This is a genomic window from Aestuariivirga litoralis (genome assembly GCF_003234965.1).
GTDB lineage: Bacteria > Pseudomonadota > Alphaproteobacteria > Rhizobiales > Aestuariivirgaceae > Aestuariivirga > Aestuariivirga litoralis.
Map to the genome: position 1 here is coordinate 282,049 of NZ_QKVK01000002.1, position 54,944 is coordinate 336,992.

Here is a 54,944-nt window from a genome sequence, read left to right on the forward strand (position 1 = left end):
CAGGTAGATGAGCTCGGCGATGCGGCCGGACAGGATCACGTCCGCCGTCTGGGCATTGGGATTGATCTCGACGCGCTCAGGGCGGACGGAAAGCAGCGTGCGGCCGCCCTTCTCGCGCGGGCCGATGGCCAGCGCCTTCACCATCTCGCCGGTCTCGAGCTTCACGGTCGCCACATTGTCGGCGCCGATCTCGGCCACGGTGCCCTTGAGCTTGTTGTTCTCGCCGATGAACTGCGCGACGAAGGAATTGACCGGGCGCTCATAGAGCTCGGCGGGCGTCGAGAGCTGCTGCACGATGCCATCGTTGAACACCGCGATGCGGTTCGACATGGTGAGCGCTTCCGACTGGTCATGCGTCACATAGACCATGGTGACGCCGAGGCGCTCATGGATGTGCTTGATCTCGTACTGCATCTGCTCGCGCAGCTGCTTGTCCAGCGCCCCCAGCGGCTCGTCCATCAGCACCAGGTCGGGCTCGAAGACGAGGGCCCGGGCGACCGCGATGCGCTGCTGCTGGCCGCCCGAAAGCTGGCCGGGGCGGCGGTTGCCCATCTGCGGCAGCTCCACCATCTTGAGCACCTTGGCGACGCGCTCCTCGATCTCGGCCTTGGGAACGTTCCGGACCTGCAGCGGGAAGGCCAGATTCTCGTTGATCGACATGTGGGGAAAGAGCGCATAGTTCTGGAACACCATGCCGATGCCGCGCTTGTGCGGCGGCACGTTGTTGATCGGCTGGTCCTTGAGGTAGATTTCGCCATGGGTCGCGGGCTCGAAGCCCGCCAGCATCATCAGCGTCGTGGTCTTGCCGGAGCCCGAGGGGCCGAGCATGGTGAGGAACTCGCCCTTGGCGATGTCGAGGTTGAGGTTCTTCACGACGAGCGTTTCGCCGTCATAACTCTTCTGCACATTGACGAAGCGAACCATCGCGTCGCTGGCGGCGTCCTTGGCCATTCCCCTGTGTCCTCACCCTGTACGTGTTTTATGGCTGCTTGAGAAAATATCATAGGGCGCGGGCCCGGGGATGCAAGTCCCTCCTGCGCCGCGCCCCATGAATAGACTTCGTGTCAGACGCGAAATCAGCGCTTCTTCTTGGCCGATTTCTTGGCAACTGCCTTCTTCCTGGACCCGCCGCCGGCCTTCACGATCAGGTGCTCGGGGCCATAGGGGAAGCCGGTGATGTTGCGGTTGCCCTTCTCGGTGATGACCAGGATGTCATGCTCGCGATAGCCGCCGGCACCCTTCTGGCCCTCGGGGATCATGATCATCGGCTCCATCGAGACGACCATGCCGGGCTCCAGCACGGTGTCGCAATCCTCGCGCAGCTCGAGGCCGCCCTCGCGGCCATAGTAGTGGCAGAGCACGCCGAAGGAGTGGCCATAGCCGAAGGTGCGGTACTTGAGGAGATCGTGCTTGGCATAGATCTCGTTCAGCGCCTTGGCGACGTCGGAGCACTTCGCACCCGGCACGAGCAGCTTCTTGCCCTCGTCATGGACGTGGCAGTTGATCTCCCACAGGCGAATGTGCTCCTTGGACGCCGTCTCGGCGAAGAGCGTGCGCTCGAGCGCGACGTAATAGCCCGCCACCATCGGGAAGCAGTTGAGGCTCAGGATGTCGCCTTTCCTGATCTTCTTCGAGGTGACGGGATTGTGTGCGCCGTCGGTGTTGACGCCCGACTGGAACCAGGTCCAGGTGTCGAGAAGCTCGCCCTGCGGCCAGACCTTGGCAATTTCGCGCACCATGGCCTGGGTCGAATGCAGCGCCACCTCATGTTCCGGAACGCCAACGGCAATGGCCTCGACGCAGGCCGCGCCGCCGATGTCGGCAATGCGCGTCATCTTGGTGATGTGCTTGATCTCTTCCGCGCTCTTGATCATGCGCAGCCGCATCGAGGGGGCTGCGACGTCGACGAACTCGACGCCCGGGAAGGCGTCTTCCAGCTGCTTGCGGAAGTCGAGGTTCACATGGTCGAACTCGATGCCGATGCGCCTGGCACCCTTCATCAGCGCCTTGATGGCAACGAAATAGTTCTCCTTCGACCAGTCGGTATAGGTCACGTTGTCGCCGAAGGTGCGGCGCGCCGGCTGGCCGCCGTCAATGGCAGCGGTGACGGAGGTCGTCTTGTTCGGCGTGATGACCAGGCCATACTTGCGGCCGAAGTAGCAATAGAGGAAGTCGGAGAGATAGTTGATGTTGTGGTAGCTGGTGAACAGGCAGGCATCGACCTTGGCCTTCTTCATCCAGCCCTTGATGCCGTCCTGGCGGCGCTTCATCTCGGCGTCCGAGAAGGTCGGCTTCGGCTTCTTGCCATTGTTGCGATAGTCGACGACCGCAGGGCGAGCGAGGTTCATGGTGGGCGTTTCTCCGGGTTTGAAATGTGCGGAATAACTTCCCCGGATAAGCCCTTGTGTCAAAAGACGATCCCTCACATAATCCATGAAATTTCCTCATGGAGCCTTCCCGGTGTCCCGCCTGCCCTCATTGAATGCGCTCCGCTGCTTCGAAGCCGCCGCCCGCTCGGGCTCCTTCTCGCGGGCAGCGGAGGAGCTGAACGTCACCCAGTCCGCCGTGAGCCACCAGGTGCGCCAGCTCGAACAGTGGTTCGGCATCACCCTGTTCGACCGGCTGGGCCGCCAGACCATGCCCACCCAGAAGGGCCAGGAACTCGCCCGCTCGCTGGCCGAGGCCTTCGACATCATGGCCGCCGCCTGCCGCCGCCTGCAGCAGTCGGACCAGGGGCCGGCCCTCACCATTGCCGCACTCCCCTCCTTCGCCACCATCTGGCTGATCCCCAAGCTGTCGCAGTTCTTCCGCGAGCACCCGGAGATCTCGGTGAAGGTGGTCTATGCCTTCGCCGACCACAAGGTGGACTTCGACGAGGTGGACATTGCGGTGCTGTGGGGGCCCGGCGAGTGGGACGGCTGCCGCTCCACGAAGCTGCTGCCCGGCAGCACGGTGCCGATCTGCAACCCGATCTACCTCGAGAAGGAAGGCCCCTTCGACGTGCCGCAGACCATCCTGGGCAAGCCCCTGCTCCATGATACCGACCGGCTGGACTGGCAGAACTGGATGCGCCACGCCGGCCTCAAGCATGCCGGCCCCTCGCCCGGCCCCATCTTCCAGGACTTCAACCTGCTGCGCGCCGCAGCGCTGGCCGGCCAGGGCATCGCGCTGTGCCCCAAGAGCTTGATCGCTGATGACCTCGCCTCGGGCCGCCTCGTTCAGCTCTTCGACATCGACATCAAGCAGGACTACGCCTACTCGATCATCGAGCCCGCCTCCGGCATCGCGCGCCGCACCGAGGCGCTCGACACCTTCAAGGACTGGCTGCTGAGCACGGCGAAGGGGCGATAGGACGGCGGGTTGAGACCAGCACGCCCCATGGACTGCCGGCCGCATTCATAACCGCGGGAAGCGGCCGCCGTTTGTGAATTGACTCCGGCACTAACCATAGCCATGAGCCATGCAATCGTCACCACAGACTTTGGCTCCGGCACTGCCTGCATGCGCATCCTCGTAGAACTACCAAGCAACATGCTTGCGAGGTACGCAACTTACCTGAAGCGGGTCATAAGCGGTTCGGATGTCGTCGTCCGGTTGTTGTTTGAACCACGTCTCCTGGCGACGCTGAGAGACAAGGCGTGCGGACTGGAGCCCGACAGGGCAAGGCAGCGCGGAGCCGTGCTTTCGACACTGTACAGGGTGACCTTCGAACTCCGGCCGCAGCGGATTTCCAGCCTCATGAACAGCAGCTCGATTCGAAACATATTCTGGGCCAACCTCCGCGTCTCGCAGCGCATAAAGGATGCCGGACTTCATGCTCAGTTGATGGGAAGCGGGATGACCGTTGCCGCTGTTCCGGCAAAGTCCGGGAATGTGACCGTCAAGCTAAGGTACAACAGATACATCAACATCGAGGAAGGGGATTTCATCCTGTTCGTGGAGTGTGACGGTTGCGTCGTCCACTTTCTCACATTCAGCTTCTGCACGGGAATGACCGGCCAGCCGGACCAAGCGGCCATCCTCATTGGCGGAAGCCAGGGTTGCCAGCCGCATCTCCGGGAGTTCCGCCGCCATCTGGTGAGGGACTGTTTCGACATTGCACCGGAAGAGGTGCTGATCCTGGCCATCCGCGGCCTAGCCCGCAAATTCGGATGTGGCTCCATCCTTGCCGTCGGATGCGACATTCATTCCAAGGCGATCGTGGATACGGACTACGAGCAGATGAAGCCGCAGCTGGAAAAATCCTACGATATGTTCTGGCTGTCACATGCGGCCCGGCGGCACTCCGACTATTACCTGTTCGATGTCTCGGAAGATCCGATACCCTCAGCCGTTCCTGCGGGAGAACACAAGGCGCGAAAACTGAGGAAGCGCGGCCTGAAACGGCATATTCTGGCCTGCGCCGAGGGCCTTTGGGAAGGCGAGAGGGCATAGGCTCGTCACGCCCCCGCTCCTTCCGCGGCAGAGGGCGACCCAACACATACCCAACCTGCCAACCCGGCATTGGCCACAACCCGCGTTTCCCGCTACGCAGTCTCCATGGTCACCACCCATTTCACCCCCGCCAAGGTCCAGGGCACCACCTATGCCGTGCTCTTCGCGGTCACGGCGGGGCACCTGATCAACGACACGCTGCAGGCGCTGCTGCTCTCGATCTATCCGTTGCTGCGCGACCTGCACAACCTGAGCTTTGCCCAGGTTGGCTTCATCACCATGGCCTTCCAGGCCACGGCCTCCGTGCTGCAGCCGCTGATCGGGCATTACACCGACAAGAAGCCCTTTCCCTTCTCGCTGCCGATCGCGCCGGCCCTGTCGCTCGTCGGCCTCGTGGTGGTGGGGCTCGCCCACAGCTACGAGATGATCCTGGTGGGCGCCACGCTCATCGGCATCGGCTCGTCGATCTTCCATCCGGAGGCCTCGCGGCTGGCGCGGCTGTCATCGGGCGGGCGCTTCGGCTTCGCGCAGTCGGTGTTCCAGGTGGGCGGCAACTTCGGCACCTCCATCGGGCCGCTGCTCGCCGCCTTCTTCGTGGTGCCGCATGGCCAGGGGAGCGTCGCGTGGCTGGCACTCCTCGCCCTCTTCTCCGTCGCCATCCTCAGCTATGCCGCCAAGTGGTATGCGCATCACCTTTCGCCCAAGAACGGGGTGAAGCGCGGCCATGTGCCGCCCAACCCGCTGCCGCGGCGCATGGTGATGACCTCGCTCACCGTGCTGCTCTGCCTGATGTTCTCGAAATTCGTCTACACCTCGTCGATGTCGAGCTTCTATACCTTCTACCTGATCGACACCTTCGGCCTCAGCCCCAAGGAAGCGCAGATCGACCTCTTCATCTATCTCGCCGCCTTCGCCGCGGGCACGCTGCTGGGCGGGCCCATCGGCGACAGGATCGGGCGCAAGGCCGTCATCTGGTTCTCGGTGCTGGGCGCCCTGCCCTTCACCCTCGCCCTGCCCTATGCCAACCACTTCTGGGCGGTCATGCTGTCCGTGCCCATCGGCTTCATCCTGGCCTCTGCCTTCTCGGCCATGCTGGTCTTTGCGCAGGAGCTGATGCCGGGGCGGGTTGGCATGATCTCGGGGCTGTTCTTCGGCCTCGCCTTCGGCATCGCGGCGGCGGGTGCAGCACTCCTCGGCGTGATCGCAGACTGGACCTCGATCGGCTTCGTCTTCCACGTCTGCTCCTTCCTGCCGGCCTTCGGGCTGCTCGCCATGTTCCTGCCCAGCCAGAAGCAGCTTGCGGCCGCGCAAGGTGCGGGTTGACCTTGCCGGTGTATACGCCCAAATATAACGCACCATGACCGCCCAACCTGCCCTGATCGACCCATTCGGACGCCACGTCAGCTACCTGCGCGTGTCGGTGACGGACCGTTGCGACTTCCGCTGCGTCTATTGCATGGCGGAGGACATGACCTTCCTGCCGAAGCGCGACCTGCTCTCGCTCGAGGAGCTGGACCGCGTCTGCACCGCCTTCATCGACAAGGGCGTGAAGAAGATCCGGCTGACCGGCGGCGAGCCACTGGTGCGCAAGGGCATCATGACACTGGTCGAGAGCCTTGGCCGCCACTTGAAGAGTGGCGCGCTGGAGGAACTCACCCTCACCACCAACGGCTCGCAGCTTGCCCGCTTCGCCGATGAACTCGCCGGTCATGGCGTCCGCCGCATCAATGTCTCGGTCGACACGCTGGACGAGGCGAAGTTCCGCCAGATCACCCGCTGGGGCGACCTGCCCAAGGTGAAGGAGGGCCTGAAGGCCGCGCAGAAGGCCGGCCTGTCGATCAAGATCAACGCCGTGGCGCTGAAGGGCGTCAACGACACCGAAATCCCCGAGATGCTGCGCTGGGCGCATGGGGAAGGCATGGACCTCACGCTGATCGAGACCATGCCGCTCGGTGACATCGACGGCGACCGGACAGACCAGTATCTCCCCCTCTCCGTCGTCCGCGCGCAGCTGATGGACCAGTTCACGCTGGAGGACATCGCCTACAAGACCGGCGGCCCGGCACGCTATGTGCGGGTGAAGGAGACGGACGGCCGCCTCGGCTTCATCACGCCGATGACCCATAATTTCTGCGAGAGCTGCAACCGTGTCCGCCTCACCTGCACCGGCACGCTCTACATGTGCCTCGGACAAGAGGACGCCGCCGACCTCCGCGCGCCGCTGCGCGCCTCGGAGGGGAACGAGCTTCTCAATGCCGCCATCGACGAGGCCATCGGGCGGAAGCCCAAGGGCCATGACTTCGTCATCGACCGCCGCCACAACAAGCCGGCGGTGGCGCGCCACATGAGCGTCACCGGCGGCTGAGCCTTGCAATTCCGGCATAGCGGCGCAGGGCGGAAGCGCGCTACCCATCGCTGATGCTCCGCCTGCCGCAAAACACCGCCCTCCGCGCCGGCGTCCTCATGGTCTGCGCCATGGGGTCCTTCGTCTGCAACGACACGATCGTGAAGATCGTCGGCAAGCATTTGCCGGTGGGCGAGCTGATCGCGCTGCGCGGCGTTATGGCCATGGCGATCCTCACCGCCATCTGCGCATCCCAGGGGTTGCTGAAGGAACTCCCCAAGATCCGCCAGAAGAACGTGCTGATGCGCTCGACCTGCGATCTCTTCGCCACCGTCGCCTTCGTCACCGCGCTGGTGCACATGCCCATCGCAAACCTGACATCCGTCATGCAGGCGGTGCCGCTGGCCGTGGCCCTGCTCTCCATGCTGTTCCTCGGCGAGGAGGTGGGCTGGCGGCGCATGATCGCCATCATCGGCGGATTCATCGGTGTGCTGATGATCGTCAAGCCCTCGGTTGCCAACTTCTCGATCTACGAGGTGCTGGCGCTGGCCATCGTGCTCTTCGTCGCGGTGAGGGACCTGCTGACCAAGACCATCCCCGCCCGCATCCCGGTCTTCGTGGTGGCGCTGGCGAATGCGGGCTTCGTCACCGCGGGCGGCCTGGCGCTGATCGCCTTCCAGGGCCTGACGCCGCCGGATTGGTGGGAGGTCGGCCTGCTGGCGCTCGCGGCCTGCTTCCTCTCCTCCGGCTATCTGCTGATGGTGGCCACACTCCGGCTGGGCGAGCTCACCGCCACGGCCCCCTTCCGCTATTCGGTGATGGTCTTCGCCATCATCTCCGGCATTGTCGTCTTCGGCGAGTTCCCGGACTGGATCGCCATTCTCGGCATGGTGTTGATCGTGGTCTGCGGGCTCTATGCCGCGCACCGCGAGGCGATCAGGGCCAGGGCCCTCAGTGATAGCGCAGGAATGCCAGCGCCGTGAGGCAGACGGCCCAGACGAGGATGCCCTTGCGCACATAGTGGTGCGGAATGCGCAGCGCCACCTTGGCGGTGAAATAGCCCGAGATCATCGCCCCCGTCATCATGACGAGCGACGGCACCCAGCGGATGACGCCCGCCTGCGCGAAGATCAGTATCGAGATCACCGTCATCAGCGTGATGGTGATGTTCCGGATGGCATTGGCCTGGTGCACGCTCATGTGGCTGAAGATCGCGTAGATCGCGAACATCACGATCCCCATGCCGAGCCCAAAGTAACCGCCATAGACGAAGACGATGAACTCCAGCACGAAGGACAGCCACAGCCAGCGCGTGCCGTCGAAGGCGAAGTCACGCTCGAGCTTGTTCTTCAGCCAGGGTCCGAAAGCGAAGGAGGTGGTGGCGAAGAGCAGGAGCCACGGGATCACCCGCTCGAAGGCCGCCTGCCCGGTGTGGATGAGGATCCACGAACCAAGCACGCCACCCGCCGCCGCGAGGCAGAGCCTCAGCCACAGGTGCTTCCTCACCTTCTTCAGCTCGTGCCGGTAGACGACGGTGCCCACGACATTGGCAGGCAGCACCGCGACGAAGTTGGAGGCATTGGCCTCGATCTCGGTCATGCCCGCCGCGAGCAGCAGCGGGAAGGTCATGAAGCCCGCCCCGCCCGCCATCACGTTGATGAAGCCCGCCAGCAGGCCGCCGGCGAAGAGCAGGATGATGTGCAGAAGGTCCAAGGCGGCGCGGTCTCTCGAGAAGGCTCCCGCCGTTATGACGGGTCTGGCGCAGGCTCCGCAAGGTGGCTTGGCTCAACCCTCCCCTCCCATCATCGCCGGGCTCGTCCCGGCGATCCTATTCCGCCGCCCGCAAAGGATGCCCGGGACGAGCCCGGTCATGATGAGCCCCGGGGCCATGAGCCCCCTTACCCCGCCCCCGGAATCCCCCTACACTCGCCCGCATGTGGCTCCATGTCCTGATCCTTGCCCTCGTCACCCTGCAGCGGGTGATCGAGCTCGTCATCGCCCACCGCAACACGAAGAAGATCGAGGCGCGCGGCGGTTTCGAGGTGGGGTCGAACCGCTATGGCTTCGTGGTGGCGCTGCAGGTGCTGTGGCTCGCCGGGCTGTGGTACCTCGTGCTGACCTATCTCCCGCCGATCGACCAGCCCTGGATCTATGCCTATGTGGTGCTCGAGGCGACGCGTGGCTGGATCGTGGCGGCGCTGGGCAGCAGCTGGACGACCAGGCTCATGGTGGTGCCGGGCGAAAAGCTCCCCGACGAGGGCTTCCACAGCTGGATCCGCCACGCCAACTATTTCGTGGTGGCAGCCGAGATCTTCATCCTGCCACTGGCCTTCGGGCTCATCTGGTATGCGCTGGGCTTCGGCATCCTGAACCTCGCCCTGCTGTTCTGGCGCATGAAGTCGGAGGACGCGGCGCTGCGGCCGCTCCGCGAGGAGCCCACCCCGGCCGAGGAAACGCCCGAGGCCTAGTTCATCTGGGCGACGCCGCCCACCTTCGCCTTCACCTGCACCTCGCCCGCCTTCTCGAAGGTGAGCGTGAGGTCGATCTCGTCTCCCTCCTTCAGCGGCCTTGTCAGCCCCATCAGCATGATGTGATAGCCGCCGGGCTTCATCTCCAGCATGCCATGGGCGGGAATGTCGATCGCATCGACATGCGCCATCTTCATCACGCCATCGACCTGCCTGGTCTCATGCAGCCCCGCCATCCGGGCGGCGGGGGTGGAGACGGCGACGAGCCGGTCGGCGTCGCCATGTAGCATCAGGCTCACATAGGCGGCCCCGGTTTCGGCGCCGGCCGTGGCCGAGGCGCGGGCATAGGCCTTCATCACCATAACGCTACTGGCATGGGCCCCCGGCGCCAGTGCTAGGATGGCGGAAAGGGTGAGGGCGATGGCGGCGGCGACTTCGATCAGGGGCTTGCGCATGGGAACCTCCGTGCGGGCGTTTTGGCGCGGCCTGCGCGGCCTGTCACGCGCCATGGCGTCGCAAGCCCCGCTGCTCGCCCTGCTGGCACTGCCGGCCGCGGCACAACAGCAGACGCCGGTGGCCGTCGAACTCGTCCTGGCGCTCGATGCCTCGGCCAGCGTCGACAAGCGGGAATTCGCATTGCAGGTCCAGGGCCTCGCCGCCGCCTTCCGCGACCCGGACGTGCAGCGCGCGGTGGAGGACCTGCAGCCGCTGGGTGCGGCTGTCGCCGTCGTGCAATGGGGCGGCCCGGGCGAGACGCAGATCGTGCTGCCCTTCACCCAGATGAACAGCGGGCGCGACGCCAAGGCCTTCGGCTTCCGCATGGGCCTCATCCACCGCTTCATGTGGGCCAGCGCCACCTCGATCGCCACCGGCATCAGCGACAGCGCGGCGCTGATCGAGGCCAACGAATTCGACGGCCAGCGCAAGGTGATCGACGTGGCGGGCGACGGCGAGGACAATGGCGAGGCGGACCTCGAGGCGGCGCGGCAGGCGGCACGCAAGCTGGGCATCATCATCAACGGGCTTCCCATCATGGCCGACAGCCCGGCCCTGGCCGACTACTACAGGCAGCGCGTCATCATCGGGCCGGACAGCTTCGTGGAGCCGGCACGGGATTTCGAGGACTATGCCCGGGCGATCCGGGCCAAGCTGCTGAAGGAACTGCGGCCCCTGGCGTCCTAGCCCACTCCCCTGATCCGTCATCCCGGCGAAAGCCGGGACCCCGCTTCCTTGCGGCCAGCAAAGCGGGGCCCCGGCTTTCGCCGGGGTGACGGGTCTGAAGGAGGTCTGGAGCCCCTCGGAAGGCGATAGGACGGTTTTCCGGTTTACCCAGCTAGGGGACTACCTGCTACTCAAACTACCCAAAATCAATCGTTACGAACTCGATATCGGGCCTATCATCCCTCACCCCCGCTCCAGCGCCCGGTCCACGGCGGTCGCCGGGATCCACCATTCCCGGCCGCGCGGGGTTTCGACATATTCCGGCCAGGGGAAGTCGATGGGCGGGGCATAGTCGCACCAGGGCGCCACATCCTCGGCCCGGGCGCGGCGCTCCCGGAACTCCGCCTGCGCCCGGTCGAGGGCGGCCTTGTCGGTCATCAGGTCAAGGATGGTGCCGGCGATGGTCTTGGCCGCCGTCTCCACCGTGGGGTCGATGGTGGCCGGGATGCCGCCCAGTGCGTTGAGTGCCCATTCGGGATAGCTGAAGCCCGGCGGCGCCTTGAGCACGGCGCGGCCGATGTAGAAGCGCACCGTGGGGGCGAACCACGTCATGTCGGTGTAGTCGTCGGAGGTGTAGTGCGTCTGCCAGGACGGCAGGTCGCGCCGCAGCCGGCGCTCCGCCTCCTCAGGCGGCACGAGTTCCGAGAGCTCGTCGGCGAAGGGCTCAGGCATCGGGTCGAGGCCCAGCTCCTTTTGCAGCGCCTGCGCCACCTTCACGGCATCGTCGCCATAGCGCGGCGCCCCGGCGCGTTCGAGGTTGCGGAAGGTGATCTCCGCCATGGCATGATTGGCGAGCCCGGGCTTCGACTTCGACACCCAGTGGCGTTTGACCGTGCAGTGGGCCGCCGCCGCCGCGGCCTCGGCATTGCGGTCGAGCACGGCGTAGATCTTCTTCAGCATGGCGACGTCCGGGCAGCGCGCCGCGAACATGATCATCGCCATCTGGGCGGCGAGGTTGTCGGCGGTGGCCTGGCCGCTGGCGAGGATCGTCTCGTTCAGCGTCCAGGTGCCGGAATGCGGCAGCATGTGGTCGCGCATCATCTTGGACAGCGTGTACATGGCGACGACCGCATCATTGGCACCGGGTGCCCGGGCCGCGGTGTGCGCGGCGGGAATGGGGGCGCCCGCCGCATCGGTCACGGCTCCTTGCAGCCACGTCTCCGGCCGCTCGCAGAGGAATTCGTAGATCGCCGCGTAATAGGGCCCGCAATGGGTGTCCCAGCGCGCCGTGTTGCAGAGCGGCAGCATGTAGAAGGGGTGGAAGGAGATGATGGCGTCGAGCCCGTCATAGTAACCCTTGGCGGCATGGATGGGCTTCGAGCCGCGCACCTTCTCGGCGGGTTCGCCCATGAAGCGGATGGTGCCGGTAATGCCGTTTTTCTCCATCGCCGCCTTGGCCGCAAGCGCCCCAACGAGCGAGCCCATGCCGAGGGCCGAATGCGGGTCGGTGTGGCCGCCCGCGAAGCGCGACAGGCCCTTTCGCGGCTGGCGCCACGGCACCGCGGCCTGGCAGTTGCCGGGCACCGCATCATATTCCGCATAGGCCATGATGGTGGGGCCCGGCCCGTTGGACCAGGTGGCGGCGAAGGCGGTGGGCATGCCGCCGGAGCCTTCCTCCACCGTGAAGCCCTCTTCGCGCAGCCTTTGCACATACCAGGCGGCCGAGCGGTATTCGCGCCAGGCGGTTTCGGCGAGATGCCAGATGTGGCTGTTCCAAGAGGACCAGTCCGGCTGCTTCTCCTCCACCCAGCGGAAGGCATCGCTCTTGGCGGCATCGCTCATGTCAACACTCCAATCAGTTTCGCAGCGGCCTGCTGCAGATCATCCTCGCTGAAGCCGGCGAAGCTCAGCAGCAAACCCTGCTCGCGCTTCCTCCCCGCATAATGGCTCGACAGCGACTGCGCCTCGATGCCCTTCGCGGCGAGCTTTTCGACCATCGCCTCGTCGCTCACCCCCGCGGGCAGGCGCAGCAGCAGCATGAGCCCGGCGGGCGAGGCATCGACGGTGAAGAGCTTGCCCTCGGCCTGCTTCAGCGCCTCGATCAACGCGCGCCGGCGCGCGGCGTAGATGCGGCGCATGCGGCGGATGTGGATGGCGAAGGCGCCGGAGCCCATGAACTCGGCCAAGGCCGGCTGGGCCATCAGCGAGGGGGGCGCGCCATGCGACAGGCGCTCCTCGCGGAAGCGCTTCACCAGCGCCAGCGGCACCACGATGTAGCCCAGCCTGACGATGGGCGAGAAGACCTTGGAGAAGGTGCCGGTGTAGATGACGCGGGCCCGCTTATCGAGGCTCATCAGCGCGGGCAGCGGCTTTCCGACATAGCGGTACTCGCTGTCGTAATCGTCCTCGATCACGATGGCATCGGCATCGGCCGCCCAGTCGAGCAGTTCCAGCCGCCGCGCGAGCGGCATGGTGACGCCCGTCGGATATTGCCGCGCAGGCGTCACGAAGGCGGCGCGCGCACCGGGCGCGCGGTCGCAGCCGCGGGTCACCACCATGCCCTCGGCATCGACGGGCACCGGAATGGCGGTGACGCCGCCCAGTGAGAAGATGCGCCGCGCCGTGGGGTAGCCCGGCTCCTCGAACCACACTTCGTCGCCGGGCTTCAGGATCGAGCGGCCGATGAGGTCGAAGGCATCGAGGCCACCCGCCGTCACGATCACCTGCTCCGCCGCGCAGTCGATGCCGCGCCATTCGTAAAGATGGCGCGCGATCGCCTCGCGCAGCGGCAGCCAGCCGAAAGGGTCGTTGTGCTCGAGCAGTGTCACCGGCGGGTTGCGCCAGAAGCGGCCGAGCAGGCGCCCCCAGTCGTCGTGCGGGAAATTCTCCCAGTCGACGAGGCCGGAGCGGAAGGGCCGCGCCGGCTCGCGCCTGCCCGTGGCGCGGGACGGTTCCCGCGCGCGCTCCTTGGGCGACGAGGTGAGCAGCGTCTCGGGGAGTTCCGCCGCGACCCTGGTGCCGGAGCCCGAGCGGGTTTCGAGATAGCCCTCGCTGACGAGCTGCTCATAGGCCTCGACCACCGTGGCGCGGGCGACGTTGAGCTCCTCCGAAAGGGCGCGTGTGGAGGGCAGCTTGGTCTGAGGCTTCAGGCGGCCGCTCAGCACCAGCGAGCGCAGCTGGCGCGCGATCTGGCTCTGGATCGGCTCGCGGTCGTCGCGGTCGATGCCGATCTCGCTGGAAGAGGTGCCGAGAAGTGGTCTGCTCATTGATGCCGAACTTGGTCCTTTCCGCCAGACCATATCGCAGGCATTCCGGGGGCACAATGGAGTGACTGAGATGGACGCCCCCAGCGAGAGAACCCGCGTGAAGCGGATGAACAAGCGCGCCGCCTATGATGCCGAGACGGTGCACGGCATTCTGGACGCGATGCCGATCTGCAATGTCGGCTATGTCTTCGATGGTGCCCCTTACGTGACGCCCACGCTGCAATGGCGCGAGGGCGACCATGTCTACTGGCACGGCTCATCCGCCAGCCGCATGCTGGAGGCCTGCACGGAGGCGGAGGTCTGCCTCACCGTGTCGATCATCGACGGCTTCGTCATGGCGCGCTCGGCCTATAACCACTCCTGCAACTATCGCTCGGTGATGGTGATGGGCACCGCGCACAAGGTGACGGATGCGGCCGAGAAGGAAATGCGACTCAAGAATTTCACCGAAGGCCTGTGGCCCGGCCGCTGGGACATGCTCCGAAAAATGACGGCGCAGGAGCTGAAGGCGACGACGGTGCTGAAGCTGTCACTCGCCGAGGCCTCCGCCAAGGTGCGCACCGGTGCGCCGGGCGACGACGAGGCGGATTATGCGCTGCCGATCTGGGCGGGCGTGATCCCCGTGCGCATGGAGGTGCTGAAGCCGGTTGATGATCCGCGGCTGATCACCGGGCTGACGCCGCCCGCGCACATCACGGATTTCAAGATCGGGTGAGAAGTCCCCGCAACCCCACCAAATCATCATGCCCGGGCGCGTCCCGGGCATCCTCTTTGCCAGCCCTAAAGAGATCGCCGGGACAAGCCCGGCGATGATGATGCTGCGTTGTAGCTCCCTACTGCGTGCGCCGCACCAGCTCCACCATGTAGGCGGTCGACCAGCCGAAGCTGAGGAGGCCGTTGGCGGCGGCAAGGCCTGAGAGCATGCGCCATTTCTCGTCGAGCACGATGTCGCCGAAGCCGAGCGTCGAGAAGGAGACGAGCGAGAAATAGAGCGACGGCTCCAGTTCACTGAACACGCCTGCGAAATAGAAGGTGAGGCCCCAGACCCAGACATTCACCGTCTGCACCGCCATGACGAAGAGCACGCAGATGACAATGGTGGCGGTGTTGGTGAATCGCCGGAAGACGCGGCGCAGGTGGACGATGACCTTCTCCAGCTTCTGCGCGAAGGCGCTGAACAGCTCTGCCTGGAAGATCGCATTCACCGTGATGACGAAGGTGCCAAGGACCAATTGGTAGATCATGCGTCCGTCACCTCGACGTGGCGGATGAGGCCAGCGCTGTCGAAGGTGACCGTCTCCACCCCGCGCCGTGCGACGCGCTGCCCGGTCGAACGCGCGGTCGCTTCGAGCCGCCAGACGGAGCGCACGGCATCGGGCGCCAGCAGCGCCACCTCGTCATCGATTGCGTGCTGGTCCGGATGATCGGCGAAATAGGCAGTGAAGGCGGCGATGATGGCATTGCGCCCCGCGATCCGCCCGTTCACGCCGGGAGACTCATAGACGGCGTCCTCGGCGAACATGGGCTTCACCGCCGCCGCGTCATAGGCGTTGAGGGCCGCGTGGTAGCGCCTGAGCAGCGCCACGGGGTCGAGGGTCATTTACCGAATTCACCCATGATGCGCACCCAGCTGCGGATGCCGCGGCGATAGCTCTCGAGATCATATTTCTCGTTGGGGCTGTGGATGGCGTCATCGGTCAGCGCGAAGCCGACGAGGATCGAATCCATGCCGAGAATGTCCTTGAAGAAGCGGCAGATGGGGATCGAGCCGCCGGAGCCCATGAGCACCGTGTCGCGCCGGAACTCGTCCTTCAGCGCCCTGGCCGACTTGGCGATGAAGGGATTGTCCTCCGGGATCTCGGTTGCGGGACTGCCATTGCCGCCGGCGAATTCAACCTTGCAATCCTTGGGGACAAGGCCCTTCACGAAGCTGCGGAAGGCCTTCAGCACCTTCTCCGGGTTCTGCCTGCCGACGAGGCGGAAGGTGAACTTGGCATGCGCCTTGGAGGGGAGCACCGTCTTGGTGCCGACACCGGTGTAGCCGCCCCAGATGCCGTTCACCTCCGCCGTGGGCCTGGCCCAGATCTGCTCCAGCACCGACTTGCCCTTTTCGCCGGCGGGCAGCTTCAGCCCCACGTCCTTGAGGAACTTCGCCTCCGAGAACTTCAGCGACTGCCACTGCTTCTTCGTCTGCTTCGGCAGGTCCGACACGCCGTCATAGAAGCCGGGGATCGTCACCTTGCCGGTCTTGTCATGCAGCGCCGCGATCACCTTGCTGAGCACGCGGATGGGGTTCATGGCCGGGCCGCCATACATGCCGGAATGGAGATCGATCCTGGGACCGGTGATGGTCACCTCCTCGCGCGCCATGCCGCGCAGCCTCGTGGTGATGGCGGGCGTCTTCGGGTCCCACATGTTGGTGTCGCAGACGAAGGCGGCGTCGCAGGACAGTTCCTTCGCATTGGCCTTGAGGAAGGGGACGAGCGAGGGCGAACCCGACTCTTCCTCGCCCTCGATCAGGAAGGTAGCCCTGATCGGCAGCGTGCCGGTGGTGCGGATCCAGGCGCGCGCGGCCTCGACGAAGGTCATGAACTGGCCCTTGTCGTCGGAGGTGCCGCGGCCATACATGCGCTTCACCTTGCCATCCGTCTTGATGGTGGGCTCGAAGGGTGGCGTGGTCCACAGCTCAAGCGGATCGGCCGGCTGCACGTCGTAATGGCCGTAGAACAGGAGATGCGGCGTGTCCTTCGTCGCCTCCTTCGGGGTGTAATGCGCGACGACCATCGGCCGCCCCGGCGTCGGGCGCACCTGCGCCTTGAAGCCCAGGCCCTTGAGATCATCGACGATGGCATTGGCCGCCTTCTCGCACTCGGCCGCGTAAGCAGGGTCGGTCGAGATCGAGGGGATGCGCACCAGCTTGAACAGCCTTTCGAGGCTGTTGTCGAAGTCCTTCGTGGCGGCTTCGAGAACGGCGTTCAGTTCGGTCATGTCAGTCACTCTTTTGCAAATTGCGCGATGATGCGGGCCCAGGCGCGGGTGCCGTGCCGGAAGCTGTCGACGTCGTATTTCTCGTTGGGCGAGTGGGCGCTGTCGTCGGCACCGGAGAAGCCCACCAGCAGGCTGTCGACCTTCAGGTGCGTCTTGAAGGATTCGACCACGGGGATGGAGAAGCCCCCGCCCACCAGAACCGCCTCGCGTCCGAACTCGTCCTTCAGTGCCGCCTTCGCCGCCCGGATCCAGGGCGTATCCTCCGACACGGCGATGCCGCGCGAGTCGCCGCCGTCCTCGATGAAACTGGCCTTGCAGTCAGGCGGCAGGCGGTCCTTCACAAAGGCCTTGAAGGCCTTGCGGATCTTCACCGGGTCCTGGCCCTCGACGAGGCGGAAGGTGAGCTTGGCGGTGGCCTCCGCCGGCAGCACGGTCTTGCTACCCACCCCGCGATAGCCGCCGAAAATGCCGTTCACCTCCGCCGTGGGCCTCGCCCACATCTGCTCCAGCGCCGAATAACCCTGCTCGCCGGCGGGGATTGCCAGGCCCACGTCGCCCAAGAACTTCTTCGCCGGGAACTTGAGGCCGGCCCATTGCCGGCGGAGCTTTGCGGGGATGGGTTTCACCCCGTCATAGAAGCCGGGAATGGTGATGCGGCCGCGCCTGTCATGCATCGCCGCCAGCACGGCGCTCAGCACCTTGATGGGGTTCCGCACCGGGCCGCCGTAAAGACCGGAATGCAGGTCGATTTTAGGGCCTTTCACCGTCACCTCGATGCCGATGCAGCCGCGGAGGCGGGTGTTGATGGCAGGGGTGCGCGGGTCCCACATCTCGGTGTCGCAAATGAAGGCCGCATCGACGGGAAAGTCACGCGCGTTGGCCTTGAGGAAGCTATCGATGTGGCTGGTGTCGCCTTCCTCGTCGCCCTCGATCATCACGGTGAGGCGGAAGGGCAGGCTGCCATGAACCTTCAGCCAGCAGCGGCTGGCTTCCAGAAAGGTCATCAATTGGCCCTTGTCGTCACATGCCCCGCGCGCGAAAATTGCATCCTTGCCGCTCTTTCCCTTGCGGATCCGCGGCTCGAAGGGCGGCGACGTCCAGAGCTCCAGCGGGTCGGCGGGCTGAACATCGTAATGACCGTAGAACAGGATATGGGGCAGCCGGCCCCCGCCCGGAGGCTCATAGGAACCCACCACCAGGGGCTGGCCCGTGGTCTGGCGCAGGCCGGCCTTGAAGCCCATGCCCGTCAACTCTGCCACCAGCCACCGGGCGGCGGCGCGACAATCCTTGGCATGCGCAGGGTCGGTGCCCACGCTGGGGAAGCGCAGCAGGTCGAACAGGCGCGCCAGGCTCTCAGGGAATTGTTGATCTATTTCTGCAAGAACGGTTGCGGGATGTACCAAGATGTCACCAGTGGACTCGCTCGCGGCGACAATGTCACGCCGCCCGCCCTTGCGGCAAGGGGCGGCGCATGAAGCCGGACGCGTTCTCGCTGGCGCGTGACAGCCTGCAGGCGCAGGAGCCTTCGGCCGGCCTCAGGCGCTTCCGGCGCCGCGGCTACCAGCGCTTCCTGGCCTTCATGGGCGACATCGACCTCGCCTTCCTGTGGAAACGCCGGTGGTTCTTCATCACCATGATCGTGGGCTTCGTGCTGATGGCGGCGCCCACGCCCGCGGGCCTCACCCATGAGGGCCAGGTGGTGCTGGTCATGTCGCTGATGGCCACCATGCTGTTCATCACCGAGCCGATCCCGCTTCCCACCGTTCCGCTGCTCATCATCGTGGGCCAGGTGGTGCTGCTGAAGGTCGACCCGACGAAGGTGGCACAGAGCCTGATGACCGACTCGGTGCTCTTCATCATGGGTTCGCTGATGCTGGCGGTGGCCATCGTGCGCCAGCGCCTCGACAAGCGCATCGCCTGGTGGATCGTGCGCATGACGGGCACCAACATCTACTGGATCAGCCTCGGCATCACCACGGTCTGCGGCATCATCGCCTCGTTCATCGGCGAACACACGGTGGCGGCCATGATGCTGCCCGTGGGCGTTGCCCTCATCACGCTCACCTCGAACGATCCGAAGAAGGTGCACAACCTCGCGGCCGTGCTGCTGTTCTCGATCTCCTATGGCTGTTCCATCGCCGGCGTCGCAACGCCCTCGGGCGGTGCCCGCAATGCCATCATCATCAGCTACTGGAAGGACTTCTTCTACAATCCCGCCGATCCGGCCACGGCGCGCTACCTGATGGATTACGTGACCTGGATCACCTACGCCTTCCCGATGTTCATCCTCAGGCTGCCCATCGTCACGGCGATCCTGATCTTCACGTTCAAGCCGGAGGTCACCGACATGTCGCGCGCCATCTCGCGGCTGCGCACGCAGGTGTCGATGCAGGGGCCGATGCGCGCGTCGGAGTGGCTGACGATCCTGATCTTCGCGCTCACCATCGTGGGCTGGGTGACGCTCTCCAATACCCTGGGCCTCGGCGTCATCGCCATCGGCGGCGCCTCGCTGTTCCTCATTCTCGGGCTGGTGCGCTGGGAGGACATCAACTCCGGCGTCAACTGGGGCGTGGTGCTGCTCTATGCCGCCGCGATCTCGCTCGGCGTCGAGATGAAGGAGACGGGTGCGGCCGCATGGGTCGCCGACAACGTGTTCACCGTGATGCGCGAGATCGGCGCTTCCGACGCGCTGGGCTTCAATGCCGTCATCTCGCTCCTCACCATCGCGGTGTCGAACACCATGACGGCGGGTGCGGCTGTCGCCGTGCTCGCACCGATCGTGCTGAAGACCGCCGTGACCGCGCACCAGGACCCGATCGATGCCGGCTTCATCACCGCCATCTCCTCGGCCTTCGGCTACCTCACGCCGGCCGCCCAGCCTGCCTTCACCATCATCTATGCCTCGGGCTTCCTGAAGGGCAGCGACTTCTTCAAGGTCGGCATCCGCATGATGGTGCTGTCCTTCATCGTGCTGATGGCGATTTCCGTGCTGTACTGGCCGCTGCTGGCTCCCTAGACTGCGACCATGCTGTTCAGGCGCTCGACACTCTCGGACCGGCAGGAAGCGGCGGTGCAGAAGACGCTGCAGAACCTCCGCGCGCAGCGCCGCAACCGCTTCCGCATCCTCGCCTGCATCGACGGCACGGAGGACTCCCTCGTCACCGTGCGCCGCGCCGCCCGCTTCTGCGTGCAGGACAATTGCGACCTGATCGTGCTGTTCGTCAGGCCCATCGATTCCGGCCTCCATTCCGGCGGGCTGCAGGTCAAGCTGGCGCGCGAGAACATGCTGGAGGCGGGTTTCGAGATCCCCGGCGTCACCAACCTGAAGGCGGCGCTGGACGTGCTGAAGCAGGAAGGGATCGACGTCGAGGGCTGGCCCAAGGAAGCCCAGCGCAGCGAGGCCTGGGGCGACCCCGCGGGCGACAACAAGCTGGAATTCAGAAGCCCCGAGGGCCGCTCGGTGGTGCTCAAGCTCAAGACAGCCCCTGACGTCGCCAACGGCATCCTCGACCAGTATGAGCTTGGTCCCTACAACCTCATCATCCTCGGCGAGCCGTCGCGCTGGCATGGCGAGTTCATGGCCTTCTTCCGCTCCGGCATCGTGCAGACGGTCACCACCATGGCGCCCTGCTCGGTGCTGGTGGCGCGCCCCAGCCTGGACCGCAAGGGCTTCTTCATCTGCACCGACGGCAGCTCGCGCTCGATGCAGGCGGTGCGCCGCGCCGCCGTGCTGGCGGAGGTGACGGGCGAGCCCATCACGCTGTTTTCGGTTGCAGATACGCCGGCCGGAAAGCCCGCGGCGGAGGAGGCGGTAGCCAATGCACGCGCATTGCTCAAGGCCATGAAGATACAGGTTGCGGAAACCAGGGTTGCCGTCGGCAATCCGGTGGAAGAAATCGTCGAGAGTGGTTCGCTCTACAAGGTGATCGTGGTAACCGACGAGGGACGTTCACGGCTGCAGAGGCTGCTGCGCGGCTCGACGGCGACGGAGGTCGTGCGCAAGGCCCGCACCAGCGTGCTGGACGTGCGGTAACCGCGTTTCGAGAGGAGAACCGACATGGCGGACTACAGGCTCTGGTGCATGGGTGAATCCGGCAATGCCTACAAGGCGGCACTGATGCTGGAACTGTGCGGGCTGCCATGGGAGCCCGTGTGGGTCGACTTTTTCCACGGCGAGACGCGCACCACGGATTTCCGCGCGAAGCTCAACGAGATGGGCGAAGTGCCGGTGCTGGAGCATGACGGCAAGCACCTCACCCAGTCTGGCGTGATCCTCGATTATCTCGCGACGCTCACCGGCAGGTTCGGCGCCCATGACGAGGATGAGCGGCGCGAGATCTGGCGCTGGATCCTGTTCGACAACCACAAGCTCACCGCCAGCCTGGCCACGCTGCGCTATCTGATCCAGTTCGCCAAGACGGGTGAAACGCCTGTTACCGAGTTCCTGCGCGCCCGGGCGGTCAATGCACTGAAGATCGTCGACCACCATATGGAGGGCAGGTCATTCGTGCTTGGCGAGCGCTGCACCATCGCCGACCTGTCGATGGTCGGCTATCTCTACTACGGTGATGAACTGACGGTGCCGCTCGCCGACTTCCCGCACATGGCGGCCTGGCTCCAACGGATCAAGGCGATGCCCGGCTGGAAGCACCCCTATGAGTTGATGCCGAGCGCGCCGAAGGGCCGCTGAGGCTCAGCTTCGCGCCGGCTCCATGGCGTCGAGATATTCATCGAGGTGCTCGAGGTTCTCGAAGCGCATCCAGCCTTCCGCCGTCTCCGCCTCTACCGTGCCGTCTGACAGGATGCGCGCGGGGTGGCGGCGGATCACGCGTTCCTCCACGACGTAGAGCTGGCCGTCATCCATCACCTCTTCGTCCTCGGTGACGGTCTCTTCCTCGATGACGGCTTCCGGGGCCGCCTCCGCGGCCTCGATATCGGTTTCCGTCTCGGCAGTCGATTCGGCGTCCGCCTCGATCCCGGCCCCGGCTTCAATGTCTTCTTCCGTTGCGGCGGTGGGCTGCTTCGGCGCCTCGCTGCGCGACTCGAAGGCCTGCTCGATCTTCTGACGGGCCTGTTCGAGCGCCTGGATGGTGTCACGCGTCGGGCGGGACACTTCCTCCTCGACGATCACCGATGCCGTTGCCACCGTCGTCGCCGCAACGGACGCCGCCGCCACTGCCGCCTTGGCGCTGCGCGGATCGAATTCCGGAATGGGCGCGGTGGCGGCCGGAATCACCGGCTCCGGGATGATGGAGCGCACCGCCGGCCGCGCCTGCAGCGCGTCGATGACGCCCCCCAGCCCGAGCGACAGGATGCCGCCCACCAGCAGTATCGCCGCCGTCTGGATGTCCATGCCGCCCGGCCGCGCCGCCGAGACGAGGAGAACGACGCCGAGAGCCACGCCCGCCGCGATCAGCAGGATGCCGCAGATCCACATCAGCCTTGCCATTATCCCCTCCCCGGGCCCAATCGATTCGCCCGCAGTGTAACCTTCAGCATAAACAGCGCGGTCAGGGTTAATTTTCCATCAATCAAGGGGTTGGCGCAACTATTGCCCGTCGACCACGATGCGGGGGGCAGCACGGGCCAATCTGCCGCCTTCGAGGCTGGCCCACACCTGCCGGGCCACGTCCCGGTAGAGTGCCGTGTGCAGCGCGTCGGGCTGGGTCGCCACGATGGGTTCGCCCGAGTCGGAGCGCAGCCGCACCTCCTTGTCGAGCGGGATCTCGCCGAGGAATGGCACGCCGATGCGGCCCGCCTCCTCCTTCGCGCCGCCATGGCCAAAGATCTCATGCCGCTCGCCGCATTTGGTGCAGGTGAAATAGCTCATGTTCTCGACAATGCCGATTACCGGCACATTCACCTTGCGGAACATGTTGAGGCCCTTGCGGGCATCGATCAGCGCCAGGTCCTGCGGGGTGGAGACGATGACGGCGCCCGACAGCGGCGTCTGCTGGGCCAGCGTCAGCTGCACGTCGCCGGTTCCGGGGGGCATGTCGATCACCATCACGTCGGCCTCGCCCCACTCGGTCTCGCGCAGGAGTTGCGTGAGCGCCGACATCACCATCGGCCCGCGCCAGATCATCGGCGTATCCTCCGGCACGAGGAAGCCGATCGACATCACCTCCACGCCGTAGCGCTTCATCGGCTTCATCTTCTTGCCCGCGGCATCGGAGGGCTCGGGCTTGCCGGTCAGGCCGAAGAGCTTGGGGATCGAGGGGCCATAGACATCGGCATCGAGCACAGCGACCTTGAGGCCCAGCGACTTCAGCGCCAGGGCGAGGTTGACGGCCGTCGTCGACTTGCCAACGCCGCCCTTGCCCGAGGCCACAGCCACCAGGTGCTTGATGCCCGGAATGCCGCTGCCGCGCTGGCCTTGCTGCGGCTGGCCCGGCGGTTGCTGGGGGCTACGCTCGGCGGTCAGCGCCACCATGGCCTTGTCGACGCCGGGAAGGCCCAGCACGGCCTTCTCCACCGCGCCGCGCAGGGCTTCCATGGTCTTCACATGCTGCGGGCTGGTGGTGAGCGCGAACATCACCGTGCCGCCCTGGATGGCGATGTCGGAGACGAGGCCGGCCGAGACCACGTTGCCCCGCCCATCCGGGGCTGCGATGCGCTTCAGAACCGAGAGGACGTCGTCCTGGGTGACTGTGGCCATGTGTTCAAAATCCTTGTTGTTCCAGTCATCTAGAACGCGGGGTGCGGGGCTTCAAGTGACCAGCCGCGCAACCCGGGCCCGCAGTTCGGGCAGAAGCTCCGCCAAAAACCACGGGTTCCGCTTCAGCCAGCCGCTGTTGCGCCAGGACGGGTGTGGCAGCGCGAACACCGGTGGCGAGAGCGTCAGCCCGCCGCGCCAGCCCTTCACCGCGGCATCGACCGACCCCGGCCATGCCTCGCGCATGTGCCAGCGCATGGCATGGACGCCGAGGCAGACAACCAGTTCGACCTGCCGCATCTCCGCCAGCAGCTTCGCGCGCCAGGCCGGCGCGCATTCGGGCCGCGGCGGCAAGTCCGAGCCCTTGGCATCGAGCCCGGGAAAGCAGAAGCCCATGGGCAGGATGGCGACGTGGCGCGGGTCGTAGAATGTGTCCTCGCCGATCCCCAGCCAGGCGCGCAGCCTGATGCCCGAGGGGTCGGTGAAGGGCCGCCCGGAGGCATGCACCCGCAGGCCCGGCGCCTGGCCGGCAATCAGCAGCCGGGCGTCCGGTCCGGGTTGCAGCACCGGACGCGGCTGATGCGGCAAGGGCTTGCCCGCCTCTGCGCAGATGCGGCAGGCGCGGATCTGCGCCAGCAGATCGGGGCGCCCGCCTGCCACTCAGGCTTCCTTGTTGCTGACCCCCGCCGAGGCGAAGGTGGCCATGCCGCTGTGAAGCTTGGCCGCCGCCTTGACGATGCCGGCCGCCATGGCCGCACCCGAGCCCTCGCCGAGGCGCATGCCGAGTTCGAGCACGGGCTTCAGCCCCAGCTTTTCCAGCAGCCGGCGGTGCGCGGGTTCCGCCGACAAGTGCCCCGCCACGCAATGCTCCAGCGCGTCGGGCCGCATGGCAAAGAGCACGGCAGCGGCGGCGGTGGCGACATAGCCATCGAGGATCACCGGAATGCGCTGCAGCCGGGCGGCCAGCACCGCGCCGGCCATGGCGGCCAGTTCACGCCCACCGAGGCGGCGCAGCACTTCGAGCGGATCATCGAGATGCGCCTTGTGGAGTGCCACGGCGCGGCGCACCGCATCGGCCTTGCGCTTCAGGCCTTCGGAATCGACGCCGGTTCCGGGTCCTACCCAGTCCTGCGCCTCGCCGCCGAACAGCCCGTGGCAGATGGCCGCCGCGATCGTGGTGTTGCCGATCCCCATCTCGCCCACGCAGAGGATGTCGCAGCCCTCGGTCGCCTCCATGCCATAGGCCATGGTCGCGGCGCACTCGGCCTCGTCGAGGGCGGCGTCCTGGGTGATGTCGCGGGTCGGCTTCTCGAGAGCAAGTTCGAAAACCTTGAGCCCCAGGTCAAAGCTCTTGCAGATCTGGTTCACGGCGGCGCCATCGTTCTGGAAGTTGGCAACCATCTGGGCCGTGACCTCCTGCGGGTAGGCGGCAACGCCCTGGGCCACGACACCGTGGTTTCCGGCAAACACGGCAACGACGACGCGCTCCGACTTGGGCGGGTGCTGGGCCTGCCAGGCGCACAGCCATTCGCTGATGCTTTCGAGGCGGCCCAAGGCGCCGGGCGGCTTGGTGAGCTGCCCCTCGCGGGCGCGGCAGGCGGCAACCGCATCATGGTCGGGGCCGGGAATGTCCTTCACAAGGTTGCGAATATCGTCGAAGGGCAATCCCGTGGCAGCATTTGTCATTTGTAAAAAAGGCTCCTAGTTTCAGGCCACTTCACTACAGGATTCGGGACTTCCACATACCATGAGCGACGGGTTCGAGCCTCGCAGCGCACACCGGGGGCGGTTCCGGCCATTCGCGTCTTTCCTGATGGCGCTGCGCTTCCTTACCCGCATGCCGGTGCCCTTCGTCAGGACGGTTGATCCGCCGCCGCTGAAGGATTCGATGTACATGTTCCCGGTGGTGGGGGCCGTGGTCGGCGCGATTGCGGGCCTGGCCCTCGTGCTTGCAGACCTGGCCCGGCTGCCGGAATTGTTCTGCGGCCTGTTCGCGCTGGCCATTGCCGCGATGATCACCGGGGCCTTCCATGAGGACGGGCTGGCGGATGTGGCGGACGGTTTCGGCGGCGGCAACACGCGCGAGGAACGCCTTGAAATCATGAAGGATAGCCGGATCGGCGCATTCGGCACCCTGACCCTCATCATCACCATCCTGGCGCGCGCCTCGCTGCTCGGGGCGCTGCTGGTGCTGAAGCCCGGCGCCATCATCCTGCTGGTCGCGGGGGCTGCTGCCTTTTCGCGCGCGCTGATGGTGGACCTGCTGTGGGCGACGCGGCCGGCGCGGGCCAACGGCCTGTCTGCCATGGCAGGCCAGCCGACGCGCAACACGACCTTGCTGGCGCTGGGAATTGGCGGGCTGTTTGCGGGGGTTGGCGGCTCCCTGGTGCTGACGCCGGAGGCCGGCGTGCTGGCCCTGGTGGCGGGCGGACTGGCACTCGCCATGGTGCGGGGGCTCGCCATGAAGAAGATCGGCGGCCAGACCGGGGATGTGTGCGGGGCCGGACAGATCATGGCCGAAACCGCCATGCTGGCCGTCTATGCCGCCGCCGTGGCATTCCGATAAACCGCCGTTTTTGAACTATCTTTTCAACCGGGCCGCATTACATTCGGGAGGATGAACGCGCCTTACCAGACCGCCATCGAGACGCCCTGCGTCAAGATCTGCGTCGTGGACCCGGAGACCGGTTTCTGCATCGGCTGCGGGCGCACGCGCATGGAGATCGGCGGCTGGCTCGGCATGTCGGCCGATGAGCGGCGCACCGTGATGGCGGAACTTCCCGAGCGGGTTCAGGGGCTTACGCGGCGCAAGACGCGCCGGGGCGGGCGGGCTGGACGTCTGCAGGCCGGTTGATCCGGTCCACCACTTCTTTCGCAGCCTTTTCAAGCACTTCGATGCCCGCACCAGGCTTCGGCGCCTGCTCCGACAGCACCCGCCGCCACAGCCGGCCGCCGGGCATTCCGTGGAACAGGCCCAGCATGTGGCGGGTGATGTTCTGCAGCCAGACGCCCTTGGCCAGCTCACTGGAAACATAGGGCTTCATCCGCTCGACCACGTCCAGGGGATCGAAGATCCCGCGGACGTCGCCGAAGATGCGGCTGTCGACCTCGGAGAGGAGCCACGGCGTGTTGTAGGCGGCACGCCCCAGCATGACGCCGTCGACGTGTTCGAGATGCGCCACGCACGCGTCGAGTGTGTCGATTCCGCCGTTGATGACGACATGCAGATGGTTGTGTTTCTGCTTGATGCGGTAGACACGCCCGTAGTTGAGCGGCGGCACCTCGCGGTTCTCCTTCGGCGACAGTCCCTTCAGCCAGGCCTTGCGGGCATGGACGATGAAGGTCGTCACGCCGGACTGCATCACCGTCTCGACGAAGCGGGTGAAATCCTCTTCCTCGTCCTGGTCGTCGATGCCGATGCGGCACTTGATGGTGACGGGGACCCTGACCGCATCCCGCATCGCCCCGAGACAATCCCGCACCAGTTCCGGCTCCGCCATCAGGCAGGCGCCGAAGCGGCCGGTCTGCACGCGGTCCGACGGGCAGCCGACGTTGAGGTTGATCTCGCGATAGCCGTAGTCCTCGCCCCATTTCGCGGCCTCGGCAAGGAGTTTCGGATCGCTACCGCCGATCTGCAGCGCCACGGGCTGTTCGAACGAGTCGAAACCGAGAAGCCGCTCCCGGTCGCCGTGGCGGATGGCGAGTGCGGTGACCATTTCGGTGTAAAGCAGCGCGCGCCTCGTCATCTGGCGGTGGAAGACGCGGCAGTGCCGGTCCGTCCAGTCCATCATCGGGGCGACGGAGAATGTTTTCTGTGCCTGGGTCACTGCGGCGATCTCTAGCCGCCCCGGCCTGCCACATCCACCGAATTCTACCCCGCCGCCGGCCGCAGCTGGCCCTGCGCCGGGAAGGGCCGGAACAGCATGGCGATGAGGAAGGCGCCGATGCCCATGCCGAAGCTGGCGATGTAGAGCCAGCCATAATCGCCGGTGCGGTCGAAGATCCATCCGCCGAAGACCGGGCCAATGGCCATGCCGAGGCTGCCCGCCATGGAGGTGCCGCCAATGATGGTGCCCATCATGCGCAGCGGGAAGTTCTCACGCGCCAGCACGGCGTAGAGCGGCATGGTGCCGGCATAGACGAAGCCGAAGAGCGCGGCGACGGAGTAGAAGGCCGCGAGATCCTGCGCGAAGAAATAGCCGAGCGCGCCGAAGGCCTGGACGAGAAGGCCCGCCACCAGCAGCAGCTTGGCGCCGAACCGGTCGGCCAGCACACCGAAGCCCAGGCGCCCCGCCATGCCGGCGAGGCCTTCGACGGAGTAGATGGTGACCGCCGTCATGGCCGGGATGCCGCAGGCCACGGCATAGCTCACGGTGTGGAAGATGGGTCCTGAATGCGTGGCGCAGCAGAAGAAGTTGGTGAGCGCCAGCACGATGAAGGGGGCGGAGAGCAATGCACCCCGCGTGCTCATGCCCGGCTGGCCGGAAACATCCAGCGATGCGGCGGCGGCGGGATTGGCCAGGGCCGGCGGGCGGCGCAGCAGGAGAGCCAGCGGAACGAGGATGACCGCCGCAACGACGGCCATGATCTGGTAGGAGGTGCGCCAGTCATGCTGGGCGATGAGCCAGGCCGCGAAGGGCGACATGGTGACGGGCGCCATGCCCATGCCGGCCGAGACAAGCGACACGGCGAGGCTCCTGTGCGTGTCGAACCAGCCGGTGACGGTGGCCATGGTGGGTGCGAAGAAGGCAGCCATGGCGCCGCCGATGAGCACGCCATAGATCGCCTGATAGGCGGCGAGCGAGGTCACCATGCTAAGGCCCCACAGGCTGGCGCTGAGGATGACGGCCCCTGCCAGCACCACGGCGCGCGGGCCGAAGCGGTCCGACAGCATGCCCCAGACCATGCTGCCCGCTGCCATGGCGAGGAAGGCGATGGTCATGGCGGCGGAAATGCCGGTGCGCGTCCAGCCCGTCTCCTCCGCGATGGGAATGATGAAGACGGGGAGCGAGAACATGCAGCCGATGGCCACGCAGCCGATGACGCCGCCTGCGGCGACGATGATCCAGCGATAGGTCTGGTCGGTCATTGTCATGTCCTTCAGGCGGCGCGGAACTGCAGCGGGAAGCGGTCCATGAAATAGGACCAGCCCTCGCGGTGGGCTTCGCCATTGGCATTGCCGGGAAGGCCCGTGTGCACCAGCACCATGAGCGTGTCATGGCCCTGGGCGATGAAGCTCACCGTGACCAGCGTCTCCTGGCCTTCGGTGTAGGGCGACATCCAGCTGTGGCTGATGAGCCGGCCCTGCGCCAGTTCGATGAAGCGGCCGTAATGCGGCGTGTCGCTCATGCGGGCATAGAACAGGCCATCGGGCTTGCACTCCATGATGAGCTTGACGGCGGCATTCCAGGGCGTTCCCGGCACTTCGGGGTCGAGCCAGGCCGCATAGGCGGCCTGCGGCGTCGCCTGGATGGTGCGTTCGATGCGGATATCGAGGCTGTTTGCGGCGCGGTCCATCAGTGCTTCTCCCTTTTTGCCTTGAAGTGTTGCTGGAACTGGTCGAGCCGCTCGGTCCAGAACTGCTCGTAACGGTGGATCCACGAGGCCGCCTCGCGCAGCGGTTCCGGCTTCAGCGAGATGAACACCTCGCGGCCCTTGCGGGTGCGCTCGATCAACCCTGCCCGCTCCATCACCTTCAGATGCTTGGTGACGGCGTTCAGCGCGGTGTCGAAGCCCTCCGCCACATCGGTGAAGCGCGCCGGCCCCTTCACCAGGCGCTCGATGATGATGCGCCGGGAGGGGTGGGCCATGGCGGTGAAGACGTCGGTGAGATGATCCATTCTTACATTACACCATTAGGTGTAATATCAGTCAACCAACCTTCGGACGCAAGAGGTTTTGACGGCCGCCTCGCGCGCGGAGGTATTGACAGGCCCCGCACATGGCCGGAAAGTTGCCGCACGCGTTGCGCTGGGAGGAAACGACATGACAGTTTTCCGGCACCTTCGGACAGCGATGCCGTCCATCCTGCTCACCGGGCTTCTTGGCGTGGGGGCGATCGCACTGGCCACGGAGGCCGCGGCCCAGGGCAGCAAGCCCAACATCCTGTTCATCGTCTCCGACGACACCGGCTATGGCGACCTCGGCCCCTATGGCGGCGGCGTGGGGCGCGGCATGCCAACCCCCAACATCGATGCGCTGGCCCGGCAGGGCATGACCTTCTTTTCCTTCTATGCCCAGCCCAGCTGCACGCCGGGGCGGGCTGCCATGCAGACCGGCCGCATTCCCAACCGCAGCGGCATGACGACGGTGGCCTTCCAGGGTGAAGGCGGCGGACTTCCGCATGCCGAATGGACGCTCGCCTCGGTTCTGAAGACGGCCGGCTATGGCACCTACTTCACCGGCAAATGGCACCTGGGCGAGGCCGACTATGCGCTTCCCAATGCGCAGGGCTATGACGAGATGAAGTATGTGGGGCTCTATCACCTCAACGCCTATACCTATGGCGACCCCACCTGGTTTCCCGACATGGACCCGAAGCTGCGGGAGATGTTCAACAAGGTGACGATTGGCGCCCTGTCGGGCCTTGCCGGCCAGAAGGCGACGGAGGATTTCAAGATCAACGGGCAATATGTGAACGAGCCCGGCAAGAACGTGACCCTCGAGGGGATCAATTATCCCGATGGCGTGGTCGGCATTCCCTTCTTCGACAGCTATGTGGAGGCGGCCGCGCTGGAGTTCCTGGACAAGGCCGCAGCGAAGCCGGACCAGCCCTTCTTCATCAACGTGAACTTCATGAAGGTGCACCAGCCCAATCTTCCGGCGCCGGAATTCGTCCACACCTCGATGTCCAAGTCGAAATATGCCGACTCGGTGGTGGAGCTCGACACGCGCATCGGCAAGATCCTGGACAAGCTGAGGGAGCTGAAGCTCGACCAGAACACGCTGGTGTTCTACACCACCGACAACGGCGCATGGCAGGATGTCTACCCCGATGCCGGCTACACGCCCTTCCGCGGCACCAAGGGAACGGTGCGCGAGGGCGGTAACCGCGTGCCCGCCATTGCAGTGTGGCCCGGCCACATCAAGCCCGACGTGAAGAACCATGACATCGTGGGCGGGCTGGACCTGATGGCGACCTTCGCCTCGGTGGCCGGCATCAAGCAGCTGCCGGCCAAGGACCGCGAGGGCCAGCCCATCATCTTCGACAGCTATGACATCACGCCGGTGCTGGAAGGCACCGGACCCGACCCGCGCAGCGCCTGGTTCTACTTCACCGAAAACGAGCTCTCACCCGGCGCCGTGCGCGAAGGCAACTACAAGGCCGTGTTCAACCTGCGCGGCGACGACGGGGCGAAGACGGGAGGCCTTGCCGTCGATTCGAACCTCGGCTGGAAGGGCGCGGAATCCTACGTGGCGACGGCCCCCCAGGTGTTCGACCTGTGGCAGGACCCGCAGGAACGCTATGACGTCTTCATGAACAACTTCACCGAACACACCTGGGTGATGGTGACCATCAGCAAGGTGATCGACGATCTGATGAAGACCTATGTGACCTATCCGCCGCGCAAGCTGCAGAGCGGCACTTATACGGGGCCGATCACCATCAGCAATTACCAGAAGTTCCAGTGGGTGCGGGACCAGCTGGCGAAGGATGGCGTGGACCTGAGCCTGCCCACCGGCAATTAGCCCCGGCGCCGCGGCGCCCCCGGAAAACCGCGGGCGTGCCGGCGGCTCAGTAATCCGTCCAGCCGCCATCCGTCGGATAGATGCCGCCGGTGAAATTGGCGGCTTCGGGAGACAGCAGGAAGAGCATCATCGACACCTGTTCGGCCACCGTGGCGGGGCGATGGTTGGGGTCGGTCCAAGCGAGGATGGATTGGGTCTTGATGCTGCCCATGGTGGGGCCGGTGGAGGTCTTGCGCGAGGCAGCGACAAGGGCTCCGGCGCGCGCGATCATCGGCGTGTCGGTGGCGGCCATGTTGACCGAGTTCACGCGGATGCCATAGGGCGCATAGTCGATGGCGGCATTGCGGGTGAGGCCGTTCAAGGCGTGCTTGCTCGCCACATAGGCGGGATTGCCGGAAAGCCCCGTCATGCCCGCGATCGAACCCACATTGACGATGGCGCCGCCCTTGAGCTGCGCCACCATCTGCCTGAGCTGGGCGCGCATCATCAGGAAGGTGCCGAGCGCATTGGTGCGGAAGACGTTGGACCAGTATTCCTCCGTCGCCTCGTGGATCGGCGCGAAGACCAGCGGCTTCTGCTTCTCGTAATCGATGGGCTCGCCCGAGAACACGCCGTCCATGACGCCGGCATTGTTGATGGCGCCGTCGAGCCGGCCGTAATTCGAGACCGCGGCCGCCACCGCCGCGTCGGCCGTCGCCGCCTCCGCGATGTCGCCATGGATGAAGACGCTCTTGCCGCCCTGCTTCACGATTCCGGCGGTGGTTGCCTCGCCCAGGTCCTTGATCCAGTCGACGCCGACGACGTTGGCACCCTCGCGGGCGAGCCTGATGGCTGCGGCCGCACCCATGCCGCGGGCCGAGCCGGTGACGATGAAGGTCTTGCCCGTGAAGCGGCCCGCAATGAAGGCATCGGGGTCCGGTGGCGAAATCTCGACCAGGGCATTGCCGCCCGCCGTAGCATTGCCCGCCTGCGCCGCGGCGGGCGCAGTGGCTGCCACGGTGGCGGCGGCTGCGGCCAGCGTGCCAGCGGCCATGATGAGGTCACGTCGTTCCATTTCTGTCTCTCCCGTCAATAGGTGGCGAAATTGGCGCCCGTGAGGTTGGAGCTTTCGGGCGAGAGCAGGAACAGCATCATCGCCACCTGCTCGGCCGCCGTGGACCCGCGCTTTTCCTGGTTGCTCCATTGCAACAGGCTGTCGATCTTCAGCATGCCGATGCCGGTGTCCTTGAAGCCGCTGGCGGCGCGCTCTCTGAGCAGCTTGAAGGCGCGCTCATACATGGGCGTGATGGTGGTGCCCATGCAGACCGAGTTCACGCGGATGCCGAAAGGCGCATAATCGATGGCGGCATTCTTGGTGAGCCCGTTCACCGCATGCTTCGAGGCGACATAGGAGGGCGTGCCGCCGAAGCCGCGGAGGCCGGCGACGGAGGCCACGTTGACGATCGCGCCGCCGCGTTGCTGCTTCAGGAACTGCTTCAGTTCGGCACGCATGGAGCGGAAGGTGCCGGTGGCGTTGACGCGCATGACGACGTCCCAATAGGCATCCGTCGCCTCGTCGATGCGCGACATGACGAGGTCCTTCTGCTTTTCATAATCGATGGGATCGCCCGGGAAGATCGCGTCCATGACGCCCGCGTTGTTGAGCGCGCAGTCGAGCCCGCCATAGGTGTCGACCGCGGCCTTCACCATGGCCTTGCAGACATCATCCTCCGAAATGTCGCCCTGGACGAAGATGGCCTTGCCGCCCTCCTTGACGATGCCGTCGATCACCGCCTTGCCCTCCTCCGCGAGCCAGTCGACGCCCACGACATTGGCGCCCTCGCGCGCCAGACGGATGCAGGCGAGCCGGCCCATGCCGCGGGCGCAGCCGGTGACCAGCGCCGTCTTGCCGGCGAAGCGGCCGGGCATGAAGTAATCCTCCGGCACCGGCACGATGTTCTGGCGCCCGGCGATGACGGGGTCCGGCGGGTTCCACGCTGTTGCATAGTCCCTGAGGTCGAGTTCGAGCTGGACGCCACTGGCATCCGCCGCACTGGCGGTGCCGGCCACGGTGGCGGCAATGGCACCCACACCTGCAATCACGTTCCGGCGGTCAACCATGATGTTGCTTCCTTTCGATCTGACTTGGCGTGTTGATGATCACAGCGAGTAGCGCACGAAGAGCATGGCGGCGAACCAGTCCTTCGCATCGTCGTTCAGCGCGTCCTGCACCGCCTGGCCCGGCACGGTGTAGGCCAGCATGCCGTGGACGTACCAGTTGCGGTTGGGGAACCACTTGACGGTGACATTTGCCTCGTAGCCATAGCTGTCGGCATCGAGGAAGCTCAGGGCAGGATTGCCCCCGAGGTTGTCGCGGCTGGGGGCGGTGAAGGCCCAGAGCTGCGGCACCACCTCCACCGTGGGAAGCGGGCGGAAGCGGCCCTGGATGCGCTGGGCGATGACGTTCGAATCCTGCACCACCTTGAACATCGAGGAGCCCTGCACCCATTGCTCGCCATTGCCGCCCGAGAGAAGCGGGTCCCAGCGTTCATAGGTTTCGGTGTCAGGGTCGTCGCCCGAGAAATAGGCGAGGCGATAGCTGATCGAGGGCGACCATGGCTTGTCGAGGAAGCTGTAGCCCGCCTCGGCATAGCCCGCGGTGGCCAGCATGTCGAAGTCGCGGTGGTTCTGGATGGCGCCCTCGATGCCGAAGAAGGGGCCCGGTTGATTGGGCGCGTTGGGCGTCCAGGTGGCGCGCAGGTCATAGACGTTGAGGCCCTCGCGCGTGCCGATCACCTGGCCTTCGGGGCCGTAATAGGCATAGTCTCCCTTGAGCGCGGTGACATAGCTCGCCGCCGCCGTCATTCCCGCGACCGGCCGCGCCTCGATGTTGAGGCCGGCGAGGCCGGTGTTGGTATTGATCACCGGAAGCTCGTCCGGCTCGACGTAGAAGGCTTCCAGCTTGGTGGCGTTGTAGCGCAGCTGCGCCAGCACCAGCATGTCGGACGCCCAGCGCGCATTGGCCTGCAGCGCCGCGCGGTTCCAGCCATTGGCCGCGGTGTTGGCGATGAGAAAGCCATTGGCGAGCTGGAACTTCTGGCGGCCCGCACTGAAGTTGAAGGCGAGGCGGTTGCCCTTTTCGTCGGTGGTGCCGGTGATGAAGCCGGCATAGGCGTCCTCGAAGAAGGTATAGCCGCGCGTTTCGTTGGTGAAGAGTTCCTGGCCTTTCGAGCCAGAGCTGATGGAACTCAGCCCGCCATAGACATAGAGCTTGTCGGTGACGGGGGTGATGCCATAGAGGCCGTAGTGGAGATAGCCTTCGACCCACTGGCTGTAGCCCGCCCCCGCGGGCTTGCCCTGCACCAGCGGATTGCCGTTCAGCATCGGACCCGGCTGGCCGAACCAGGCATTGTTGTTGGCGTAGGTGAGCGTCAGCGCCTCGAGCTTGGCGCGGACATAGGTGCCGTCCTTGTCGTAGAGGACCGGCAGGTCGGCCCGGTTGTTGGTGATCAGGAAGCCCTGGCCCTCGAACTTCCTGGCTCCCGTGGCGAGCGTGATGGTGAAGGTGACGTCAAGCCCGCCGGCGCGGCCCAGCGCATAGGTGTAGGTGACATTGGCGATTTCCGGGTTGCGGCGCACCCGGGCAATGGCGAATTCCGCCGCATTGGGGCTGAAATAGTCGCCGGGATAGACCGCGAGGAACTTGCGCAAGCCATCGGTGACCTTGTCATTGTAGGCCTGGTCGGGCGCCGGGTTGGCAATGGTGACGCTGACCGTCTCCACCCGCAGGCTGAGGAAACCCAAGTCGGCGCCATAGCTCTGGGCGCGGGCCGGGCGGGATTGAAGCGCGCAGCCGACCGCCCCCAGCAGGCCGAGGCCCAGCAGGATCAGCCTCCAGAATTGCCCGCGCGTCCGCACCAGCCGAATCTTGCCCTCTAACCGCCAAGGTTGCACACACAATGCATGATCCGGAGGGGGATGAAAGCCAGCCTGTGCCCAAACTGGGTTATCCACATGTGGGGCGGATCAATGCCGCAGCAGCTGGTCCAGGAACTGCCGGGCGCGGGCCGAGGCCGGGCTGGTGAAGAATTCCGCCGGGGGCGCCTGCTCGACGATCTCGCCATGGTCCATGAAGACGATGCGGTCGGCCACCTTGCGGGCAAAGCCCATCTCGTGGGTGACGCAGAGCATGGTCATGCCCTCGGTGGCGAGGGCGATCATGGTGTCGAGCACCTCCTTGATCATCTCGGGGTCCAGGGCCGAGGTGGGCTCGTCGAACAACATGATGCGCGGGCGCATGCAGAGCGAACGGGCAATGGCCACGCGCTGCTGCTGGCCGCCCGACAGCTGGCCCGGATATTTCCGCGCCTGTTCCGGGATCTTCACCTTGGCGAGGAAGTGCATGGCCAGGTCCTCGGCCTCCTTCGGCTTCAGGCCGCGGACATAGACGGGGGCCAGCGTGCAGTTCTCGAGCACGGTCAAGTGCGGGAAGAGGTTGAAGTGCTGGAACACCATGCCGACCTCGGAGCGGATCGCCGTAATGGTCTTCGACTTCTTCTGGACGCGCATGCCGTCGACGTCGATCGAGCCCGCCTGGTATTCCTCCAGCCCGTTGATGCAGCGGATCAGTGTCGACTTGCCGGAACCCGAGGGGCCGCAGACGACGATGCGCTCGCCCGAGGCCACGCCGAGGTTGATGCCCTTGAGGACGTGCAGCTTGCCGAACCACTTGTCGAGGTTGCGGATGTCGACGGCGGCTTCCATCACGCGCTCCGCGTCAGCGGCGCGAGCGCCGACATGAGGGCTTCGATGTCGGCATCGGTGGTGATGATGCCGGGCGAGAGGCGGAGGATCGCGCCGCGCGCGTCGGCGGCGATGCCCTGCGCCCTCAGTGCGGCCACGATGGGCGCGCCATCTCCGGGCATGCGGCACATGATGGAGCCGCCGCGGCGGGCCTCGGCACGCGGTGTCACGATGTCGAGCCGCAAGCGCGTGGCCTCGGCGATGATCCACTCCGTGTGGCGGCGGTTCTGGGCGAGGATCGCGGCATGATCCTGCGCGGCGTGCCAGTCCATGGCGGGGAGCGAGGCGATGGCGGCCATGGAAGCGGGCGTGCCATTGTCGAAGCGGCGGATGTCGGGGGCATATTCGAAGCGGTCGAGCGCCCAGCTGAAGGGGTTGGGCTGGCTGAACCAGCCGCGCAGTTCCGGCTGGCAGCGCCGGGTGAGTTCCGGCGCGACATGGAGCACGCCGGCGCCGGGCGTGCCGCACATCCACTTGAGGCTGGTGGAAACGGCGAAGTCGATGGCGGGCGCCCTGACCGAGAAGGGGATGAGCCCCGCGGCCTGGGTGATGTCGACGCCGATCACGCTGCCCATGGCGCGGCCGTGGGCGACGAGCGCCTCGAGATCGACACGGTGCGATGAGGTGGACGAGACCCAGGTGATGAGGGCCAGCGCCACGTCCGGCCCCCACTGCGTGATGAAATCCTCGCTCTCCACCCAGGCCGCTCCCTGGCGCGCGGCCACGGTGTCCAGCGTGAAGCCGAAACGCTCCTGCAGCTTGCTCAGCAGGAAGTGGTTCGACGGGAAACAGTCGGCGGCGACCAGGATGCGCTTGCCGCGCAGGGTTTCGGGCGGCAGCGCCGTCACCAGCATGTGGAGGCCCTGCGTGACGTTCTCGCAGGTGGTGACGGAGTGTTCCGGCGCATCGATGAGGGCGCGCCAGCGTTCGATGAAGCGGGCGCGCTGGCCCAGCACATGGCCCCATTGCTGGTCGTCGGGTGCCGCCCAGGCGGCGGCGAAGCTGGCCATGACGCGGGTGATGTCGGCCTGCTTTTCCGGATACTGGCCGATCGAGTGATAGAGGAAATAGGCGGTCACGGGCTTACCTTTGATAGGCACGTTGCAGGTGGTGCTCGAGCCAGCCGGTGAGGCGGACGAGCGGCCAGAGGATGGCGAGATAGATGAGGGCCGCCACCATGAGCGGTGTGGGGTTGGCGAAGAGCGCCTGCGCATCGGTCGCCTGCTTCAGGAGGTCAGACATGGCGACGACGGAGGCGAGAGACGTGTCCTTGATGATCGACACGCAGTTCGAGGCCTGCGGGGGAATGACGAGGCGGATCGCCTGCGGCAGCACCACCTTCTGCATCGAGCGGACGAAGCCGAGGCCCAGCGACGAGGCCGCCTCGAACTGGCCGTGCGGCACCGACTGGATGCCCGCCCGCATCACCTCCGCCGAATAGGCGCCGAGCACCAGCGAGAGCGCCACGGCGGCGGCGGTGAAGGAGGAGAAGACGATGCCGGCGAAGGGCAGCGCGTAATAGATGAGGATCAGCACGACGAGCACGGGAAGTGCGCGCATGACATCGGTGTAGCCCGCCGCCAGCAGCCGGAAGGGCAGCGGCGCGAAGAGGCGCACCAGCGCGATCGCCAGCCCCAGCAGCGTGCCGAAGACGATGGCGGTGACGCCCAGCAGCAGCGTCATGCCCAGGCCCCGCAGCAGGATGGGGAAGGCGCGCGCGGCAATGTCCGGGTTGAAGAAGATCTCGAGTGCGTTCATCGCCGTCCCCTGGCGCAATGGCGGAGAGGGGAGGAAGGCCCAGGCCCGCCTCCCCTGCTCCGGCGTCAGTTGGCGGAGGTCGGCACCGGCATCGGGGTGACGGCGAAGCTGCCGGGCGCCGGGGCAACACCCATCCACTTCTCGTACATCTTGGGGAGCGTGCCGTCCTTCTTCATCTCGGAGATGATGTCATTGGCCTTCTGGAGCTTGTCGGAGCCCTTGGGCATCATGATGGCGAATTTCTCGCCGGTCACGATCTCGGCCCCCACCTTGAGGCCCTTCATCTGGCCGAAGGCATAGCGCAGGCCCACGACATCGTTCACCACCGCATCGATGCGGCCGTTCTGCAGGTCGGTGAGCATGTTGGCGGTGGTGTCATAGCTCTTGTTCTCGGCGAAGCCGATCTGGTCCTTGTGCTCGGCCAGGTACTTCTCGGGGAAGGAGGTAGCCACCGTGCCGATGACCTTGCCCTTCAGCCCCTCGAGCGAGGTGATGCCGGAATCCTCCTTGACGCCCACGCCCAGCGCGCCCTCGAAATAGGGCTGGGTGAAGGACTGGCTCTGCAGGCGCTCATCGGTGATGGTGAGCGAGGAGATGACCATGTCCACCCGGCCCGCGGCGGAGGCGACAAAGAGCGCCTTGAAGTCCATGCCCTCGATGTCGGCGGTGGTTCCCATGCGCTTGGCGATTTCGTTGACGATGTCGACCTCGAAGCCCTCGAAGGCGCCGGACTCGGTCTTGTTCTCCCATGGCGGGTTGGCCGGATAGGCGGCAACCTTGAGCGGGTCGGCGGCATGGGCCGTGACGCTCATGCCCGCACCCATGGCGAGCACGGCGAGCCCTACGGCCAGGCGTCTGTTGAGTTTCATCGCGTTCCTCCACATTGCATCGGTTCTTGGCGTTTCTTGGCATCCGGGCGGGCCGGATGCGGGGGAGCTTCGCCAAGTTTGGGGCGTCTGGCAATGGCCCAGCGGCGGCTCGCTGGCGGAGGCTGCGCCGCGGTCAGCCGCCGAGGCCGCAGGAGCTGAGCGCGGCCGTGAGCTTGTTATCCACCGGCACGTTGACCGTCCTGCCGCCCTGCCCGATGAGCATGACGGCGGCACCATCCTTTTCGCTGGTGAGCGCCTTCCACAGCCTGTCGCCATAGTCGAGGCGCACCACGAATTGTTCCGCCAGGTTCGACTTCGGATCATTGACCGGTTTCACCTCGAGGCTCTTGCGGATGTTGCGGCCGTTGGCGCGGAAAGTGACCTGATAGCCGGCTCCCGTCTTCACGAGGGTGGAGGCGGGGCCGTTGCTGTCGGAAACGTCGCCATCGGCCTCGGGCGAGACCGGCAGCATGACGCGCAGCGACTTCGAGCCGTCGCTGCAGACGACATGGATGAGCTCATATTCCTCGCTCACGGCGCTGCCATCGACGCCATACTTGTAGTCATAGACCGCGCCGCCCTTGATGCGGCTGAAGGTGGAGACCTCGTCTCCCTGCTCCTGGGACTGGGCGGCGGTGCCGGCAAGCAGCGTGGCGAGGACAGCGAGGGCGAGGCGCGGGGCGACGGTCATGGGAGTTCCTCCGGGTGATGGCATGGATCAATTGAAGCGGCAGGCGCTGGCGGGGGCGGGGCGGAGACGCACCACGCGATCATCATCGCCGGCCACGCCCAGCACCGGTGAAAACTCCGTCTCGCCTTCGACGCCCACCTCGGCGAGGGTGAGCAACAGGCCCTTGCCATCCGCCTTCATGGTGAAGTGGCCGCCATCGCCCTCGACGCCGCAGTTCGCCGTGTGCGGTCCGCCGCGACAGATGCCCTCGCCCTCGAAGGCCTCGTCATGGCCCTTCACGCGGAACTGGAAGGTGACATCGAATTCGCCCTTCACGGAAGACGGATACTTGCTGGCGGTGAGGGCGAAATGGGTGAGCTGCTGCTTCGGATGGGCGGCAAGGTGCCCGGCATCATAGACCCGCGCAAAGCAGGGTGAGCCCGGCTTCCAGTCCTTGAAGGCGGGCGCGGCGCTGGCCGGCAGGGCGAGCAGCAGCAGCGGCAGGCCGGTACATGCGAGGCGGGCGATGAGGGCGGTGGTGCAAGTCATGGCGGCTTCTCCGTGATGCAGCCATCCAACCACAGATCCGCACCGTCAACCGTGACGCGAGTCACGGTTGTGCGGCCCTCACGCCGTGGCGGCGGCGCGCAGGCGGAAGCGGTTGGCCAGGATGACGAGCAGGATGCCGGGAATGAACACGACGGTGGCAATCGCCGGGTAGAGCGGCGAGGAACCGACCGCGATGCCGGAGAAGATGAAGGTGGGGATCGTCCGCGTCGAGCCCGCCAGGCTGTAGGTGATGTAGAAGTTGCCCCAGCTCAGCAGGAAGGCGAAGATCGCCGCGGAGAAGATGCCGGGCCACAGCAGCGGGATGGTCACGTGGCGATAGACCTCCCAGGTGGTGGCGCCGCAGTCGCGCGCCGCATCCTCCAGCACCGGATCGAAGTTGTAGACCTGCACGGCGACGATCACCATGGCGAAGGGTGCGATATAGACGATGTGGCCGATGATGGCCGTGACGATGCCGGTGTTGAAGCCGAACCAGCGGCCGAGCACCGAGAACCACAGCAGCAGCACGATGCCCAGCAGCAGTTGCGGGAAGGCGAGCGGTGCGCCCGCCAGCCCCTGGAAGGCCAGCTTGCCCTTGAAGCGGTAGCGCACCGCGACGATCGCCGCCATGGTGCCGATGGTGGTGGCCACCAGCGTGGCGATGATGGCGATGAGGGTGGAATTCCACAGCGCGGTGAGCGCCGGGCCCGACTGGAAGAGTGCGCCATACCATTTCAGCGACACGCCCTCGAAGGGCAGCGTGAGGAAGCGGCCCTCCTGGAAGGAGAAAGCGATGAGCGTGAAGATCGGCACGTAGAAGAAGACCAGCACCGCCGCCATCGACCCATAGAGGATGACGTTGGCCAGCGCACTCTCGAAGCGGTGGTTCATGCCCCTGCCCTCCGCATGCCGGCCACACGGCTGAACAGCAGCACGACGAAGATGGCGACGACCATCAGCACCAGGGTGAGCGCGGCACCGAGCGGCCAGTTGACGCGCGTCTCGAAGGTCTGGCGGATCAGCTCCGCCGACATGGGCGACTTGCCGCCGCCCAGCACCTTGGGCTCGAGGAAGACGCCGACGCCGAGCAGGAAGATCAGCACGCTGCCGGCCCAGATGCCGGGGCGCGACAGCGGCAGCGTCACCTCCCAGAAGGCGCGGAACTTGCCTGCGCCTGCATCATAGGCGGCGAGGATGAGCGATCGGTCGATGTTGTCGATCGAGAGATAGATGGTGAAGATGGCGAAGGGCAGGAGATTGTAGACCATGCCCAGCAGTGTGGCCCAGTCGGTGAACAGGAAGGCCACCGTGTCCGGCGGGAAGCCGATGTGCGCGAGGAGATAGTTGGCAGCCCCCTTCTTGTCGAGGAACAGCACCCAGCCGAAGGTCTTGAGCGTTGCATCGGTGATGAAGGCGAAGGTGATGAGCACCTTGATCTCGTTGTCGAGCTTCTTGAAGCGCGTGGCCAGCCCATAGGCGATGGGAAAGGCGATGACGATGCAGATGACGACGCAGGCCACCGCCATGAACAGCGTGTGGCCGAGGATGGTCCAGTAATGCGGCTTCGAAAACACGTCCTTCCAGGTGGCGAGGTTCCACACCCAGGTGAGCTGGAAGCTCTGCGTCTTCTGGAAGGTGAGGATGAAGGTCATCACCAGCGGTGCGAGGAAGCATGTGGTCTGCAGCACCACGCTGGGCAGCGCCTTCACCCAGAGTTCCGGGTCACGCCAGCTGCGGGAGACCTCCATCTCCATGGCTCACGCCTCGCCCGGCTTGAGGACCCAGATGTCCTTCTTCGACCAGCCGAGCCAGACGTCCTCGCCCAGCTGCATGGGAAGATGCGACGTGCCCTGGATCTCGATGGCGAGTTCCTGGCCTCCGGGCGTTCGCGCGCGGTACTGCACCGTGCCGCCCTTGGTGAAGAGCTCCGTCACCGTGGCGGGAAGCTTGCAGTCGACGTGCGCGTCCTTCTCGCAGCGGCGGATGAGCTCGGGCCGGACATTCATCAGGGCGGGCCCCTGCCCGACGTCGGCGGCAACGAGCGATGACGGAAGCGATCCCGCGGCATCGACGATCTCGCTGCTGGCGTAGCTGACCTGATCGCCGCTGCGCGCGCCGATGGTGATCGGCAGCAGGTTGGTCTCGCCGATGAAGCCGGCGACGAAGGGGTCTGCCGGGCGGTAATAGATGTCGGACGGTTCGCCGAGCTGCAGGATCTTGCCCGAGCGCATGACGCAGATGCGGTCGGCCAGCATCATCGCCTCTTCCAGGTCATGCGTCACATGCACGAAGGTGACACCGACGGAGCGGTGCAGCCGCTTCAGCTCCGCCTGCAGCACCTTCTTGAGCTTGACGTCGAGGGCCGAGAGCGGCTCGTCGAGGAGCAGCAGCTTGGGGGACGAGATCATCGAGCGCGCCAGCGCCACGCGCTGCTGCTCGCCGCCTGACAGTGCACGCGGATAGCGCGTGAGATATTCGGGCTTCAACTCCATCAGGCGGATCATCTCGTCCACGTGGCCGGCAATCACCTTGGGATCGACCTTGCGGAGCTTCAGCGGGAAGCCGATGTTCTGCGCCACCGTCATGTGCGGGAACAGCGCCAGCTTCTGGAACACCATGGAGGTGGGCCGAAGTGCTGCGGGAACCCCCGCCATGTCATTGCCCTCGATGCGGATCGTCCCCGAGGTCGTGTCCTCGAAGCCCGCGACCTGCTTCAGAAGCGTGGTCTTGCCGCAGCCCGAGGGGCCGACGAGGGCGATGAACTCGCCCTGCCTGACATCGAGCGACACGCCCTTCAGCGCCGGATAGCTGCCATAGGACTTGTGGACGTCGGTGATCGAGAGGATGGGTGCGGCGGTCATGTGGTCTCTGGAAACAATGAGGGCCGGGCATGCAGCGGCACGCCCGGCCCGTCAAGGCGTCATTGCGCGGCGGCGAGCTCTTCCTGCCAGATCGCCAGCATCTCGTCGATGTTGGGCGCGATGCGGTGCATCTGGGAATTGTCGTAGGCCGTCCACATGTAGTCCATCTGGAGAATGTCCTTCTCCTCCGGCGTGAAGGCGGATTCGACGGCCTTGTTGGTGACGACGTTGCAGGTGGAATCGAGCAGCGCCAGGATGTGCGCGGCATCCTTGGAAACGACGTGCTTGAGGAGCTTCTGCGAGAGTTCCGGCTGGTCCGTCTCCTTCAGCACCGCGGTGGCCTCGACCCAGATGATGCCCTGCTTCAGCCCGTTCTTCGGCTCCGGCACCACGGCCATGATGTTCTTGTGGCCCTGCTTGCGGACAGCCGAGGTGAGGTAGGAGCCGGCACCGATGCAGCCCAGCAGCGAGCCGTCGAGCAGGCCCTTCTGCGCCTGGGTGAGATCGCCCACCAGCGTGCGGGTGTTCTTGAACATGGCGCGCAGCACCTTGCGCACCTCCTCGAGCTGCTTCTCGTCCAGCGGCTCGTAGGGGTTGATGCCGGCATGGAGCGCCATGGGCAGGATCGGCCAGTCGCCCCAGTCCATGACGCAGATCTTGTCCTTGTTGGCGGGGTCGAAGACCGGGTCATAGGTCTTCCACACCTCGGGCTTGGTGACGTCGGTGTTGAGGCAGGGGCCGACCCAGCCCCAGCGCGTGGCCACACCGATGGTCTTGCCCTCGTTCATCAGGGGTTCGAAGGGCGGTTTGAACTGGTCGTAGAAGTCGGCGTAGACGTCCTTGTAGTCGTCCGGGTTCAGCTCGAGCGCCAGGCCCGCCGGGCCCATGCGGGTGATCCACGGCATGTCGCTCGACACGAGGTCGACCTCGCGCGAGGCGCCAGCCTGCAGCTTGGCGAAGCCGCCGGGGCTGTCGACGATCAGGTCGAAGCTGATCTCGGTGTCGTTCGCCTTGTTGAAGGGGTCGATGATGCGCGGGTCGTTGTAGCCTTCCCAGCACATGTAGGTCATCTGGGTCGCCGCCTGCGCCTGGCGGGTGTTCATCTTGCCCAGCATGGCGACGCCTGCCGCACCGGCCATGCCCTTGAGCAGGCGGCGGCGGTTCATGCCGGCCTCGTCAAGGCCCATCGCACGGATCTGGCGCTGATAGTATTGGGGCAGGTCGCTGTACCAGTTCTTCGACATGGGATTCTTCCTCCGGTTATCGTGATTTGCGGCGATGCTGTGGGATTTGCGGGGCTTCGGCCATATCCCTCGGGGAATAGGCATCGGGCGGGTGGCCGAGAAAGGCGGCGAAGAGCTCCGCCTGGGTGGAGACCTTCAGCTTGCGGTAGATGTTCTTGCGGTGGATCTTCACCGTGCCGGGGCTGATGCCCAGCTGCATGGCGATCGACTCGGTCGAATGGCCGCGCAGCACCATGGTGATGATCTCGCGTTCACGCAGCGTCAGGCTTGCGAGGCTGGGCTGCGCCGTCCTCGGCTGCGGCGGCTCGCGCCTGGCGTGCAGGTTGGACCAGTGCGCCGCGCACAGGGCCCCGATTGCAGGTTCCAGCGCGCGCAGCAGGTCGAGATCGGCCCGGGTGATGGGCGGGGAGCTGTCCCAGCGCCCGAAGGAGGTGACGCCGGTGAGGCCGCCGCCGATGTCGAAGAACACGCCGATCTCCTCGCCGATGCCGGTGCGGCCGTAATGGATGCGGAAATACTCGCTGCGGCGGAAATGGTCGGGCGCGATGTCGTGGAGCCGGTAGCAGCCGGTGCGGCGGCCCTCCTCGACGAGGCGGAAGAACGGATCGAGCAGGAACGGCCCATCGGCATAATCCTCGGCGATGATGCCGTGGCGCTGCGCATCCAGCGTGTCGGCCAGGGTCAGGGGGCGGGCCGTGCCGGCATAGGCGAAGACCATGACGAAGTCGAAATCGACGAGGCGCTTGACGCTGGCCAGGAGCGCCGGAACGAAGGACGGCCCCCGCTGTGCGGCGGCAATGTCGGCGACAGCACGGCTCCATTGCTCGAGCAGGCGCAGCTTGGGGGTGGTGGGGGTCATCATCCTTTGGGGATATGGCCACATCCCGCAGCCGAAATCTATCCTCGCTCCAATTGCAAGCGAGGGATGACCATGACGCAGACGATGAAGGCCGCCGTTCTCCATGAACTGAGGACACCGCTCAAGATCGAGCGCGTACCGGTGCCGGAGCCCGGCCATGGCGACCTGCTCATCAAGGTGACGGCCTGCGGCGTGTGCCACAGCGACCTCCACGCGGTGGACGGCGACTGGACGCCCTTGCCGGTGATCCCGCTGATCCCCGGCCACGAGGTGGCGGGCAAGGTGGCCAAGGTGGGCCCCGGCGTCACCGGCTTCAAGGTCGGCGACGAGGTGGGCGTGCCGTGGATGTATTCCTCCTGCGGCCAGTGCGAATTCTGCCTCGCGGGCATGGAGACGATCTGCAAGTCGGCCGAGGCCACGGGCTATACGAAGCCCGGCGGCTATGCCGAATACCTGGTGGCGCCTGCGGCCTATGTCGGCCGGCTTCCCGAGGGCACCGACCCCTATGCCATGGCGCCCATCCTCTGCGCCGGCGTCACCACCTATCGCGGGCTGAAGCGCACCGGTGCCAGGCCCGGACAGTGGGTGGCGGTCGTCGGCATCGGCGGGCTTGGCCACATCGCCATCCAGTATGCCCGCGCCATGGGGCTCCGCGTCGCGGCCGTCGACGTCTCGAAGGAGAAGCTCGATCTGGCGACGTCGCTGGGGGCCGAAATCGTGGTGAACGGGGCGGAGACCGATCCTGCCGCCGCCATACAGGAGCAGATCGGCGGCACCCATGCGGCGGTGGTCACGGCGGTTGCCGCCAAGGCCTTCGAGCAGGCGGTGCTGATGCTGAGGCCGGGCGGCACGGTGGCCTATATCGGCCTTCCGGGCGGCAAGTCGGACGAGATCCGCGCCTCGATCTCGGCCATCACCAACTGGGAGCTTTCGGTTAGGGGTTCCAACGTCGGCACCAGGCAGGACCTGAACGAGGCCATCGCCTTCGCCGCCAACGGCCTCGTCAAGGCGACGATCCGCACGGCGGAGCTCGAGGAGATCAACGCCGTGTTCGAGGAGATGCGCAAGGGCCGGATCGTCGGCCGCGTGGTGCTGAAGATGGCGTGAGGTGCCGGCCTCAGGACGCCTTCTCGTACTTGATGAGGTAAAGCTTGCGGGTGGTCTCGTGCAGGGTCCACTCGCCCTTCCAGCCGATGGGCAACACCAGCATCTCGCCGGGGCCGACGTCACGCGTGCGGCCGTCCTCGTCATGCAGCGTCACGCGGCCCGAGACGATGTGGCAGATTTCGGAATTGGTGTCGCGCCGCGCGGTGAAGCGGCCAGGGGTGCATTCCCACACGCCAACCTCGGCCAGCCCGTCAGGCGAGGTCCAGAGCGTCAGCGCTGCCTCCACCTGGTTGCCGGCGACCGAGGTGGGCTTGGGGGCAGGCGCGCCCAGGTCGAGGCTGGCGAGATGGGCGAAGGTCTGGAAGGGGATCATGCGCGGGGCTCCTGTGGCTGGGGCCGCTTATGCCGCAAGCGGCGCGCCCTTTCCACCGGCTGTTGAGGGCGCCGAGACGGCTCTGGAACCGCACCCGCATTTGCGCCATACACGCTGGGTTTTTCCGAAGGTGCAGTGAATGACACATCTGTGGGTCAGGGCCGAGCAGCGGCCGAACGAGGAACGCGTGGGGCTGACGCCCGAGGGGGCGGCGGCGCTCGTCAGGGCGGGGATCACGGTCACCGTCGAGGAAAGCTCGGTCAGGGCCATTCCGATCGACGGATACAAGGCGGCGGGCTGCGCCATTGCGCCCGAGAACCTGTGGCCCCAGGCGCCGGCCGACGCCATCATCTTCGGGCTGAAGGAACTGCCGGAAGACGGCACACCCCTCACCCACCGCCACATCATGTTCGGCCATGCCTACAAGGGCCAGCCGGCAGGGCAGGTGCTGCTGAAGCGCTTCAAGGCGGGCGGCGGCACGCTCTATGACCTCGAATACCTCGTCGACGAGACCGGCCGCCGCGTTGCCGCCTTCGGCTACTGGGCGGGCTTTGCGGGGGCCGCGATCTCGCTCAAGGCCTGGGCGGCGCAGCAGAAGGGCTTCCTGTGCGGGCCGGTCGAGAAATACCCGAGCAGGCAGGCACTGCTCGACGCGCTGAAGGCGGAGCTGCCCACGGGGCAGCGGCCACGCGCCATCATCATCGGGGCGCTGGGACGCGTCGGTACGGGGGCAGCGGACCTGTGCGGCGCGATGGATGTGCCGGTCACCCGGTGGGACATGGCGGAGACGGCCTCGGGCGGTCCCTTCCCCGAGATCCTGGCGCACGAGATCTTCCTCAACTGCATCCTGGCGCGGCCGGGCTGCCCGGTCTTCGTGCCGGAGGAGGCCAAGCGCGCCCAGCGGGCCCTCACCGTGATCGGCGACATCGCCTGCGACCCGACCTCCGACTTCTCGCCCATCAAGGTCTATACCCAAGCCACAGACTGGCTGCTGCCGGCGCTGCGCGTGTGGGACTCGCCGCCGCTCGACGTGATGGCGATCGACAACCTGCCCTCGCTGCTGCCCGTGGAGAGCAGCGAGGATTATGCCAGGCAGCTGCTGCCTTCGCTGCTGACGCTCGGCGACATCACCGCCGGCGTCTGGGGCCGGGCCTTCACCGAATTCACCCGCCACACGGCGACACTCTGACGGAGACGGACATGACGACGATTCACTGGTGCGGCACGGGCCTTTCCTCCGGCCCCGGCTTGCGGCGGCTGCTGGAAAACGGCCACAAGGTGGTGGTGTGGAACCGCACCGTCTCCAAGGCGCAGGAGGTGGTGGGCGACCTGACGAAGGACGTGCGCCCCTACTCCCTCGAGGCGCTGACGGCCGCGCTCGAACCGGGCGACATCGCCATTTCCATGCTGCCCGCCGACCAGCATGTGGCGATCGCCAAGGCGTGCCTCGCCAGGAACGCGAACTTCGTTTCCTCCTCCTACATCGCGCCGGAGATGCGGGCGCTGGACGCGGAGTTCAAGGCGAAGGGCCTCGTGTCGGTGAACGAGGTGGGCCTCGACCCCGGCATCGACCACCTGATGGCACATGACCTGGTGGCGCGCTACCGCGCATCGCCCGCCTACCACGCCGACAACGTGCTGAGCTTCACCTCCTATTGCGGCGGCGTGCCGAAGATCGCCAACCCGTTCAAATACAAGTTCAGCTGGGCGCCGGTGGGCGTGCTGAAGGCGCTGCGCTCGCCGTCCCGCAGCCTGCGCGACTTCAAGGAACTGAAGGTCGACCGGCCGTGGAACGCCATCACCAGCTATGACGCGCCGCTGCCCAGCCCTGAAAGCTTCGAGGTCTATCCCAACCGCGACAGCTATCCCTTCATGGAGGACTATCGCTTTGACAAGGCCTGGAAGGTGAAGGACTTCGTGCGCGGCACGATTCGCCTCAATGGCTGGTCACAGGCCTGGGACCCGGTGTTCAGGGAGATCGAGACGCTGTCCGGCCCCGCGGGCGACGCGCGGCTGGCCGAGATGGCGAATGAATTCCTGAAGGAAAACGCCTACCAGCCGGGCGAGCCCGACCGGGTGATCCTGTTCGTGTCGCTGAAGGCCGAGCGCGACGGCAAGGCAGTGTGGCACGAGACCTGGGCGATGGATGCCTGGGGCGACGAGCGCGGCACCGCCATGGGCCGCCTCGTGTCGATGCCGGTGTCCTTCGCGGTGGAATCGGTGCTGAACAAGGAATTCGCCCCCGGCGTTCACGCGGCGCCGGCCGACCCCAAGATCCTCGCGAAATGGCTCGGCCAGGTTCAGGGACTGGCGCAATACATGCAGAGGTTGAACATGGCGTGACGGCAGCCACGCCGGCGCCGTAACTTACCCTGATGCACCGAATTACTTGAGTAAGCCCGGCATGACCCGTGTATAGTGCTGCACGCCTGCCGCCGAAGGCGCGGCCTTGCATGCATCTGGAGCATGGTGAAATGATCCGCACGTCACGCCTGCTGTCTGCCGCCCTTTTCGCCCTCGCTGGGCTTGCGCCCCTGCCGGCCTCCGCCGGCACGGTGACGGGCCAGCAGCTTCTGTCGCTGTGCACCGCCAACATGTGGGGCAAGGGCCACGCCACCGAGGCGGCGGAATGCATGGGCTATGTGATCGGCGTGTCCGACACCTTCAACTGCATCGAGAGTGACCATGGCTTCACCTGGGACAGCGGGCGCGGCGTGAGCCAGCCCGCCATGGTGGCCTCAGTGGTGCAGTGGCTGCAGAACCACCCCGAGGCGCTGCAGTTCGAGGCCCACCGGGTGGTGGGTGCGGCCCTTCAGGCCGCCTTTCCCTGCAAATAGCGGGCTGATCCGTCAGCCGTGAAGGCCGGGCGCCTCGTGCCCGGTGCTGGCAACGTATTCGGTGTAGCCGCCGCCATACTGGTGGATGCCTTCGGGCGTGAGTTCGAGCACGCGGTTGGACAGCGCGGCGAGGAAGTGCCTGTCATGCGACACGAAGAGCATGGTGCCCTCGTAATCCGCCAGCGCCTTGATGAGCATTTCCTTGGTGAGCAGGTCGAGGTGGTTGGTGGGCTCGTCCAGCACCAGGAAATTGGGCGGATCATAGAGCATGCGCGCCATGACGAGGCGCGCCTTCTCGCCGCCTGAGAGCACGCGGCACTTCTTCTCGACATCATCACCCGAGAAGCCGAAGCAGCCGGCGAGTGCGCGCAGCGAGCCCTGCCCCGCCTGCGGGAAGGCATGTTCGAGCGACTGGAACACCGTGTGCTCGCCGTCGATCAGTTCCATGGCGTGCTGCGCGAAATAGCCGAGCTTGACGCTGCCGCCCATGGTGACGCGGCCCTCGTCCGGCTCGGTGGTGCCGGTGACGAGTTTCAGGAGCGTCGACTTGCCCGCGCCGTTGACGCCCATCACGCACCAGCGCTCGCGGCGGCGGACCTGGAAATCGAGGCCCTCATAGATGCTGCGGCTGCCATAGCGCTTGGCGACGCCCTTGAGCGAGACCACGTCCTCGCCCGAGCGCGGTGCGGCGGGGAAGTCGAACAGCACGGTCTGGCGGCGGCGCGGCGGTTCCACCCGGTCGATCTTTTCAAGCTTCTTCACCCGGCTCTGCACCTGGGCGGCATGCGAGGCGCGGGCCTTGAAGCGCTCGATGAATTTCAGCTCCTTGGCCAGCATGGACTGCTGGCGCTCGAACTGCGCCTGCTGCTGGCGCTCGTTCATGGCGCGCTGCTGCTCGTAGAATTCGTAATCGCCGGAATAGGTGTTGAGCTCGCCGCCGTCGATCTCGACGATCTTGGAGACGATGCGGTTCATGAACTCACGGTCGTGCGAGGTCATCATCAGCATGCCGTCAAAATCCTTGAGGAACTGCTCGAGCCAGATCAGGCTTTCGAGATCGAGGTGGTTCGACGGCTCGTCGAGCAGCATCGCGTCCGGCTTCATCAGCAGGATGCGGGCCAGCGCCACGCGCATCTTCCAGCCGCCGGAGAGATTGCCGACGTCGCCGTCCATCATGTCCTGGCTGAAGCTCAGGCCCGCCAGCACCTCGCGCGCCCGGCTCTCGAGCGCATAGCCGCCGAGCTCCTCGTAACGCGCCTGCACCTCGCCATAGCGCTCGATGAGTTCATCCATCTCGTCGGCACGGTCCGGATCGCCCATCGCGGCTTCCAGTTCCTTGAGCTCACCCGCCACGGCGCTGACGGGCCCGGCGCCATCCATCACCTCCGCCACCGCGCTGCGGCCCGCCATCTCGCCCACGTCCTGGCTGAAATAGCCGATCGAGATGCCGCGGTCGGTGGAGACCTGGCCCTCGTCGGGCTCCTCCTGCCCGGTGATCATGCGGAACAGCGTGGTCTTGCCGGCACCATTGGGGCCGACGAGGCCCACCTTCTCGCCGCGGTGGAGGGCGGCGGAGGCCTCGATGAAGAGAATCTGGTGGCCGTTCTGCTTGGAGATGTTGTCGATGCGAATCATGGAGCCTGGAGGACCTGCGAAACCGGTGTTGCGGCAGGCCATAAGCCATGTGGCCTGCCCACGGAAGGGCAGGAATTCAGGCCTTGCGGGTGGCGGCGCGGAGCAGGACGGGAAGCAGGACCATTTCGGCGATGGTGATGACGAGGAGCAGGCCGAAATTGTTCGGCGCGAAATTGCCGCCCAGCGACTCCCGCACATGGCCCACCGCGACGCCGAAGTTGAACAGCACGATATAGAGAACCACCGCCGCCTTGAACGGCAGGGCCCGCCAGAACGAGACGATGCCCGCAATGCCGATCGCCGCATCGGCCACACCGATCTCGAACTGGAAGGGGCTGGGCTGCCAGCCGATCGACTGCGCCGCGATGGCGGGGAAGGTGATGTGGAAGAAGCCGGCCCACACGCCGCCGATGCCGACGGGCAGCAGCAGCATCCAGTCCAGCAGGCGGGCCGCAAGGGACCGCCCGTCATGGCGCAGCAGGGCCAGCAGAATGGCCAGCGCAAAACAGACGGCCGGGATGTTGGAGAGAATATAGGAGATCACTGCGGCCATGGCACCTTCCCTGCTGCCTGCCCAGCTTAGGCGATGGCGCGGCAAGGACAAGCAACCTGCTGTTGGCGCACTTGCGTTGCCGTCATCGCGGACTAAGCTTGCACCCGGGCCGGCGCCCATGACGAGCAGGAGTCATCATGACGCAAGCCAAGAACACGATCTGCCTGTGGTTCGACAGGGACGCCGAGGCGGCGGCCAGATTCTATGCGGCGACCTTTCCCGGCAGTTCGGTCGACGGGGTGTTCCGCGCGCCGTCCGACTTTCCCTCGGGCAAGGCGGGTGACGTGCTGACGGTGACCTTCACCGTGGCGGGCATTCCTTGCCTCGGCCTCAATGGCGGGCCGGCCTTCACGCAATCGGAGGCCTTCTCCTTCCAGATCGCCACCGACAGCCAGGAAGAGACCGACCGTTACTGGAACGCCATCGTCGGCAATGGCGGGCAGGAAAGCGCCTGTGGCTGGTGCAAGGACCGCTGGGGCGTGTCCTGGCAGATCACGCCGCGCGTGCTGACCGATGCGCTGGCGGCTGGCGGTGCCGAAGCGCGCGCCGCCTTCGACGCGATGATGGAGATGCGCAAGATCGACGTGGCGGCAATCGAAGCCGCGGTTGCGGCGGCGCGGCGCGGCCGCTGAGCCATGCCGGCCCGAAACGGCAGGCGGCCCCGGCACGTGCCGGGGCCGCCATGGCGAAGCCCTGATCAGAGCGGCGTGACGCCGGTGATGTTGCCCGCGGCGTTGACGCGCACCTTGTACTTGCTGCCGCCCTGCCAGGCGATGAAGCGGTAGCTGGGCGCCGAGCAGTCGATGGCCTTGACCTTGTAGAAGCCGCTGCCCTTGACGATGCTGCGCGCCTGGGCGCAGCTGACGCCGTAGTAGGGCTCGTAATAGGCACCGGGAACATAGACCCCGCCATAGCCATAGCCGGGGTAGAAGCCGCCGACACCGATGCCGATGCCGACACCGACATTGACCTTGGCTTCGGCCGGCGCGGCCAGCGCCACACCAAGGGAAGCAAGCACGGCAAGAATGGCAATCCTGGACTTGTTGAGCATTGGGTGGTTCCTCCGTTTCAATGAGGACACCCTAACCCCGCGCCGGACCGGCTGCTGTGGCCTGCATCACAGGCCGGTGCAGGAGTGCGTTTTTTGTGCGGGCTACTGGTTATCCCGCCCGTCCCGCTGGCGTTCGGGGAAATTGAACTCCGGCGAGGGCGTGGGCTGCTGGAAGCCGTTGTTGCGCAACGGCGGCGCAAGACCCGCACAGGAGGCTCCGGCAAGGAAGCCGCGCGGCACGCGCACCGTGCCCGCGAGGAAGGGGAAGGCCTCGGCGGCGGGAACGCCCAGCCCGAGGTTGCGGGTGATGCCGCGGGGCTTGGTGACCGCGCCGCCCGGCCGGGCGATGATGACCTCGCAGCGCCGTGTCAGCGTCTGGCAGCCCGATGCGCCGCAGAAGCGGGCCTGGCCATTGAGCAGGGTGACGGCGGTGACGCCGTTGCGGCCGACATAGATGTCGAAGGCCGTGCCGCGCACCCCGAGCGTGCCCGAGGGCGTCCTGATCTTGTAGGCGGAGTGATCCGACTTGCCGCTGATCCAGCGCAGCGTGCCCTTGGTGGCGCCGATGGCGAGCCGCTTCGCGGTGCTGCCGCCGGCATAGACATACCGGTCGATGACCACCGTGGAATTGGGGCCGATCGCCAGCTTGGTGCCGTCATCGAAGCGGAAGCCGCCCACGCCCGAGGCGTTGGTGCGGATGCGCTCGTCGCGGTGGATCGCGCCGCCCCGGGCAATCTCGCCATCCTGGCCGGTGACGCGCAGGGTGACCTCCACCGCCTCGCCCACCTTGACGGCGGCCGAGGCCGGCAGGCTCAAGGCCGCCGCGGAGAGGAGACCGAGGATAAGCTTGCGGGAAAGAGCGGGAGTCGCCATGCCGTCACACCCCATTGAGCGCTGCCTGTCGGCAAATCTAGGCACAAGCGTCGCCGGCCTTCAAGAGAGATCGTTTTCAGCCGCGCGGCCGACGAGGTAGAACACCTCGTCCACATGGCTCTTGCCGCGCAGGTGGACCTCGCCGGCGAGCGCCGTGCGGAACTGCGGCAGGAGCTGCGCCGTGGCGCCGGACACGAGGATGTCGGTGGCGAAATCCTTGCAGGCCGCCTCGATGCGGGCGGCGGTGTTCACCGTGTCGCCCACGGCGGAATAGTTGAGGCGGCTCTGGGTGCCGAGATTGCCGACACAGGCGAGCCCGGTGTGGATGCCGATGCCGATCCGCACGTGCCGGCCCTTCGGCAGGCCGAAGGCGCCTTGCTCGTTCAGCCGGCGCAGCGCCTGGCGCATGCGCAGCGCCGCCTCCGCCGCCTTGGCGGCATGATCGCCCACGTCGAGCGGTGCGTTCCAGAAGGCCATCAGACTGTCGCCGATATATTTGTCGAGGGTGCCGTCCATCTCCATCACCGGGACGCTCAGGGCGCCATGCACGGTATTGAGGAAGCGGATCGTCTCCTGCGGGGTCAGGCTCTCGCTCAGGGAGGTGAAGCCGCGCACGTCCATGAACAGCACGGTGATCTCGCGGTTGACGCCGCCGAGCTTCAGCGCCTCCGGGCTCTGCTCGATGCGCGCCAGCAGGGCGGGCGAGACATAGCGGCCAAAGGCCTGGCGGATGTAGCGGCGCTGGCGCTCGATGACGATGTACCAGAAGGCGGTGGTGGCGAAGACCGTGAGCAGCGCGCCGCCCATCGGCGAGACGGGATCGATGAGCAGGCCCCGGGCGGCGAACAGCCACCAGCACAGCCCGGCGATGAGCACCATGGCGGCACCCGCGGCGACGAGGCCCGCCAGCGGCCCGATGAAGCTGGCGATGGCGACCAGCAGCAGCGAGAGCGCGGCAATGGCCAGCACCTCCGCCCCGTCGACCCAGGCCGGGCGGTTGAGGAACTGGCCCGCCATGATCTGGCTGATGAGCTGGGCATGGATCTTGACGCCCGGCACCGCCTCGCCCAGCGGCGTCACGCGGATGTCCTGCAGGCCCGCGGCGGAGACGCCGACGAGCACGATGGCGCCCTGGATCTTCGCAGGATCCGCCCGGCCTGACAGCACGTCAGCGGCGGAGACCGTGGGCGTCGAGGCCTCCGGCGCGGCATAGAAGCGGATCTGGCCCCTTTCATCCGTCGGCGCGGTGAAGTCGGCAACGCGCAGCGACTGCATGGCACCGGGCAGCAGCGGATCGCCCTCGACCACATAGGTCGAGGCCCCCGCCCCCAGCCGCAATGCCTCGAGCAGGAAGGCGGGATAGAGATTGCCGCCATTGGAGAGAAGCAGCGGCACCTCGCGCACCGTGGTGCCCGCCTGGTGGCCGCTGAGCGTGATGTGGCCGAGGCCCGCGGCGGCCGCCGTCAGCTGCGGCAAGGGCAGGATGGCGGACTGGAGCCTCGTCACCCCGCTCGCCACCTCCTCGCCCGACACCGCAAAGCCCGCCTTGACGGGGGGAAGCGCTCCCCCGCCCGGCGCATCGGTGAAGGCGAGCGCCACGGGCCGCTCCGCAATGGCCGCGGCGAGATCCGCATCACCATCGCGCTGCGCAGATGTCAGGCGGTCCGGCTCGGCGAAGAGAATGTCGAAGCCCACAGAGGCCGCGCCCATGTCGAGCAGGCGGTGCGCGAGACTGGCCATGGTGGCGCGCGGCCAGGGCCACTGTCCCTGCGACTGCAGGGCCGCCTCGTCGATGGCGACCACGGTGACCGGCGTCTCCACCGCGGCGCGCGGCTGCAGGCGCTGGTAGATGTCGAGGGAGGCCGCGCGCAGCTCCTGCATGGGCTGCGGATCGAGCCAGCGCAGCAGGGTGAGGAGT

57 protein-coding genes (2 of these 57 only partly in view) are annotated in these 54,944 nt (G+C 66.2%); 19 read left to right on the plus strand and 38 right to left on the minus strand.

The genetic code is table 11. The features are described 5' to 3' along the window. Together DK847_RS05270 and DK847_RS05275 are read right to left on the minus strand one after the other, a co-directional pair. Window positions 1–951 carry the 5' portion of an ABC transporter ATP-binding protein gene (locus DK847_RS05270; RefSeq protein ID WP_111196586.1) on the minus strand. It extends 165 nt beyond the left edge of the window, so the window shows 951 of its 1,116 coding nt (coding positions 1–951); its start codon is at window positions 949–951; its stop codon lies beyond the left edge, outside the window. 125 nt (window positions 952–1,076) lie between these two features. After that, complete coding sequence (locus tag DK847_RS05275) at window positions 1,077–2,348, minus strand: aminopeptidase P family protein (protein ID WP_111196587.1); 1,272 nt, start codon at window positions 2,346–2,348, stop codon at window positions 1,077–1,079. Window positions 2,349–2,460: 112 nt separating this feature from the next. On the opposite strand from DK847_RS05275, the gene gcvA reads away from it, so the two are divergent. From gcvA to DK847_RS05300, 5 genes are all read left to right on the plus strand, one after another. Beyond that, window positions 2,461–3,351, plus strand: coding sequence for a transcriptional regulator GcvA (gene gcvA, locus DK847_RS05280; RefSeq protein ID WP_161957158.1), 891 nt, complete (start codon window positions 2,461–2,463; stop codon window positions 3,349–3,351). 102 nt (window positions 3,352–3,453) lie between these two features. Next, a complete protein-coding gene (locus DK847_RS05285) occupies window positions 3,454–4,434 on the plus strand; it encodes a DUF535 family protein (protein WP_111196589.1) in 981 nt (326 codons plus the stop codon). Window positions 4,435–4,539: 105 nt separating this feature from the next. Then, window positions 4,540–5,757 (plus strand): MFS transporter, encoded by a 1,218-nt coding sequence (locus DK847_RS05290; protein WP_111196590.1) that lies wholly within the window; start codon window positions 4,540–4,542, stop codon window positions 5,755–5,757. A 34-nt stretch (window positions 5,758–5,791) separates the two neighbouring features. Continuing rightward, window positions 5,792–6,799 carry a GTP 3',8-cyclase MoaA gene (gene moaA, locus DK847_RS05295; protein WP_111196591.1) on the plus strand — a complete coding sequence of 336 codons (1,008 nt, stop codon included), beginning with the start codon at window positions 5,792–5,794 and terminating at the stop codon, window positions 6,797–6,799. 53 nt (window positions 6,800–6,852) lie between these two features. Beyond that, complete coding sequence (locus DK847_RS05300; RefSeq protein ID WP_111196592.1) at window positions 6,853–7,761, plus strand: DMT family transporter; 909 nt, start codon at window positions 6,853–6,855, stop codon at window positions 7,759–7,761. Here DK847_RS05300 and DK847_RS05305 read toward each other — a convergent pair. Continuing rightward, the gene (locus DK847_RS05305; protein ID WP_111196593.1) at window positions 7,730–8,491 is read right to left on the minus strand and encodes a sulfite exporter TauE/SafE family protein; all 762 of its coding nucleotides are present in this window, start codon (window positions 8,489–8,491) and stop codon (window positions 7,730–7,732) included. The genes DK847_RS05300 and DK847_RS05305 overlap by 32 nt on opposite strands. Window positions 8,492–8,712: 221 nt before the next feature. Here DK847_RS05305 and DK847_RS05310 point away from each other — a divergent pair, with 221 nt between their 5' ends. Continuing rightward, window positions 8,713–9,246: an isoprenylcysteine carboxylmethyltransferase family protein gene (locus tag DK847_RS05310; RefSeq protein ID WP_111196594.1), complete on the plus strand. Its 534-nt coding sequence runs from the start codon at window positions 8,713–8,715 to the stop codon at window positions 9,244–9,246. Here the strand turns inward: DK847_RS05310 and DK847_RS05315 are convergent. Further along, window positions 9,243–9,701 (minus strand): copper chaperone PCu(A)C, encoded by a 459-nt coding sequence (locus DK847_RS05315; protein ID WP_111196595.1) that lies wholly within the window; start codon window positions 9,699–9,701, stop codon window positions 9,243–9,245. The two genes, DK847_RS05310 and DK847_RS05315, sit on opposite strands and share 4 nt — an antisense overlap. Here DK847_RS05315 and DK847_RS05320 point away from each other — a divergent pair. Further along, the gene (locus tag DK847_RS05320; protein WP_161957159.1) at window positions 9,700–10,428 is read left to right on the plus strand and encodes a DUF1194 domain-containing protein; all 729 of its coding nucleotides are present in this window, start codon (window positions 9,700–9,702) and stop codon (window positions 10,426–10,428) included. The two genes, DK847_RS05315 and DK847_RS05320, sit on opposite strands and share 2 nt — an antisense overlap. Window positions 10,429–10,650: 222 nt before the next feature. Here DK847_RS05320 and DK847_RS05325 read toward each other — a convergent pair whose 3' ends face one another. Both DK847_RS05325 and pdxR read right to left on the minus strand, forming a co-directional pair. Continuing rightward, window positions 10,651–12,249, minus strand: a complete 1,599-nt coding sequence (locus DK847_RS05325) for a M20/M25/M40 family metallo-hydrolase (RefSeq protein ID WP_111196597.1) — start codon at window positions 12,247–12,249, stop codon at window positions 10,651–10,653. Next, complete coding sequence (gene pdxR, locus DK847_RS05330) at window positions 12,246–13,673, minus strand: MocR-like pyridoxine biosynthesis transcription factor PdxR (RefSeq protein ID WP_111196598.1); 1,428 nt, start codon at window positions 13,671–13,673, stop codon at window positions 12,246–12,248. The genes DK847_RS05325 and pdxR overlap by 4 nt, the downstream gene beginning before the upstream one ends. Before the next feature lie 70 nt (window positions 13,674–13,743). Between pdxR and DK847_RS05335 the strand changes: the two genes are divergently transcribed. After that, window positions 13,744–14,388, plus strand: a complete 645-nt coding sequence (locus DK847_RS05335) for a pyridoxamine 5'-phosphate oxidase family protein (RefSeq protein WP_111196599.1) — start codon at window positions 13,744–13,746, stop codon at window positions 14,386–14,388. A 118-nt stretch (window positions 14,389–14,506) separates the two neighbouring features. On the opposite strand, the gene DK847_RS05340 is transcribed toward DK847_RS05335, so the two are convergent. The 4 genes from DK847_RS05340 to DK847_RS05355 are packed head-to-tail and all read right to left on the minus strand — an operon-like array spanning window position 14,507 to window position 18,064. Then, window positions 14,507–14,917, minus strand: coding sequence for an ion channel (locus tag DK847_RS05340; RefSeq protein WP_111196600.1), 411 nt, complete (start codon window positions 14,915–14,917; stop codon window positions 14,507–14,509). Then, a complete protein-coding gene (locus DK847_RS05345) occupies window positions 14,914–15,273 on the minus strand; it encodes a nuclear transport factor 2 family protein (RefSeq protein WP_111196601.1) in 360 nt (119 codons plus the stop codon). Before DK847_RS05345 ends, DK847_RS05340 begins: the two co-directional genes overlap by 4 nt. Beyond that, entirely contained in the window at window positions 15,270–16,661 is a 1,392-nt protein-coding gene (locus tag DK847_RS05350) for a M20/M25/M40 family metallo-hydrolase (protein WP_111196602.1), read from the minus strand. The genes DK847_RS05345 and DK847_RS05350 overlap by 4 nt, the downstream gene beginning before the upstream one ends. A 5-nt stretch (window positions 16,662–16,666) precedes the next feature. Beyond that, on the minus strand, window positions 16,667–18,064 hold the full coding sequence (locus tag DK847_RS05355) for a M20/M25/M40 family metallo-hydrolase (RefSeq protein ID WP_111196603.1): 1,398 nt from the start codon (window positions 18,062–18,064) through the stop codon (window positions 16,667–16,669). Between the two features lie 68 nt (window positions 18,065–18,132). Between DK847_RS05355 and DK847_RS05360 the strand changes: the two genes are divergently transcribed. From DK847_RS05360 to DK847_RS05370, 3 genes are read left to right on the plus strand one after another with little or no spacing between them, the layout of a single operon-like run. Further along, entirely contained in the window at window positions 18,133–19,677 is a 1,545-nt protein-coding gene (locus tag DK847_RS05360; protein WP_204508242.1) for an SLC13 family permease, read from the plus strand. 9 nt (window positions 19,678–19,686) lie between these two features. Continuing rightward, window positions 19,687–20,694: a universal stress protein gene (locus tag DK847_RS05365; protein WP_111196604.1), complete on the plus strand. Its 1,008-nt coding sequence runs from the start codon at window positions 19,687–19,689 to the stop codon at window positions 20,692–20,694. Window positions 20,695–20,718: 24 nt separating this feature from the next. Then, window positions 20,719–21,351 carry a glutathione S-transferase family protein gene (locus tag DK847_RS05370; protein WP_111196606.1) on the plus strand — a complete coding sequence of 211 codons (633 nt, stop codon included), beginning with the start codon at window positions 20,719–20,721 and terminating at the stop codon, window positions 21,349–21,351. Between the two features lie 3 nt (window positions 21,352–21,354). Here the strand turns inward: DK847_RS05370 and DK847_RS05375 are convergent, their stop codons facing one another. From DK847_RS05375 to cobT, 4 genes are all read right to left on the minus strand, one after another. Next, window positions 21,355–22,110 (minus strand): hypothetical protein, encoded by a 756-nt coding sequence (locus tag DK847_RS05375; RefSeq protein ID WP_111196608.1) that lies wholly within the window; start codon window positions 22,108–22,110, stop codon window positions 21,355–21,357. 99 nt (window positions 22,111–22,209) lie between these two features. Beyond that, window positions 22,210–23,319 (minus strand): Mrp/NBP35 family ATP-binding protein, encoded by a 1,110-nt coding sequence (locus DK847_RS05380; RefSeq protein ID WP_111196610.1) that lies wholly within the window; start codon window positions 23,317–23,319, stop codon window positions 22,210–22,212. A 51-nt stretch (window positions 23,320–23,370) separates the two neighbouring features. Beyond that, window positions 23,371–23,976 carry a uracil-DNA glycosylase family protein gene (locus tag DK847_RS05385; RefSeq protein ID WP_111196612.1) on the minus strand — a complete coding sequence of 202 codons (606 nt, stop codon included), beginning with the start codon at window positions 23,974–23,976 and terminating at the stop codon, window positions 23,371–23,373. Next, window positions 23,977–25,002 carry a nicotinate-nucleotide--dimethylbenzimidazole phosphoribosyltransferase gene (gene cobT / locus DK847_RS05390; protein WP_111196614.1) on the minus strand — a complete coding sequence of 342 codons (1,026 nt, stop codon included), beginning with the start codon at window positions 25,000–25,002 and terminating at the stop codon, window positions 23,977–23,979. It abuts the gene before it with no gap. A 127-nt stretch (window positions 25,003–25,129) separates the two neighbouring features. Here cobT and cobS point away from each other — a divergent pair, with 127 nt between their 5' ends. Together cobS and DK847_RS05400 are read left to right on the plus strand one after the other, a co-directional pair. Continuing rightward, a complete protein-coding gene (gene cobS, locus DK847_RS05395) occupies window positions 25,130–25,882 on the plus strand; it encodes an adenosylcobinamide-GDP ribazoletransferase (RefSeq protein WP_161957160.1) in 753 nt (250 codons plus the stop codon). A gap of 51 nt (window positions 25,883–25,933) precedes the next feature. Further along, window positions 25,934–26,170, plus strand: a complete 237-nt coding sequence (locus DK847_RS05400) for a DUF1289 domain-containing protein (protein WP_111196618.1) — start codon at window positions 25,934–25,936, stop codon at window positions 26,168–26,170. On the opposite strand, the gene dusA is transcribed toward DK847_RS05400, so the two are convergent. From dusA to DK847_RS05420, 4 genes are read right to left on the minus strand one after another with little or no spacing between them, the layout of a single operon-like run. Next, window positions 26,115–27,143 carry a tRNA dihydrouridine(20/20a) synthase DusA gene (gene dusA, locus DK847_RS05405; protein WP_280956387.1) on the minus strand — a complete coding sequence of 343 codons (1,029 nt, stop codon included), beginning with the start codon at window positions 27,141–27,143 and terminating at the stop codon, window positions 26,115–26,117. The genes DK847_RS05400 and dusA overlap by 56 nt on opposite strands. A 44-nt stretch (window positions 27,144–27,187) precedes the next feature. Then, window positions 27,188–28,405: an MFS transporter gene (locus tag DK847_RS05410; RefSeq protein ID WP_111196622.1), complete on the minus strand. Its 1,218-nt coding sequence runs from the start codon at window positions 28,403–28,405 to the stop codon at window positions 27,188–27,190. Window positions 28,406–28,416: 11 nt separating this feature from the next. Then, window positions 28,417–28,833 carry an SRPBCC family protein gene (locus DK847_RS05415; RefSeq protein ID WP_111196624.1) on the minus strand — a complete coding sequence of 139 codons (417 nt, stop codon included), beginning with the start codon at window positions 28,831–28,833 and terminating at the stop codon, window positions 28,417–28,419. Next, window positions 28,833–29,156, minus strand: a complete 324-nt coding sequence (locus tag DK847_RS05420) for an ArsR/SmtB family transcription factor (protein WP_111196626.1) — start codon at window positions 29,154–29,156, stop codon at window positions 28,833–28,835. The genes DK847_RS05415 and DK847_RS05420 overlap by 1 nt, the downstream gene beginning before the upstream one ends. Before the next feature lie 175 nt (window positions 29,157–29,331). Between DK847_RS05420 and DK847_RS05425 the strand changes: the two genes are divergently transcribed. Continuing rightward, window positions 29,332–31,005, plus strand: a complete 1,674-nt coding sequence (locus DK847_RS05425; protein WP_111196627.1) for an arylsulfatase — start codon at window positions 29,332–29,334, stop codon at window positions 31,003–31,005. A gap of 46 nt (window positions 31,006–31,051) precedes the next feature. Here the strand turns inward: DK847_RS05425 and DK847_RS05430 are convergent, their stop codons facing one another. From DK847_RS05430 to DK847_RS05495, 14 genes are all read right to left on the minus strand, one after another. After that, window positions 31,052–32,059, minus strand: a complete 1,008-nt coding sequence (locus tag DK847_RS05430) for an SDR family NAD(P)-dependent oxidoreductase (protein ID WP_111196629.1) — start codon at window positions 32,057–32,059, stop codon at window positions 31,052–31,054. A gap of 14 nt (window positions 32,060–32,073) precedes the next feature. Next, on the minus strand, window positions 32,074–33,105 hold the full coding sequence (locus DK847_RS05435) for an SDR family NAD(P)-dependent oxidoreductase (RefSeq protein WP_111196631.1): 1,032 nt from the start codon (window positions 33,103–33,105) through the stop codon (window positions 32,074–32,076). Window positions 33,106–33,144: 39 nt separating this feature from the next. Beyond that, window positions 33,145–34,902: an alginate export family protein gene (locus tag DK847_RS05440; RefSeq protein WP_111196633.1), complete on the minus strand. Its 1,758-nt coding sequence runs from the start codon at window positions 34,900–34,902 to the stop codon at window positions 33,145–33,147. Window positions 34,903–35,010: 108 nt separating this feature from the next. Beyond that, a complete protein-coding gene (locus DK847_RS05445; protein WP_111196634.1) occupies window positions 35,011–35,748 on the minus strand; it encodes an amino acid ABC transporter ATP-binding protein in 738 nt (245 codons plus the stop codon). Then, entirely contained in the window at window positions 35,748–36,866 is a 1,119-nt protein-coding gene (locus tag DK847_RS05450) for an aminotransferase class V-fold PLP-dependent enzyme (protein ID WP_111196636.1), read from the minus strand. Before DK847_RS05450 ends, DK847_RS05445 begins: the two co-directional genes overlap by 1 nt. A gap of 4 nt (window positions 36,867–36,870) precedes the next feature. Next, window positions 36,871–37,545 carry an amino acid ABC transporter permease gene (locus tag DK847_RS05455; protein WP_111196638.1) on the minus strand — a complete coding sequence of 225 codons (675 nt, stop codon included), beginning with the start codon at window positions 37,543–37,545 and terminating at the stop codon, window positions 36,871–36,873. Between the two features lie 65 nt (window positions 37,546–37,610). After that, entirely contained in the window at window positions 37,611–38,414 is an 804-nt protein-coding gene (locus DK847_RS05460) for an ABC transporter substrate-binding protein (protein ID WP_111196640.1), read from the minus strand. A 133-nt stretch (window positions 38,415–38,547) separates the two neighbouring features. After that, a complete protein-coding gene (locus DK847_RS05465) occupies window positions 38,548–39,105 on the minus strand; it encodes a hypothetical protein (RefSeq protein WP_111196642.1) in 558 nt (185 codons plus the stop codon). A 27-nt stretch (window positions 39,106–39,132) separates the two neighbouring features. Further along, window positions 39,133–39,633, minus strand: a complete 501-nt coding sequence (locus DK847_RS05470; RefSeq protein WP_111196644.1) for a hypothetical protein — start codon at window positions 39,631–39,633, stop codon at window positions 39,133–39,135. Window positions 39,634–39,711: 78 nt separating this feature from the next. Continuing rightward, a complete protein-coding gene (locus tag DK847_RS05475; protein ID WP_111196646.1) occupies window positions 39,712–40,524 on the minus strand; it encodes an ABC transporter permease in 813 nt (270 codons plus the stop codon). Further along, window positions 40,521–41,387 carry an ABC transporter permease gene (locus DK847_RS05480; protein WP_111196648.1) on the minus strand — a complete coding sequence of 289 codons (867 nt, stop codon included), beginning with the start codon at window positions 41,385–41,387 and terminating at the stop codon, window positions 40,521–40,523. The genes DK847_RS05475 and DK847_RS05480 overlap by 4 nt, the downstream gene beginning before the upstream one ends. Before the next feature lie 3 nt (window positions 41,388–41,390). Beyond that, window positions 41,391–42,494 (minus strand): ABC transporter ATP-binding protein, encoded by a 1,104-nt coding sequence (locus tag DK847_RS05485; RefSeq protein ID WP_111196650.1) that lies wholly within the window; start codon window positions 42,492–42,494, stop codon window positions 41,391–41,393. 59 nt (window positions 42,495–42,553) lie between these two features. Continuing rightward, entirely contained in the window at window positions 42,554–43,738 is a 1,185-nt protein-coding gene (locus DK847_RS05490) for an ABC transporter substrate-binding protein (RefSeq protein WP_161957161.1), read from the minus strand. A 16-nt stretch (window positions 43,739–43,754) separates the two neighbouring features. After that, entirely contained in the window at window positions 43,755–44,597 is an 843-nt protein-coding gene (locus DK847_RS05495) for a helix-turn-helix transcriptional regulator (RefSeq protein WP_146256054.1), read from the minus strand. Between the two features lie 72 nt (window positions 44,598–44,669). Here DK847_RS05495 and adhP point away from each other — a divergent pair, with 72 nt between their 5' ends. Continuing rightward, on the plus strand, window positions 44,670–45,704 hold the full coding sequence (adhP, locus tag DK847_RS05500) for an alcohol dehydrogenase AdhP (protein WP_111197270.1): 1,035 nt from the start codon (window positions 44,670–44,672) through the stop codon (window positions 45,702–45,704). Between the two features lie 10 nt (window positions 45,705–45,714). Here adhP and DK847_RS05505 read toward each other — a convergent pair whose 3' ends face one another. Next, window positions 45,715–46,077 carry a cupin domain-containing protein gene (locus tag DK847_RS05505; protein WP_111196656.1) on the minus strand — a complete coding sequence of 121 codons (363 nt, stop codon included), beginning with the start codon at window positions 46,075–46,077 and terminating at the stop codon, window positions 45,715–45,717. Window positions 46,078–46,216: 139 nt separating this feature from the next. Between DK847_RS05505 and DK847_RS05510 the strand changes: the two genes are divergently transcribed. From DK847_RS05510 to DK847_RS05520, 3 genes are all read left to right on the plus strand, one after another. After that, on the plus strand, window positions 46,217–47,266 hold the full coding sequence (locus tag DK847_RS05510; RefSeq protein ID WP_111196658.1) for a saccharopine dehydrogenase: 1,050 nt from the start codon (window positions 46,217–46,219) through the stop codon (window positions 47,264–47,266). An 11-nt stretch (window positions 47,267–47,277) separates the two neighbouring features. Beyond that, window positions 47,278–48,420 carry a saccharopine dehydrogenase family protein gene (locus DK847_RS05515; protein WP_111196660.1) on the plus strand — a complete coding sequence of 381 codons (1,143 nt, stop codon included), beginning with the start codon at window positions 47,278–47,280 and terminating at the stop codon, window positions 48,418–48,420. Window positions 48,421–48,551: 131 nt separating this feature from the next. Further along, window positions 48,552–48,914 (plus strand): Rap1a/Tai family immunity protein, encoded by a 363-nt coding sequence (locus DK847_RS05520; RefSeq protein ID WP_111196662.1) that lies wholly within the window; start codon window positions 48,552–48,554, stop codon window positions 48,912–48,914. A gap of 12 nt (window positions 48,915–48,926) precedes the next feature. Here the strand turns inward: DK847_RS05520 and DK847_RS05525 are convergent, their stop codons facing one another. Next, window positions 48,927–50,549, minus strand: coding sequence for an ABC-F family ATP-binding cassette domain-containing protein (locus DK847_RS05525; protein WP_111197272.1), 1,623 nt, complete (start codon window positions 50,547–50,549; stop codon window positions 48,927–48,929). 76 nt (window positions 50,550–50,625) lie between these two features. Further along, a complete protein-coding gene (locus tag DK847_RS05530; protein ID WP_111196664.1) occupies window positions 50,626–51,102 on the minus strand; it encodes a DUF6790 family protein in 477 nt (158 codons plus the stop codon). 137 nt (window positions 51,103–51,239) lie between these two features. On the opposite strand from DK847_RS05530, the gene DK847_RS05535 reads away from it, so the two are divergent. Further along, window positions 51,240–51,734, plus strand: coding sequence for a VOC family protein (locus DK847_RS05535; protein ID WP_111196665.1), 495 nt, complete (start codon window positions 51,240–51,242; stop codon window positions 51,732–51,734). Between the two features lie 65 nt (window positions 51,735–51,799). Here DK847_RS05535 and DK847_RS05540 read toward each other — a convergent pair whose 3' ends face one another. The 3 genes from DK847_RS05540 to DK847_RS05550 all read right to left on the minus strand — a co-directional run. Beyond that, complete coding sequence (locus DK847_RS05540) at window positions 51,800–52,153, minus strand: hypothetical protein (protein ID WP_111196667.1); 354 nt, start codon at window positions 52,151–52,153, stop codon at window positions 51,800–51,802. 102 nt (window positions 52,154–52,255) lie between these two features. Further along, complete coding sequence (locus tag DK847_RS05545) at window positions 52,256–53,026, minus strand: FecR family protein (RefSeq protein WP_161957162.1); 771 nt, start codon at window positions 53,024–53,026, stop codon at window positions 52,256–52,258. A 60-nt stretch (window positions 53,027–53,086) separates the two neighbouring features. Next, a protein-coding gene (locus DK847_RS05550) for a CHASE2 domain-containing protein (RefSeq protein ID WP_161957163.1) crosses the window boundary here: on the minus strand, window positions 53,087–54,944 show its 3' portion. Its footprint extends 50 nt past the window's final position; 1,858 of the gene's 1,908 nt are visible here — the last part of the coding sequence; its start codon lies off the right edge, out of view; it ends in the stop codon at window positions 53,087–53,089.

Bases quoted from the DNA above. Each gene is read 5' to 3' on its own strand.
- DK847_RS05535 (WP_111196665.1), top strand. From the start codon at position 51,240: ATGACGCAAGCCAAGAACACGATCTGCCTGTGGTTCGACAGGGACGCC.
- DK847_RS05425 (WP_111196627.1), top strand. From the start codon at position 29,332: ATGCCGTCCATCCTGCTCACCGGGCTTCTTGGCGTGGGGGCGATCGCA.
- DK847_RS05310 (WP_111196594.1), top strand. From the start codon at position 8,713: ATGTGGCTCCATGTCCTGATCCTTGCCCTCGTCACCCTGCAGCGGGTG.
- DK847_RS05290 (WP_111196590.1), top strand. From the start codon at position 4,540: ATGGTCACCACCCATTTCACCCCCGCCAAGGTCCAGGGCACCACCTAT.
- DK847_RS05510 (WP_111196658.1), top strand. From the start codon at position 46,217: ATGACACATCTGTGGGTCAGGGCCGAGCAGCGGCCGAACGAGGAACGC.
- adhP (WP_111197270.1), top strand. From the start codon at position 44,670: ATGACGCAGACGATGAAGGCCGCCGTTCTCCATGAACTGAGGACACCG.
- moaA (WP_111196591.1), top strand. From the start codon at position 5,792: ATGACCGCCCAACCTGCCCTGATCGACCCATTCGGACGCCACGTCAGC.
- DK847_RS05375 (WP_111196608.1), bottom strand. From the start codon at position 22,110: ATGGCAAGGCTGATGTGGATCTGCGGCATCCTGCTGATCGCGGCGGGC.
- DK847_RS05410 (WP_111196622.1), bottom strand. From the start codon at position 28,405: ATGACCGACCAGACCTATCGCTGGATCATCGTCGCCGCAGGCGGCGTC.
- DK847_RS05380 (WP_111196610.1), bottom strand. From the start codon at position 23,319: ATGGCCACAGTCACCCAGGACGACGTCCTCTCGGTTCTGAAGCGCATC.
- DK847_RS05480 (WP_111196648.1), bottom strand. From the start codon at position 41,387: ATGGAGATGGAGGTCTCCCGCAGCTGGCGTGACCCGGAACTCTGGGTG.
- DK847_RS05470 (WP_111196644.1), bottom strand. From the start codon at position 39,633: ATGACTTGCACCACCGCCCTCATCGCCCGCCTCGCATGTACCGGCCTG.
- DK847_RS05285 (WP_111196589.1), top strand. From the start codon at position 3,454: ATGAGCCATGCAATCGTCACCACAGACTTTGGCTCCGGCACTGCCTGC.
- DK847_RS05505 (WP_111196656.1), bottom strand. From the start codon at position 46,077: ATGATCCCCTTCCAGACCTTCGCCCATCTCGCCAGCCTCGACCTGGGC.
- DK847_RS05465 (WP_111196642.1), bottom strand. From the start codon at position 39,105: ATGACCGTCGCCCCGCGCCTCGCCCTCGCTGTCCTCGCCACGCTGCTT.
- DK847_RS05325 (WP_111196597.1), bottom strand. From the start codon at position 12,249: ATGAGCGATGCCGCCAAGAGCGATGCCTTCCGCTGGGTGGAGGAGAAG.
- DK847_RS05435 (WP_111196631.1), bottom strand. From the start codon at position 33,105: ATGGTTGACCGCCGGAACGTGATTGCAGGTGTGGGTGCCATTGCCGCC.
- DK847_RS05300 (WP_111196592.1), top strand. From the start codon at position 6,853: ATGCTCCGCCTGCCGCAAAACACCGCCCTCCGCGCCGGCGTCCTCATG.
- DK847_RS05360 (WP_204508242.1), top strand. From the start codon at position 18,133: ATGAAGCCGGACGCGTTCTCGCTGGCGCGTGACAGCCTGCAGGCGCAG.
- DK847_RS05400 (WP_111196618.1), top strand. From the start codon at position 25,934: ATGAACGCGCCTTACCAGACCGCCATCGAGACGCCCTGCGTCAAGATC.
- DK847_RS05530 (WP_111196664.1), bottom strand. From the start codon at position 51,102: ATGGCCGCAGTGATCTCCTATATTCTCTCCAACATCCCGGCCGTCTGT.
- DK847_RS05460 (WP_111196640.1), bottom strand. From the start codon at position 38,414: ATGAAACTCAACAGACGCCTGGCCGTAGGGCTCGCCGTGCTCGCCATG.
- DK847_RS05335 (WP_111196599.1), top strand. From the start codon at position 13,744: ATGGACGCCCCCAGCGAGAGAACCCGCGTGAAGCGGATGAACAAGCGC.
- DK847_RS05370 (WP_111196606.1), top strand. From the start codon at position 20,719: ATGGCGGACTACAGGCTCTGGTGCATGGGTGAATCCGGCAATGCCTAC.
- DK847_RS05490 (WP_161957161.1), bottom strand. From the start codon at position 43,738: ATGTCGAAGAACTGGTACAGCGACCTGCCCCAATACTATCAGCGCCAG.
- pdxR (WP_111196598.1), bottom strand. From the start codon at position 13,673: ATGAGCAGACCACTTCTCGGCACCTCTTCCAGCGAGATCGGCATCGAC.
- cobS (WP_161957160.1), top strand. From the start codon at position 25,130: ATGGCGCTGCGCTTCCTTACCCGCATGCCGGTGCCCTTCGTCAGGACG.
- DK847_RS05475 (WP_111196646.1), bottom strand. From the start codon at position 40,524: ATGAACCACCGCTTCGAGAGTGCGCTGGCCAACGTCATCCTCTATGGG.
- DK847_RS05315 (WP_111196595.1), bottom strand. From the start codon at position 9,701: ATGCGCAAGCCCCTGATCGAAGTCGCCGCCGCCATCGCCCTCACCCTT.
- DK847_RS05545 (WP_161957162.1), bottom strand. From the start codon at position 53,026: ATGGCGACTCCCGCTCTTTCCCGCAAGCTTATCCTCGGTCTCCTCTCC.
- DK847_RS05520 (WP_111196662.1), top strand. From the start codon at position 48,552: ATGATCCGCACGTCACGCCTGCTGTCTGCCGCCCTTTTCGCCCTCGCT.
- DK847_RS05350 (WP_111196602.1), bottom strand. From the start codon at position 16,661: ATGACCGAACTGAACGCCGTTCTCGAAGCCGCCACGAAGGACTTCGAC.
- DK847_RS05485 (WP_111196650.1), bottom strand. From the start codon at position 42,494: ATGACCGCCGCACCCATCCTCTCGATCACCGACGTCCACAAGTCCTAT.
- DK847_RS05430 (WP_111196629.1), bottom strand. From the start codon at position 32,059: ATGGAACGACGTGACCTCATCATGGCCGCTGGCACGCTGGCCGCAGCC.
- DK847_RS05515 (WP_111196660.1), top strand. From the start codon at position 47,278: ATGACGACGATTCACTGGTGCGGCACGGGCCTTTCCTCCGGCCCCGGC.
- DK847_RS05275 (WP_111196587.1), bottom strand. From the start codon at position 2,348: ATGAACCTCGCTCGCCCTGCGGTCGTCGACTATCGCAACAATGGCAAG.
- cobT (WP_111196614.1), bottom strand. From the start codon at position 25,002: ATGACAAATGCTGCCACGGGATTGCCCTTCGACGATATTCGCAACCTT.
- DK847_RS05340 (WP_111196600.1), bottom strand. From the start codon at position 14,917: ATGATCTACCAATTGGTCCTTGGCACCTTCGTCATCACGGTGAATGCG.
- DK847_RS05445 (WP_111196634.1), bottom strand. From the start codon at position 35,748: ATGGAAGCCGCCGTCGACATCCGCAACCTCGACAAGTGGTTCGGCAAG.
- DK847_RS05365 (WP_111196604.1), top strand. From the start codon at position 19,687: ATGCTGTTCAGGCGCTCGACACTCTCGGACCGGCAGGAAGCGGCGGTG.
- DK847_RS05525 (WP_111197272.1), bottom strand. From the start codon at position 50,549: ATGATTCGCATCGACAACATCTCCAAGCAGAACGGCCACCAGATTCTC.
- DK847_RS05415 (WP_111196624.1), bottom strand. From the start codon at position 28,833: ATGGACCGCGCCGCAAACAGCCTCGATATCCGCATCGAACGCACCATC.
- DK847_RS05455 (WP_111196638.1), bottom strand. From the start codon at position 37,545: ATGAACGCACTCGAGATCTTCTTCAACCCGGACATTGCCGCGCGCGCC.
- DK847_RS05495 (WP_146256054.1), bottom strand. From the start codon at position 44,597: ATGACCCCCACCACCCCCAAGCTGCGCCTGCTCGAGCAATGGAGCCGT.
- DK847_RS05420 (WP_111196626.1), bottom strand. From the start codon at position 29,156: ATGGATCATCTCACCGACGTCTTCACCGCCATGGCCCACCCCTCCCGG.
- DK847_RS05345 (WP_111196601.1), bottom strand. From the start codon at position 15,273: ATGACCCTCGACCCCGTGGCGCTGCTCAGGCGCTACCACGCGGCCCTC.
- DK847_RS05540 (WP_111196667.1), bottom strand. From the start codon at position 52,153: ATGCTCAACAAGTCCAGGATTGCCATTCTTGCCGTGCTTGCTTCCCTT.
- DK847_RS05320 (WP_161957159.1), top strand. From the start codon at position 9,700: ATGGGAACCTCCGTGCGGGCGTTTTGGCGCGGCCTGCGCGGCCTGTCA.